This is a genomic window from Arthrobacter sp. H14 (genome assembly GCF_000520495.1).
GTDB lineage: Bacteria > Actinomycetota > Actinomycetes > Actinomycetales > Micrococcaceae > Arthrobacter_C.
This window is the reverse complement of the sequence record NZ_KI914621.1, coordinates 112234-169904: the sequence shown is the minus strand read 5'-3', so window position 1 is coordinate 169904 and position 57671 is coordinate 112234. Positions and strand designations below refer to the sequence as shown.

55 protein-coding genes and 1 pseudogene (1 of these 56 running past the window's edge) are annotated in these 57671 nt (G+C 63.0%); 23 read left to right on the top strand and 33 right to left on the bottom strand.

Translation table 11 applies throughout. The features are described 5' to 3' along the window. Positions 1-526, bottom strand: partial view of a 3-oxoacyl-ACP reductase gene (locus Y707_RS0103075; RefSeq protein WP_026533988.1) — the start only. Its footprint begins 815 nt before the window's first position; the window shows 526 of its 1341 coding nt (coding positions 1-526); the start codon lies at positions 524-526; its stop codon lies beyond the left edge, outside the window. Positions 527-535: 9 nt separating this feature from the next. Next, a complete protein-coding gene (locus Y707_RS0103070) occupies positions 536-1900 on the bottom strand; it encodes an acetyl-CoA C-acetyltransferase (RefSeq protein ID WP_051441584.1) in 1365 nt (454 codons plus the stop codon). A gap of 65 nt (positions 1901-1965) precedes the next feature. Here Y707_RS0103070 and Y707_RS0103065 point away from each other — a divergent pair, with 65 nt between their 5' ends. Together Y707_RS0103065 and Y707_RS0103060 are read left to right on the top strand one after the other, a co-directional pair. After that, the gene (locus tag Y707_RS0103065) at positions 1966-2688 is read left to right on the top strand and encodes a TetR/AcrR family transcriptional regulator (protein WP_253905034.1); all 723 of its coding nucleotides are present in this window, start codon (positions 1966-1968) and stop codon (positions 2686-2688) included. Then, positions 2685-4823, top strand: a complete 2139-nt coding sequence (locus Y707_RS0103060) for an acyl-CoA dehydrogenase family protein (protein ID WP_026533985.1) — start codon at positions 2685-2687, stop codon at positions 4821-4823. Before Y707_RS0103065 ends, Y707_RS0103060 begins: the two co-directional genes overlap by 4 nt. Here the strand turns inward: Y707_RS0103060 and glgA are convergent. Further along, complete coding sequence (glgA, locus tag Y707_RS0103055; RefSeq protein WP_035780062.1) at positions 4820-6016, bottom strand: glycogen synthase; 1197 nt, start codon at positions 6014-6016, stop codon at positions 4820-4822. The two genes, Y707_RS0103060 and glgA, sit on opposite strands and share 4 nt — an antisense overlap. A gap of 104 nt (positions 6017-6120) precedes the next feature. Here glgA and glgC point away from each other — a divergent pair, with 104 nt between their 5' ends. Beyond that, positions 6121-7365 (top strand): glucose-1-phosphate adenylyltransferase, encoded by a 1245-nt coding sequence (gene glgC, locus Y707_RS23070; protein WP_035780060.1) that lies wholly within the window; start codon positions 6121-6123, stop codon positions 7363-7365. A gap of 7 nt (positions 7366-7372) precedes the next feature. Here glgC and Y707_RS0103045 read toward each other — a convergent pair whose 3' ends face one another. From Y707_RS0103045 to Y707_RS0103035, 3 genes and pseudogenes are all read right to left on the bottom strand, one after another. Further along, entirely contained in the window at positions 7373-8224 is an 852-nt protein-coding gene (locus tag Y707_RS0103045; RefSeq protein WP_026533983.1) for a transglutaminase family protein, read from the bottom strand. Continuing rightward, positions 8221-9150 (bottom strand): annotated as a pseudogene (locus Y707_RS23065) (alpha-E domain-containing protein). Before Y707_RS23065 ends, Y707_RS0103045 begins: the two are co-directional and overlap by 4 nt. 91 nt (positions 9151-9241) lie before the next feature. Further along, positions 9242-10801, bottom strand: coding sequence for a circularly permuted type 2 ATP-grasp protein (locus tag Y707_RS0103035; protein WP_026533982.1), 1560 nt, complete (start codon positions 10799-10801; stop codon positions 9242-9244). 127 nt (positions 10802-10928) lie between these two features. On the opposite strand from Y707_RS0103035, the gene Y707_RS0103030 reads away from it, so the two are divergent. Further along, positions 10929-11933 (top strand): YeiH family protein, encoded by a 1005-nt coding sequence (locus Y707_RS0103030; protein ID WP_026533981.1) that lies wholly within the window; start codon positions 10929-10931, stop codon positions 11931-11933. A gap of 95 nt (positions 11934-12028) precedes the next feature. Beyond that, positions 12029-14647, top strand: coding sequence for an aminopeptidase N (gene pepN, locus Y707_RS0103025; protein ID WP_026533980.1), 2619 nt, complete (start codon positions 12029-12031; stop codon positions 14645-14647). Between the two features lie 3 nt (positions 14648-14650). Here the strand turns inward: pepN and Y707_RS28745 are convergent, their stop codons facing one another. From Y707_RS28745 to Y707_RS23050, 6 genes are all read right to left on the bottom strand, one after another. Next, positions 14651-15043, bottom strand: a complete 393-nt coding sequence (locus tag Y707_RS28745) for a lipoate--protein ligase family protein (protein WP_442853273.1) — start codon at positions 15041-15043, stop codon at positions 14651-14653. Next, positions 14959-15948, bottom strand: coding sequence for a lipoate-protein ligase small subunit (gene lplB / locus Y707_RS23060; RefSeq protein ID WP_035780058.1), 990 nt, complete (start codon positions 15946-15948; stop codon positions 14959-14961). Before lplB ends, Y707_RS28745 begins: the two co-directional genes overlap by 85 nt. Positions 15949-16097: 149 nt before the next feature. Further along, positions 16098-16355 carry a type B 50S ribosomal protein L31 gene (locus tag Y707_RS0103015; RefSeq protein ID WP_026533979.1) on the bottom strand — a complete coding sequence of 86 codons (258 nt, stop codon included), beginning with the start codon at positions 16353-16355 and terminating at the stop codon, positions 16098-16100. A gap of 84 nt (positions 16356-16439) precedes the next feature. Further along, complete coding sequence (locus tag Y707_RS23055) at positions 16440-17288, bottom strand: TrmH family RNA methyltransferase (protein WP_051441582.1); 849 nt, start codon at positions 17286-17288, stop codon at positions 16440-16442. 7 nt (positions 17289-17295) lie between these two features. Then, positions 17296-18174 (bottom strand): sulfite exporter TauE/SafE family protein, encoded by an 879-nt coding sequence (locus Y707_RS0103005; RefSeq protein ID WP_442853272.1) that lies wholly within the window; start codon positions 18172-18174, stop codon positions 17296-17298. A 24-nt stretch (positions 18175-18198) separates the two neighbouring features. Further along, positions 18199-19029 carry an ABC transporter ATP-binding protein gene (locus Y707_RS23050; RefSeq protein ID WP_051441581.1) on the bottom strand — a complete coding sequence of 277 codons (831 nt, stop codon included), beginning with the start codon at positions 19027-19029 and terminating at the stop codon, positions 18199-18201. 117 nt (positions 19030-19146) lie between these two features. Here Y707_RS23050 and serB point away from each other — a divergent pair, with 117 nt between their 5' ends. Then, positions 19147-20067 carry a phosphoserine phosphatase SerB gene (gene serB, locus Y707_RS0102995; RefSeq protein WP_026533977.1) on the top strand — a complete coding sequence of 307 codons (921 nt, stop codon included), beginning with the start codon at positions 19147-19149 and terminating at the stop codon, positions 20065-20067. Positions 20068-20289: 222 nt separating this feature from the next. Further along, on the top strand, positions 20290-21111 hold the full coding sequence (locus Y707_RS0102990) for a hypothetical protein (RefSeq protein WP_155852652.1): 822 nt from the start codon (positions 20290-20292) through the stop codon (positions 21109-21111). 33 nt (positions 21112-21144) lie between these two features. On the opposite strand, the gene Y707_RS0102985 is transcribed toward Y707_RS0102990, so the two are convergent. After that, positions 21145-21888, bottom strand: a complete 744-nt coding sequence (locus tag Y707_RS0102985; protein WP_026533975.1) for an SDR family oxidoreductase — start codon at positions 21886-21888, stop codon at positions 21145-21147. Between the two features lie 97 nt (positions 21889-21985). After that, positions 21986-22720: a beta-ketoacyl-ACP reductase gene (locus tag Y707_RS0102980; RefSeq protein ID WP_026533974.1), complete on the bottom strand. Its 735-nt coding sequence runs from the start codon at positions 22718-22720 to the stop codon at positions 21986-21988. Positions 22721-22837: 117 nt separating this feature from the next. Here Y707_RS0102980 and Y707_RS23045 point away from each other — a divergent pair, with 117 nt between their 5' ends. From Y707_RS23045 to Y707_RS0102965, 3 genes are read left to right on the top strand one after another with little or no spacing between them, the layout of a single operon-like run. Beyond that, a complete protein-coding gene (locus Y707_RS23045; RefSeq protein WP_081744575.1) occupies positions 22838-23356 on the top strand; it encodes a DUF3099 domain-containing protein in 519 nt (172 codons plus the stop codon). Next, positions 23353-23598, top strand: coding sequence for a hypothetical protein (locus tag Y707_RS23040; protein ID WP_035780056.1), 246 nt, complete (start codon positions 23353-23355; stop codon positions 23596-23598). Before Y707_RS23045 ends, Y707_RS23040 begins: the two co-directional genes overlap by 4 nt. An 8-nt stretch (positions 23599-23606) precedes the next feature. After that, positions 23607-24431 carry an SURF1 family cytochrome oxidase biogenesis protein gene (locus tag Y707_RS0102965; RefSeq protein ID WP_026533973.1) on the top strand — a complete coding sequence of 275 codons (825 nt, stop codon included), beginning with the start codon at positions 23607-23609 and terminating at the stop codon, positions 24429-24431. A 24-nt stretch (positions 24432-24455) separates the two neighbouring features. On the opposite strand, the gene Y707_RS0102960 is transcribed toward Y707_RS0102965, so the two are convergent. Then, the gene (locus Y707_RS0102960) at positions 24456-26054 is read right to left on the bottom strand and encodes an ABC-F family ATP-binding cassette domain-containing protein (protein ID WP_026533972.1); all 1599 of its coding nucleotides are present in this window, start codon (positions 26052-26054) and stop codon (positions 24456-24458) included. A gap of 241 nt (positions 26055-26295) precedes the next feature. On the opposite strand from Y707_RS0102960, the gene Y707_RS23035 reads away from it, so the two are divergent. The 3 genes from Y707_RS23035 to Y707_RS0102945 are packed head-to-tail and all read left to right on the top strand — an operon-like array spanning position 26296 to position 28306. Continuing rightward, a complete protein-coding gene (locus tag Y707_RS23035) occupies positions 26296-26940 on the top strand; it encodes a biotin transporter BioY (protein WP_081744574.1) in 645 nt (214 codons plus the stop codon). Next, entirely contained in the window at positions 26937-27647 is a 711-nt protein-coding gene (locus Y707_RS0102950) for an energy-coupling factor ABC transporter ATP-binding protein (RefSeq protein ID WP_026533971.1), read from the top strand. Before Y707_RS23035 ends, Y707_RS0102950 begins: the two co-directional genes overlap by 4 nt. Further along, positions 27647-28306, top strand: a complete 660-nt coding sequence (locus Y707_RS0102945; RefSeq protein ID WP_026533970.1) for an energy-coupling factor transporter transmembrane component T family protein — start codon at positions 27647-27649, stop codon at positions 28304-28306. The genes Y707_RS0102950 and Y707_RS0102945 overlap by 1 nt, the downstream gene beginning before the upstream one ends. A 63-nt stretch (positions 28307-28369) precedes the next feature. On the opposite strand, the gene Y707_RS0102940 is transcribed toward Y707_RS0102945, so the two are convergent. From Y707_RS0102940 to Y707_RS23025, 6 genes are read right to left on the bottom strand one after another with little or no spacing between them, the layout of a single operon-like run. Continuing rightward, a complete protein-coding gene (locus Y707_RS0102940; RefSeq protein WP_026533969.1) occupies positions 28370-28699 on the bottom strand; it encodes a metal-sulfur cluster assembly factor in 330 nt (109 codons plus the stop codon). A gap of 40 nt (positions 28700-28739) precedes the next feature. Beyond that, on the bottom strand, positions 28740-29507 hold the full coding sequence (gene sufC / locus Y707_RS0102935; protein WP_026533968.1) for a Fe-S cluster assembly ATPase SufC: 768 nt from the start codon (positions 29505-29507) through the stop codon (positions 28740-28742). A 5-nt stretch (positions 29508-29512) separates the two neighbouring features. Next, positions 29513-29902: a non-heme iron oxygenase ferredoxin subunit gene (locus Y707_RS23030; RefSeq protein ID WP_051441580.1), complete on the bottom strand. Its 390-nt coding sequence runs from the start codon at positions 29900-29902 to the stop codon at positions 29513-29515. Then, a complete protein-coding gene (gene sufD / locus Y707_RS0102925; RefSeq protein ID WP_026533967.1) occupies positions 29902-31182 on the bottom strand; it encodes a Fe-S cluster assembly protein SufD in 1281 nt (426 codons plus the stop codon). Before sufD ends, Y707_RS23030 begins: the two co-directional genes overlap by 1 nt. After that, positions 31182-32645 (bottom strand): Fe-S cluster assembly protein SufB, encoded by a 1464-nt coding sequence (gene sufB / locus Y707_RS0102920; RefSeq protein WP_026533966.1) that lies wholly within the window; start codon positions 32643-32645, stop codon positions 31182-31184. The genes sufD and sufB overlap by 1 nt, the downstream gene beginning before the upstream one ends. 32 nt (positions 32646-32677) lie before the next feature. Continuing rightward, positions 32678-33409: a helix-turn-helix transcriptional regulator gene (locus tag Y707_RS23025; protein WP_051441579.1), complete on the bottom strand. Its 732-nt coding sequence runs from the start codon at positions 33407-33409 to the stop codon at positions 32678-32680. A gap of 107 nt (positions 33410-33516) precedes the next feature. On the opposite strand from Y707_RS23025, the gene Y707_RS0102910 reads away from it, so the two are divergent. The 3 genes from Y707_RS0102910 to Y707_RS23020 are packed head-to-tail and all read left to right on the top strand — an operon-like array spanning position 33517 to position 36293. Beyond that, a complete protein-coding gene (locus Y707_RS0102910) occupies positions 33517-34473 on the top strand; it encodes an ABC transporter ATP-binding protein (protein WP_026533965.1) in 957 nt (318 codons plus the stop codon). Continuing rightward, positions 34470-35228, top strand: a complete 759-nt coding sequence (locus Y707_RS0102905) for an ABC transporter permease (RefSeq protein WP_026533964.1) — start codon at positions 34470-34472, stop codon at positions 35226-35228. Before Y707_RS0102910 ends, Y707_RS0102905 begins: the two co-directional genes overlap by 4 nt. A gap of 3 nt (positions 35229-35231) precedes the next feature. Continuing rightward, positions 35232-36293 (top strand): COX15/CtaA family protein, encoded by a 1062-nt coding sequence (locus Y707_RS23020; protein WP_081744573.1) that lies wholly within the window; start codon positions 35232-35234, stop codon positions 36291-36293. Here the strand turns inward: Y707_RS23020 and Y707_RS0102895 are convergent. After that, on the bottom strand, positions 36274-37164 hold the full coding sequence (locus Y707_RS0102895) for a dihydrodipicolinate synthase family protein (protein ID WP_026533963.1): 891 nt from the start codon (positions 37162-37164) through the stop codon (positions 36274-36276). The two genes, Y707_RS23020 and Y707_RS0102895, sit on opposite strands and share 20 nt — an antisense overlap. A gap of 137 nt (positions 37165-37301) precedes the next feature. Between Y707_RS0102895 and Y707_RS0102890 the strand changes: the two genes are divergently transcribed. Then, positions 37302-38150, top strand: coding sequence for an NAD-dependent epimerase/dehydratase family protein (locus Y707_RS0102890; protein ID WP_026533962.1), 849 nt, complete (start codon positions 37302-37304; stop codon positions 38148-38150). A gap of 34 nt (positions 38151-38184) precedes the next feature. Here the strand turns inward: Y707_RS0102890 and malQ are convergent, their stop codons facing one another. The 3 genes from malQ to Y707_RS0102880 form a co-directional block, all read right to left on the bottom strand. Further along, positions 38185-39735: a 4-alpha-glucanotransferase gene (gene malQ / locus Y707_RS23015; protein ID WP_333782832.1), complete on the bottom strand. Its 1551-nt coding sequence runs from the start codon at positions 39733-39735 to the stop codon at positions 38185-38187. Then, positions 39659-40372 carry a hypothetical protein gene (locus Y707_RS33210; protein WP_333782831.1) on the bottom strand — a complete coding sequence of 238 codons (714 nt, stop codon included), beginning with the start codon at positions 40370-40372 and terminating at the stop codon, positions 39659-39661. Before Y707_RS33210 ends, malQ begins: the two co-directional genes overlap by 77 nt. Before the next feature lie 91 nt (positions 40373-40463). Beyond that, entirely contained in the window at positions 40464-41408 is a 945-nt protein-coding gene (locus Y707_RS0102880; RefSeq protein WP_026533961.1) for a heme o synthase, read from the bottom strand. A 363-nt stretch (positions 41409-41771) separates the two neighbouring features. Here Y707_RS0102880 and tkt point away from each other — a divergent pair, with 363 nt between their 5' ends. The 6 genes from tkt to Y707_RS0102850 are packed head-to-tail and all read left to right on the top strand — an operon-like array spanning position 41772 to position 50162. Beyond that, positions 41772-43946 carry a transketolase gene (gene tkt, locus Y707_RS0102875; protein WP_081744572.1) on the top strand — a complete coding sequence of 725 codons (2175 nt, stop codon included), beginning with the start codon at positions 41772-41774 and terminating at the stop codon, positions 43944-43946. Between the two features lie 34 nt (positions 43947-43980). Beyond that, positions 43981-45123 carry a transaldolase gene (tal, locus tag Y707_RS0102870; protein WP_026533959.1) on the top strand — a complete coding sequence of 381 codons (1143 nt, stop codon included), beginning with the start codon at positions 43981-43983 and terminating at the stop codon, positions 45121-45123. Positions 45124-45166: 43 nt separating this feature from the next. After that, positions 45167-46792, top strand: coding sequence for a phosphoglucose isomerase-related protein (locus Y707_RS0102865; RefSeq protein ID WP_026533958.1), 1626 nt, complete (start codon positions 45167-45169; stop codon positions 46790-46792). A 3-nt stretch (positions 46793-46795) separates the two neighbouring features. Next, positions 46796-48340, top strand: a complete 1545-nt coding sequence (gene zwf / locus Y707_RS0102860; protein ID WP_026533957.1) for a glucose-6-phosphate dehydrogenase — start codon at positions 46796-46798, stop codon at positions 48338-48340. Then, positions 48337-49305: a glucose-6-phosphate dehydrogenase assembly protein OpcA gene (locus Y707_RS23010; protein WP_051441578.1), complete on the top strand. Its 969-nt coding sequence runs from the start codon at positions 48337-48339 to the stop codon at positions 49303-49305. Before zwf ends, Y707_RS23010 begins: the two co-directional genes overlap by 4 nt. Further along, positions 49302-50162, top strand: a complete 861-nt coding sequence (locus Y707_RS0102850) for a 6-phosphogluconolactonase (RefSeq protein ID WP_026533956.1) — start codon at positions 49302-49304, stop codon at positions 50160-50162. The genes Y707_RS23010 and Y707_RS0102850 overlap by 4 nt, the downstream gene beginning before the upstream one ends. A 104-nt stretch (positions 50163-50266) precedes the next feature. Here Y707_RS0102850 and secG read toward each other — a convergent pair whose 3' ends face one another. The 8 genes from secG to rapZ all read right to left on the bottom strand — a co-directional run bounded on the left by secG (position 50267) and on the right by rapZ (position 57582). Then, complete coding sequence (gene secG, locus Y707_RS0102845; protein WP_026533955.1) at positions 50267-50518, bottom strand: preprotein translocase subunit SecG; 252 nt, start codon at positions 50516-50518, stop codon at positions 50267-50269. A 59-nt stretch (positions 50519-50577) separates the two neighbouring features. Then, positions 50578-51393: a triose-phosphate isomerase gene (gene tpiA / locus Y707_RS0102840; protein WP_026533954.1), complete on the bottom strand. Its 816-nt coding sequence runs from the start codon at positions 51391-51393 to the stop codon at positions 50578-50580. A 69-nt stretch (positions 51394-51462) separates the two neighbouring features. After that, complete coding sequence (locus tag Y707_RS0102835) at positions 51463-52710, bottom strand: phosphoglycerate kinase (RefSeq protein WP_026533953.1); 1248 nt, start codon at positions 52708-52710, stop codon at positions 51463-51465. 11 nt (positions 52711-52721) lie between these two features. After that, positions 52722-53732, bottom strand: coding sequence for a type I glyceraldehyde-3-phosphate dehydrogenase (gene gap / locus Y707_RS0102830; RefSeq protein WP_026533952.1), 1011 nt, complete (start codon positions 53730-53732; stop codon positions 52722-52724). Positions 53733-53901: 169 nt separating this feature from the next. After that, on the bottom strand, positions 53902-54525 hold the full coding sequence (locus Y707_RS0102825; RefSeq protein ID WP_026533951.1) for a superoxide dismutase: 624 nt from the start codon (positions 54523-54525) through the stop codon (positions 53902-53904). Between the two features lie 142 nt (positions 54526-54667). Further along, complete coding sequence (whiA, locus tag Y707_RS0102820; protein ID WP_026533950.1) at positions 54668-55648, bottom strand: DNA-binding protein WhiA; 981 nt, start codon at positions 55646-55648, stop codon at positions 54668-54670. Positions 55649-55657: 9 nt separating this feature from the next. Continuing rightward, positions 55658-56683, bottom strand: coding sequence for a gluconeogenesis factor YvcK family protein (locus tag Y707_RS0102815; protein ID WP_026533949.1), 1026 nt, complete (start codon positions 56681-56683; stop codon positions 55658-55660). Continuing rightward, complete coding sequence (rapZ, locus tag Y707_RS0102810; RefSeq protein ID WP_026533948.1) at positions 56683-57582, bottom strand: RNase adapter RapZ; 900 nt, start codon at positions 57580-57582, stop codon at positions 56683-56685. The genes Y707_RS0102815 and rapZ overlap by 1 nt, the downstream gene beginning before the upstream one ends. Positions 57583-57671 lie beyond the last annotated feature (89 nt).

Below are 57671 nucleotides of genomic sequence, written 5' to 3'. Positions count from 1 at the left end.
ACAGGAAAAACCGCAGTGCCCCGGTCACGCTGGTGGCCGCTGCATCGACGCCGTCGGTCAGGAGGATTCCATTTCCAGTCGCACCGCCGCGCAGTTCATGTGCGATGGACCGGAGTAGACCATCCACACCCTGGCGTGCCGCGGCAACGGCGGTAGGATCTCCTGCCGTTGCAGGGCGCGAAATGCTGATAACCCTGCCTCCGGGCTGCAGGCCTTTCAGCGCTGCGCCCGTTTCCAGAACGGGTGCGGCGAGATCATCCGGATGTTCGATGGCGTCCAGGGCCAGCACAATCGCGCCCAGCTTCTCCTTCGGTCCCGAGTGGCGGCGGACATCCAGGTTCCAGTCCAGCAAAGTGGAAGCGGCCGCGTCGGCCCCTGCGCCCTTGCCGACGACCAGGACAGGACCTGTAACGAGCGGAGCGCCGGGATGGTAGCGGCGAAGATGCGCCGGCCGGGGCAACCCAAGCCGCTTGGCCAGATCCTTGGTGATTCCGGAGTTGACGAGGTTTAGATACTTGTCTCCCACCGTCGCCCCCTAGCGTGCTTCCAGAATGGCAACTACGCCTTGACCGCCTGCAGCGCACACCGAAATCAGCCCTCGTCCCGATCCTTTTTCGTGCAGCATCTTGGCCAGCGTGGCAACAATCCTGCCGCCGGTTGCGGCGAAGGGGTGGCCCGCTGCCAGCGAAGATCCGTTCACGTTCAGCTTGCTCCGGTCCACCTTGCCAAACGGCTTGTCCAATCCAAGGCGTGTGCGGCAGAACCCGGCGTCCTCCCACGCTGCGAGAGTGCTCAGTACAGTGCCGGCGAAGGCCTCATGGATCTCGAAGAAATCGAAGTCCTCCAGGGTCAGGCCGTTCCTGGCCAGCAGGCGCGGTGCCGCGTAAACCGGAGCCATCAGCAGGCCTTCCTTGCCATGGACAAAGTCCACGGCGCCCGCCTCCGCATCCACGACGTCGGCCAGGATGGGGAGGTTGCGGCTGCGGGCGTAATCCTCGGAACCCAGCAGGACAGTGGACGCCCCGTCCGTGAGCGGTGTCGAGTTTCCGGCTGTCATGGTTGCGCCTTGACCGAGATTCTTACCGAACACCGGCGACAGCTTCGCCAGTTTCTCCATGGTCGTATCCGGGCGCATGTTCGAGTCCTTGGACAGCCCCCGATATGGCGTGACCAGGTCATCGAAGAACCCTCGCCCGTAGGCGGCGGCAAGGTTCCGGTGACTGGCCAGGGCCAGTTCATCCTGGGCCTCGCGGCTGATTTCCCAGTGCGCGGTGGTCAGTGCCTGGTGCTCTCCCATGGACAGTCCGGTACGGGGCTCCCCTGTCGACGGCGCGTCGGGAGCCAGATCTTTGGGACGGAGCTTGCTGACTGCTGTGAGCTTCTCCTTCAGCGACTTGGCACGGGAGACGCTGAGCAGCACCTCGCGCAGGCCCTCGCTGACGGCGATAGGTGCGTCCGATGCCGTATCCACGCCGCCGGCAATGCCGGATTCAATCTGGCCGAGCTTGATCTTGTTCGCCAGGCCAACCACGGTTTCCAGTCCTGTTGCACAAGCCTGCTGAACGTCGTACGCCGGTGTTTCGGCGGACAGCGCGGAACCAAGGACCGATTCCCGCGTCAGATTGAAGTCCCTCGAGTGCTTCAGGACCGCACCGGCCGCGACCTCGCCGATCCGCTCGTCCTGCAGGCCGAACCGCGCCACCAGGCCATCAAGGGCTGCGGTGAGCATGTCCTGGTTGGATGACCGCGCATAGGCGCCGCCCGTCCGGGCGAAAGGGATCCGGTTCCCGCCAATGACAACGGCCTTGCGCCGGACGCCGGAGGCACCTGTGTCCGCGGGGTTTTGCTGCCCGCTTGTTGCCGCCGTCTGCTGTATGTTGTTCCCGCTTGAATTGTCCATAGGTCTCTCCTCAAGAGCACGGAAGATTGTTACTGATACTTAGCGTACCTGATACGCTGGGTATCGTGAATAATCCGCACCACCTTGTCACCAACACCGAGGACGGACGATCCTCCCGCTGGGAGGCCCACCGCACCCGGCGCCGAATTGCGCTAATCAAATCCGCCCGCCGCGCCATCCATGAATTGGGCTACGGCGCTTCCATGGACGAGATCGCCACGGTGGCAGGAACGTCGAAGTCGGTTTTCTACCGTTACTTTGGGGACAAGGCCGGCCTGCAGGAGGCCATGGGCGAAGTGGTCATCGGTCAGATGCAGGAAAAACTTGTGACAGCCGCCCGGACGGCACGCACCGCCCGAGAGGGGCTGCATGCCATGGTTTCGGCGTATCTGCAGATGGCCGAAACATCACCGAATGTCTACACGTTCGTGACCAGGACAGATGGCCTGGACGCGCTGACCAATCCGACGGACGCGGAGGCTTCCGGCACCTTGAGCCATTTCTTTGCCTCCATCCGGGAAATGATGGAGGCGCCGATGCGGACCTACCTGCAAAACCAGCCCGAAGCCTATCTCCACACCACCATCGCCTACTGGCCCACCGCCGCCATCGGGCAGGTCCGCGCCGCCGGCGAACTGTGGCTCGGCACGCCGGAAGGACCCGGCAAACCGGGCCGCGAAAACATGGCGGAACACATCACCCGCTGGCTGTTCGCCGGCATCTCCATTGACATACCGGACACAGCATCCGGCCCACACGAAACGACCAGACAGAAGGATCATCAATGAGTCAGGTAACCGCTGCCACGAGGAGCACCATTCCCGCAAAGAATGCCGGGCCGGAACCCGTGTACGACGACGACAGCCAGGCCGGCGTCGACGTCGCCGCATTGGGCGCGGCGTTGCTGGGCCGCTGGGCGGATGTCCGCCGCACCGCGCGCGAACTGGCTGGCCGCGATGCCGTTCACCGCATCGAAGGCCAGTCGATGGCTGAGCACCGCAAGCGTGTCTTTGAGCAGATGCATTACCTCGTTGAACATAAGGCAGTTCACCGCGTGTTTCCGAAGTCGCTCGGCGGCGGCGAGGACCACGGGGGTAATATCGCCGGCTTCGAGGAGCTCGTGATTGCGGACCCGTCCCTGCAGATCAAGGCCGGCGTCCAGTGGGGTCTGTTTGGTGCCGCCGTCCTGCATCTCGGCACTGAAGAGCACCACGAAAAATGGCTCCCTGGCATCATGAACCTGGAGATCCCGGGCTGCTTCGCGATGACGGAAACCGGCCATGGCTCTGATGTCGCCAGCATTGGCACAACGGCCACCTTTGATCCCGACGCCGATGAGTTCATTGTCAACACGCCGTTCCGGGCCGCGTGGAAAGAATATATTGGCAACGCCGCCATTGATGGCCTCGCCGCCGTCGTCTTCGCCCACCTGATCACCCAGGGCATCGACCATGGCGTCCATGCCTTCTACGTACCGCTCCGAAACGGAGAAAAAGAGTTCCTGCCCGGCATCGGCGGCGAGGATGACGGGCTCAAGGGCGGACTGAACGGCATCGACAACGGCCGCCTGCATTTCACCAATGTGCGGATTCCACGGGCCAATCTGCTCAATCGCTATGGCGACGTCGATGAGCACGGAACATATGCCTCCCCCATCGCCAGCCCCGGCCGGCGCTTCTTCACGATGCTGGGCACCCTGGTCCAGGGGCGCGTTTCACTGGACGGTGCCGCCGTCGCCGCCACCAAGGTGGGCATGAAGATCGCCATTCACTACGCTTCGGAGCGGCGCCAGTTCAACGCCTCCTCTGATACGGCTGAAGAGGTTATCCTCGACTACCAGCGGCACCAGCGCCGCCTCCTCCCCCGGCTGGCGACGACGTACGCGGCCAGCTTTGCGCACGAGGAACTGCTGCAGAAGTTCGACGACGTCTTCTCCGGCGCACATGACAGCGACGAGGACCGTGAAGACCTTGAAACACTCGCCGCCGCGTTCAAGTCGCTGTCCACCTGGCATGCGCTGGACACACTCCGGGAGTGCCGCGAGGCCTGTGGCGGCGCCGGCTTCATGGCCGAAAACCGGCTCACATCACTGCGCGCCGATCTGGACGTCTACGCCACCTTTGAAGGCGACAACACCGTCCTGCTCCAACTTGTGGCCAAACGCCTGCTGGCGGACTACGCCAAGGAATTCAAGAACGTCGATTTCGGCATGATGGCGCGCTTTGTCGCCGAGCAGGCAACAGAGCTGACGCTGCACCGGACAGGACTGCGGCGCGCCGTGCAGACATTCGCGGACAGCGGCGACGAACGCCGTTCCGCGGTCGCCCTGCGCGACGAGGATGCGCAGCGCTCGTTGTTGACAGACCGTGTGGAGACGATGGTCGGTAACCTCGCGGGCGAGCTGAAGGTTGCGGCCAAGATGCCGAAGGAGCAAGCGGCGCAACTGTTCAATTCACAACAGAACGAACTCATTGAAACGGCTGTCGCCCACGCCGAGCTGCTGCAGTGGGAGGCCTTCACCCGCGGTCTGGACACCATCAAGGACGCTGGGACGCATGAGGTTCTGACGCGGTTGCGCGATCTGTTCGGCCTCTGCCTGATTGAACGGAACCTGGCCTGGTACCTGATGAACGGCCGCCTATCGAACCAGCGTGCGCGTACCCTGGGCGATTACATTAACCGTCTGCTGGCACGCCTGCGTCCGCATGCAGTCGACCTGGTGGACGCCTTCGGTTACGAGCAGCAGCACCTGCGGGCCCCCATTGCCAGCGGCGCCGAGAAGGAACGCCAGGATGAAGCGATGGCCTATCAGCGCAAGGAACGTGCCAGCGGCAACGCGGCCATGGACGAGAAAATCCTGATCGAACGGGTCAAGTCCGCCGGGAATAAGATCAGCAAGAAGGCGCCGAGGAAGAAAGCCTAGTCCAGCACGGACTCGTAAACGCCGATGGTGGTCTCCGTGATGGCCGACCAGGAGAAGTGCTCCTCCACCCTTTTCCTGCCGGCCTCACCCATCCGGTGTGCCTGGTCCGGATCGGCGACGACGGCATTGAGTGCGCCGGCGAAATCCGCGACGAACTGTTCCGGATCCGTTGGCGTCCCGCTGCCGTCGGTGAGTTGCTCAAGCGGCACCAGGGTTCCGGTGACGCCGTCGTCAATCACTTCCGGGATGCCGCCGGTGGCGCTGGCGACGACGGCCGTACCGCACGCCATCGCCTCCAGGTTCACTATGCCGAGCGGCTCATAAATGGACGGGCAGGCGAAGACGGTGGCGGAGCTGAGCACCTGCACCAGTTCCTCACGGGGAAGCATCCGTTCGACCACGAAGACGCCATCGCGTTCGGCGCGGAGTCCATCGATCAGCGTGGCGACCTCCGCTGCCAGCTCCGGCGTGTCCGCCGCACCGACGCAAAGCACCAGCTGGACTTCCGGCGGCAGATAGGATGCCGCGCGGAGCAGATAGGGAACGCCCTTTTGCCTGGTGATCCGGCCGACAAACGCCACGCTCGGCCGGTCCGGGTCGACACCCAGGGCACGGACGGCATCGTCATTCCCGTCGGGTTGCCACTGCTGGACGTCGATCCCGTTATGCACCACATGGACCTTGTCCGGATTCACCCGCGGGTAGCAGCGGAGGATATCCGCGCGCATCCCCGCCGAGACGGCGATAATTGCTGCCGCACTCTCGTACGCGGTCCGCTCCGCCCAGGACGACAATGCGTAGCCGCCGCCGAGCTGCTCCGCTTTCCAGGGGCGGAGCGGTTCCAGGCTGTGGGCGCTGAGAACGTGCGGGATACCGTGCAGCAGCGAGGCCAGGTGACCGGCCATGTTTGCGTACCACGTATGTGAATGCACCAGGTCGGCGCCGGCGACATCGGGAACAATGCGCAGATCCACGCCGAGCGTCTGAAGGGCACCGTTGCTTTCCGCCAGGTCCGCCGGAACCTCATAGTTCTGGACCTGAGCGCCATGGAAATCCTGCGGCCGGGCGGCGCCGAAACACCGCACCCGCAGGTCCAGCTGACGGGCCAGCACACGGCTCAGCTCAGCTACATGCACACCCGCCCCGCCGTAGATCTCCGGTGGGAATTCTTTTGTCACAATATCTACACGCACCCCTCCAAGGTAGTGCAGTCAATGCTTCTCATCTAGTGTGAAGACGTCGGGAGTAATTCCGATGGGTAACCGAGGCGCGATAAACGACAGTTCAGGAGTGCCGCATGGCGAGAAAAAAGGTCTTGGCGATAGTTCTGGCCGGCGGTGAGGGAAAACGGCTGATGCCGCTGACCGCGGACCGGGCAAAACCTGCAGTGCCCTTCGCCGGGAGTTATCGCCTCATCGACTTCGCACTCTCCAATCTGGTCAACTCGGGTTATCGCCAAATCGTCGTGCTGACGCAGTACAAGTCGCACAGCCTGGACCGGCACATTTCCGAGACCTGGCGGATGAGCACGCAGCTGCAGAACTACATTGCCTCAGTGCCCGCCCAGCAGCGGATTGGCAAGACCTGGTTTCTGGGCAGTGCGGACGCAATCTTCCAATCCCTGAACCTGATCCAGGATGCCGAACCGGACATCGTCGTCGTCGTCGGTGCCGATCACGTGTACCGCATGGACTTCGACCAGATGGTCGAGAAACATGTCGCCAGCGGCGCCTCGGCCAGCGTGGCCGCCGTCCGTCAGCCCGTGGAACTGGTGGATCAATTCGGAGTGATCGAAGTCGATCCCGAGCGCCCCGACCGCATCAGTGCGTTCGTGGAAAAGCCCTCCACGACGCCGGGACTGCCCGATGACCCATCACAGTTCCTGGCCTCAATGGGTAACTACGTCTTCAATACCGATGCGCTTGTCGAGGCCCTGCGTTTCGATGCCGAGCGGCTGGAAACGAAGCACGACATGGGCGGCGATATCGTCCCGCACTTCGTTGACCGCAACGACGCCGCCGTCTACGACTTCACCGAAAACATTATCCCGGGCTCCACCGAACGGGACCGCCAGTACTGGCGCGACGTCGGAACCATCGACTCGTTCTATGACGCGCATATGGACCTGATCTCGCCCCTGCCGGTGTTCAACCTCTACAATCTGCAATGGCCCATTTACACCCGGCAGTCCGTCTCTCCACCGGCGAAATTGGTGCACGGCGAGTCGACGCAGGGAGCAATATCGGACTCCATTCTCTCCAGCGGTGTGGTTATTTCCGGCGGCAGCGTCGATTCGTCCGTCCTCTCGACGGATGTCTTCGTTGCAGACCATGCGCAGGTTTACGGTTCCGTGTTGATGGACAACGTCAGGATCGGCGAAGGCGCTATCGTCAAGCGTGCAATCCTGGACAAGAATGTCCATGTGCCGGCCGGCGCCACCATCGGCGTCGATCCCGACCTGGACCGCAGCCGCGGCTTTACCATCACAGACTCCGGCCTCACCGTCCTCCGAAAAGGCCAGGTAGTTCCGGAAGAGAGCTAGGAGCCCGTCAGGCCAGCCGGGTGATTTCCACCGATACGTGCGGCTCCGAGCCTCCGCCACCGGAGAGGATTCCCTTCAACGGAGGTACATCCCGGTAATCCCGGCCGCGCGCCACGGATACATGGAAATCGCCCACAGGGCTGCCATTGGTGGGATCCCAGCCGCGCCACTCGCCGTCGTACCATTCAATCCACGCATGCGACTCCCCCTGGACGGTTTCCCCGATGCCGGCGCTGGGCCGCGGATGCAGGTAGCCGGAAACGTACTGCGCCGGGATGCCAAGCCCCCGGAGAACACCTATCGCAAGATGCGCCAGATCCTGGCAGACGCCCTTCCGCTCCAGCCAGGCTTCCTCGGCATTGGAGTGGACACCGGTCACGCCCTGGACGTATTCCATCTCGTCCCGGAGCCAATCGAACACGGCACGGGCAGCCTCGTACGGATTCTTACCCGCCACCACCTCGCGGGCCTTCTCCTGCACTTCAGCACCGGTGCTGCTTAACCTCGTCTGCGGGAGCCAATCGGCGAAATCATCGGTGATCCCCGGCGAATGCAACTCCTCCCAGTCGAGCAGTGCATCTTCCGAGATGACCGGGTCGCTGCGGAAAACCTCAACCGTCGTCGTCGCCGAAACGTCGAGCACCTCATGCGGAAACTGCATATCGAAGGTCGTCACACGGGTTCCCCAGTAATCGCGGTAATTACCGACGACGGCGTGGGTGGGCTTGATCTCCAGGTAGGACTCCAGCACCACCTGGTTCTGGTCCGTCAGCGGAGTCATCCGGGCCTCGTTGTAGGACATGCTCACGCGGTTGGCGTAGGCGTATCCGGTACGGTGCACAATGCGGAGTCTGGTCATGAAAGCTCACCCACCCAGGACAGGTCTTCAGCCTGCGAGAAGTACTTGCGTGAAATAGCGTCGGACGCCTGCGCCGTTGCCTTCTGCACACGTTCCATGTGTTCGGGCAGCTCAGAGAGCAGGTCATTGGTCTGATGGAACTCGAGGAAGGTGCGGGCCTGTCCGACGACGCGGCGTGCGTCATTGCCGAAGCCGACCCGCTAGTAGGAAGGTTCCAGGCTGGCCAGGCACTTCTCAGCGTCGCTGAGCGCGTAGACGATCGAGCGCGGAAACAGCCGGTCCAGCAGCAGGAATTCGGCCGCATGGTCGTCCCCGAAAGCCGCCTGCCTGGTCCGCAGGAAGGACTCGTAGGCGCCGGCGCAGCGGAGCATGTTCACCCAGGACATCGACGAGGACATCACGTCCTGGGTCGAGAGCATCCGTGCCGTCATGTCGGCCCGTTCCAGGCTGCGGCCCAGGACCAGGAACTGCCAGCCCTCATCATGGCTGACCGTGGTATCCGCGAGCCCGGTCACCATCGCGGTTCGTTCCAGCACCCAGTTACAGAACCGGTAGGTACCCACGACGTCCTTGCGGTGCTGGTTCAGTCCGTACCACGTCGTGTTCAAGCACTCCCACAGCGCCGATGACACGGTTTCCCGGGCACGCCGGGCGTTCTCGCGCGCGGCGCCCAATGAACCCGAGATCGACGTCGGACTTGTGCGGTCGTAGGCCAGCGATTGCAGCAGGTCATTCAACCCGAAATCTTCATCAGCCGAGGGTCGGGTCCCCATAATCGCCAGCAGATCCCGGGACACCTGATGCTGCTCGTTGGAGGGCATCTGGTTCAGGCGCTCCAGGTGGACGTCGAGGATGCGGGCGGTGCCATCGGCGCGCTCAACATACCGGCCGATCCAGAACAATGATTCGGCAATGCGGCTCAGCATGGTGCCACCTTTCCTCGATCGATACAGCCGGGCTTATTTACCCCGGCGGAGGACTTCCGAAGCGGCGCCAACCGCCGCCCCTTTCCGCCCGTCACTGGTCCGACTCCGACTGCCGGTCCTGCCAGTTGCTGTCAATCGGCCAGACGCTGGTGCGTTCACGGAGCCGGATGCTTGAACGTTCCGGAGCGCGTTCCACCGGGCCACCGGCGCCGTCGGCCAGCACCCACGTATCCTTCGATCCGCCGCCCTGGCTGGAATTCACGATCAGCGAGCCTTCCTTCATGGCAACGCGGGTCAGCCCGCCCGGTAGAACATAGACATCGTCGCCATCGTTAACCGCGAACGGACGCAGGTCCACGTGCCGCGGTCCGAATTTATCACCCGACATGGTCGGAACCGTGGACAGCTGCAGCACCGGCTGGGCAATCCAGCCGCGCGGGTCGGCCAGCACCTTGGCGCGGAGTGTATCCAGCTCCTCCCGGGAGGCGTCAGGACCTATGACCAGGCCCTTGCCGCCGGAACCATCGACCGGCTTAACGACCAGCTTGTCAAGGTTGTCCAACACGTACTCACGCGACTCGGGCTCCTCCAGCCGGTAGGTGTCAACATTCGGGATGATCGGCTCTTCATCGAGATAGTAACGAATCAGCTCCGGCACGTAGCTGTAGACCAGCTTGTCATCGGCGACGCCGTTACCCACCGCGTTCGCAATCGTTACCCCGCCCGCTCTGGCGGCATTGACGATTCCGGGGCAGCCCAGCATGGAATCCGAGCGGAACTGCAGCGGATCCAGGAATTCATCGTCGATGCGCTTATAGATCACATCCACGCGTTGTTCACCGGCCGTGGTGCGCATGTAGACGCGGTTTCCGCGGCAGATCAGGTCGCGGCCCTCGACCAGTTCAACACCCATCAACCCGGCCAGCAATGTGTGTTCAAAGTAGGCACTGTTGAAGACACCCGGAGTAAGTACGACGACGGTGGGATCCTCGACGCTCGGCGGCGCCGTTTTCCGCAAGGCCGACAGCAGCCGGCGCGGATACTCCTCCACTGGGCGGATCTGCTGCTGGCCGAAAGCCTCCGGCAATCCCTTGGCCATGGCCCGCCGGTTCTCCAGCACATAGGACACGCCGCTGGGAACCCGCACATTGTCCTCGAGCACCCGGAACGTGCCCTGTTCGTCACGGATCAAGTCGATGCCCGAAATCATCACCCGGACACCGCCCGCCGGATCAAAACCAGCCACTTCGCGGTGGAAATGTGCGCTGGAAGTCACCAGCTGGCGGGGGATGACGCCGTCGGCGACAACCTTCATGTTGCCGTAAACATCATTGAGGAAAGCCTCGAGTGTGCGTACCCGCTGGGCCACGCCGCGTTCGACAATGTCCCAGTCTGAAGCGGTGATAACGCGCGGAACAATATCAAGCGGGAACGGACGCTCCTCTCCGGCATAGTCAAAGGTCACGCCGCGGTCGAGGAAGGTCCTCGCCATCGAGTCGGCACGCGCCGTTACATCGGCGAGGGTCAACTCCCCCAAGGCTCCCGCGATCTGGGCATACGCCTCGCGGGGAACCTCGCCGGGAGTGAACATCTCGTCGTAGGCACGGGTTCGCTCTGCAGCATTCGAGTAGTCTTCGAAAAGGTCGGGCATGCTTTCAGCGTGCCACGGATCAGCGCGGAATACATCTCAATTCCACATCTCTTGTGCAAAATTGGTGCAATCGCCGCCGATCGTAGAGAGTAGGTGAGTGCGCATAAATCATCGTCCAGGAGCCGATGTGCCCGTCGGAGACGCCCCCACCCTCCGGACGCCGGTTTGGCCCGGCCTGCTGGCCTGCGCGGCCGCGGTCGCGCTCTCATTCCTCGTCCACGTGTTGGTTCCCGTCATCCCGGTGATGACCGCCGCCGTCGTACTCGGCATTCTGGCTGCCAACTTCCCGGGAACCGGGGCGCCCGTCCGCGGCAGGCTTAAACCCGGTCTTGGCTTTGCGGGCAAACATCTGATGCGTGCCGGCATCGTTCTGCTTGGTTTGAAACTGAGCGTGATCGACATTCTCGGACTCGGTTGGGCAACGTTCGCCGCCGTCGTCGTCATGGTTCTGCTTGCCTTCGCCGGTACCTATTTGCTGGCCAGGATTTTCCGGCTCCCCGGGGACCAGCCGGTGCTGTTGGCCTCGGGCTTCGCCATCTGCGGGGCTTCCGCCATCGGAGCGATGAGCGGCTCCCGGGGATCAAAGCAGGAGGATACGGTTGTCCCTATCGCCCTTGTCACGCTGTGCGGGACGCTGGCCATCGGTGTTCTGCCGCTGCTGATGCAACCGCTCGGGCTTGATCCGGTGCCCTTCGGACAGTGGGTCGGGGCATCCGTCCACGACGTCGGTCAGGTCGTCGCCACGGCGCAAACGGCCGGGACGGCAGCCCTGACTGCGGCCGTCCTCATCAAACTCACCCGGGTGCTCATGCTGGCGCCCATGGTGGCTGCCGCCTCACTCACCGCGCCGCGCACCGCAAGCGGCAAACGACCGCCTCTGGTTCCGCTCTTCGTCATCGGATTTATCGCCATGGTGGCCGTCAGGTCGGCCGGACTCGTCGGCGACGAAGTTCTGGCAGTTGCCACCATCGCGCAGGATCTGCTCCTGGCCGCCGCGCTCTTTGGACTCGGCTCCATGGTCCGGGTCGGCCAACTGTTCAGCCAAGGTGGAAAAGCCCTTACGACGGCGATGCTCTCGTGGTTGCTTATCGCCGTTTTGGGCTACGGAGTAGTACTGCTCATCCAGGGCTGAAGCGGATAGTACTGTTCCTACCGGCCGGTAGCAAGTGATGCTGCTGCCACCGGACGAAAGCAACAAGCGGCAACCGGACGTGGTTAAATAGCCGGGTGCAAAACGAAAATCTCAGCCGCGGTGAAGCCGCCAGCCGATCAAGCCTGATTTCCGTCCAGAGTTACGACGTCTCCCTGGACCTGAGGACGGCCCAGGACGCCGGCTCCCCCGGATTCACCACACAGAGTGTCATTACGTTCAACTCCTGCGAGGCTGGCGCCAGCACGTTCCTCGACTTCATTGGCAGCGGCGTGCACAGCATCATTCTCAACGGCCATTCCCAAGACGTCGAGCAGTGCGTTTCGGGCGCCCGCATCCACCTGCATGACCTTGCGGAGGAAAACCAAGTCACCGTCACCGGTACCGCGCTGTACAGCAGCAGCGGAGAGGGAATGCACCGCTTCGTCGATCCGGCCGACGGCAAAACCTACCTTTACACCCAATACGAACCGGCCGACGCCCGGCGGGTTTTCGCCAACTTTGAGCAGCCTGATCTGAAGGGTACTTACACCTTCCACGTCATCGCCCCCTCGGAATGGACCGTGGCGTCCAACGGCGCCGAGGCGGACCGGAGTGAACTCGCCTCGGCGACGGGTTTGAGCCGCTGGGACTTCGCCACGACCGAACCCATCTCCACCTACATCACATCCGTACTCGCCGGCCCCTACTTCAGCGCGCAGGATCACTGGAGCCGCACTTTCGACGACGGCGCAACGCTGGACATCCCGCTGGGGGTGTACTGCCGGGCATCCCTAGCCGACGCCTTCGACACGGGAAACGTTTTCGATCTGACAAAGCGTGGCCTGGACTTCTTCCATAATCTCTTCCAGTACCGGTACCCCTTTGGGGGGTACGACCAGGCCTTTGTCCCGGAGTACAACCTTGGCGCGATGGAAAACCCTGGCCTGGTGACCTTCACCGAAGCGTACATATTCCGTTCGCGTGCCACCGACGCCCAATACCAAGGCCGCGCAAACACCCTGATGCACGAAATGGCACATATGTGGTTTGGCGATCTGGTCACCATGTTCTGGTGGGACGATTTGTGGCTCAAGGAATCGTTCGCCGACTACATGGGGGCTCTCGCCGTCGCCGAAGCCACCGATTGGAAGAGCTCCTGGGTTAGCTTCGCCAACGGGCGCAAGGCGTGGGCATACCTGCAGGATCAACTGCCTACCACCCATCCCATAGTCGCCGACATCCACGATCTCGAGGCGGCGAAGCAGAACTTCGACGGCATCACCTACGCCAAGGGCGCCTCCGTCCTCAAGCAGCTCGTCGCCTACGTCGGATTCGATTCCTTCATCGAAGGATCAAGGCAGTACTTCGAGGACCACGCCTTCTCGAATACGTCCCTGAAGGATCTGCTCAGTGCCCTCAGCCGGTCCTCCGGCCGGGACCTCGGTGGTTGGTCGGAAAAATGGTTGCAGACCTCCGGCATCTCCACGTTGACGGCCGACGTTGAAGAGAACGACGACGTCATCACCGAAATGACGATTGTCCAGGATGCTGTGGACCCGGTCAGCGGCCAGCAGCAACCGCGGCCGCACCGTCTGAAGGTCGGATGCTACAACTTCGATGGGGACGCGCTTGTCCGCACCGAAAGCGTCGAACTGGATGTTTCCGGCGCAGGAACGACCGTTCCAGAGCTCGCCGGAAAAGCGCGGCCTGCGCTGCTGCTCGTCAATGACGAAGACCTGACGTATGCCAAAGTACGTTTCGATCCAGCTTCGCTGAGTACGGTCCTGAATCATTTGCGCCAGGTCGAAGATCTGATGGCGCGGGCACTGTGCTGGTCGGCATTGTGGAATATGACCCGGGACGGAGTGCTGCCGGCACAGCAGTATTTGGCCGCCGTGGAGCGGCACGCCCCCGGGGAAACGGACATCGGCGTCCTCCAGAACCTGTTGCTGAATGCGCGCGGGGCCATCGAGCGTTACACCGCCCCCGCCATCCGCGATGATGTCCGCGAGCATCATCTTTGGGTACTGGTCGAGCAGCTTCAGGCGGCCGGAAGCGGCAGCGACCAACAGCTTGCCTGGGCCCGCGCGGCCGCTACCCTCAGCCGCAACACGACCACCTACGCTGATTACTTCTCCGACCTGCTCTCCGGAACAGCCGCTGTCGAAGGATTGACGCTGGATGCCGAACTGAGATGGAAGTTCCTGCAGGCGCTCGCAGCGAACGGACGTGTTTCCGAGGAACAGCTCAAGGAAGAACTGGCGGCCGACAACACGGCATCAGGCCGGGCCGGTTACACCAGCGCCATGGCAGCCCGTCCGGACGCCGCGGTTAAGGCCGCTGCCTGGCAGAGTTCCGTGTACGGCAATGAACTGTCCAATGAACTTCTGAGCGCCACCATCGACGGGTTCAACGAAGGTCCGCACGCACTGCTCGACCCCTATGCCGGGAAGTACTTCGAAGTTCTTGACCACGTGTGGGATGACAAGAGTATAGAACTGGCCAGTCGGGTCGTCCGGGGGCTCTTTCCCGCCAGTCAGGAAATCACCGCCGGGGAAGAGCCCGCTGACCATCCGGTAATCCGGACGGCCGACAAGTGGCTGGAGACGCACAGCGGTTCGCCCACAGCGCTCCGCCGCATTGTGATCGAGCAACGTGACCATCTCCTGCGGGCCTTGACAGCACAGGCTGTATCCGCGGCGGCCGCCACATAACGGCTATGGAACCCGCGCCAGCCATTCCTCTGTACCGAACTTGGTGGCGACCCTGGCCTCGGCGCTCGCCATCTCGTCATCGGTAACTTTTGATTCACCGGCGCCGTAGCGGGAGGTAAACGTGTCAATCATGGTCTCGATAATGTCCTGGCGCGACATCCCTGTCTGCCGGCGAAGCGGATCGACGCGTTTCTTGGCGCTGGTTGTCCCTTTGTCGGACAGTTTTTCCTTGCCGATGCGCAGGACGTCGAGCATCTTGTCAGCGTCGATGTCGTAGGACATGGTCACGTGGTGGACCATTCCGCCATTGCTCAAGCGCTTCTGCGCCGCGCCGCCGATTTTTCCGTCCTCGGTCGCGATATCGTTGAGCGGCTGGTACCAGGCTTTGATGCCCACATCCCTGTCTGCCGGCGAAGCGGATCGACGCGTTTCTTGGCGCTGGTTGTCCCTTTGTCGGACAGTTTTTCCTTGCCGATGCGCAGGACGTCGAGCATCTTGTCAGCGTCGATGTCGTAGGACATGGTCACGTGGTGGACCATTCCGCCATTGCTCAAGCGCTTCTGCGCCGCGCCGCCGATTTTTCCGTCCTCGGTCGCGATATCGTTGAGCGGCTGGTACCAGGCTTTGATGCCCATCTCATGCAGAGCTGCCATCACCCAGGTATCCAGAAACGGGTACGAATCAACGAAACTGATCCCGTCGACGAGTGTCTGCGGGATATACAACGAGTAGGTGATGCAGTTGTTGCCCTCCATGAACATGGCCCCGCCGCCACTGATGCGGCGGACGACTTTGACGCCATGCTTCCGGGCGCCATCCGGGTCCACTTCATTACGGAGGGACTGAAAACTTCCGATGACGACAGCGGGCTCTTTCCACTCCCAGATCCGGAGAGCGGGATTCCTGCGGCCTGCACCCACTTCTTCGGTCAAAACCTCGTCAAGGGCGACATTGACCTCGGTTGGCAAGGCGCGGGGACGAATGACGTCCCATTGGTGGTCTCCCCAGCCTGTGGCCTTCGCGAGGGCGCGGCGGACCGCGACGGCAACAGCTTCGGGCGAGAATCCAAGCATGGATACGTCCGGCCTAAGCGCCCCTCCGATGGCGGTGGAGATGTCCTTTGCCGAAGCATCCGCGGACATCCCGGTTAAGGCAGAGTTGATGTCTGCGAGGGCGCTGTCCGGTTCGAGGAAAAAGTCCCCGCTGATAGAGACGTTGGCCAGCTGAGCGCCTTCAACGTCGAAATCCGCCACGACGAGTTTGCCGCCGAGGACCTTGTATTCACCGTGTGCGTGTTCCATGGGATCCGTTCTATCCGAAGCTGCACCTTTTGGGAAACCAATATGGCTAGCCGTGCTGGCGCATAGGCATTGACGCCATCGTTCCGGGCACCGGGTTAACCAAAAAACAGACCCGGGCAGATGCCCGGGTCTGTTTTCGAAAAACATTGCTACTTCTTGCCGCCGAAGCCCTTGAAACGTGCGTTGAACCGCTCAACACGGCCAGCGCTGTCCATGATGCGCTGCTTGCCGGTGTAGAAGGGGTGCGACTCGGAGGAAATCTCCACCTCGATGACCGGGTAGGTGTTGCCGTCTTCCCATTCGATCGTCTTGTCGGAGCCGACAGTGGACTTGGTCAGGAAGGAGGTGCCGGAGGCCAGGTCGCGGAAAACGACGGGCTCGTACTTGGGGTGGGTATCAGTCTTCACAGTTATACCTTCTGTAGTTGCCTGGATTTTGCCAGGCACTGTTTGCGGAAGTTTATAGACGGCCAGTATGGCCAGCAATCCAGTCTAGCGCTTTTGCCCGGGTATCACGAAACCCGGCTGCACTGCTCCCCGTGGCCGGCATTCCCAGAAGGCGACCGCGCTCGCGGCAGCCACGTTGAGCGAATCCACTCCCCCGCGCATCGGTATCCGCACCGACAGATCCGTGGCCGCGATGGTTTCCGGCCGCAGGCCGTCGCCTTCGGTACCCAGGACGAGGGCGAGTTTTTCATGGTTCATCGCGCTCAGCCCGTCCACGCTCAGCGACCCGGCGCCCGGGGCGAGCGCCGCCGTCGTAAATCCATGTTCCCGCAGCAGATCCAGTCCGCCCGGCCAATGCTGTAGACGCACCCAGGGAATCTGGAATACCGTTCCCATGCTTACCCGGATGCTCCGCCGGTACAGCGGGTCGGCACAGCGCGGGCTGATCAGGACAGCATCGACGCCGAGGGCCGCGGCGGAACGGAAGATCGCGCCGATGTTGGTGTGGTCGGTGATGTCTTCGAGCACGGCGACACGGCGGGCGGAGTTGAGCACCTCAGCCGGAGCCAGTTCAGCCGGACGGTTCATGGCAGCCATGGCTCCGCGGTGCATATGGAAACCGGTGATTTCCTCCAGCACCGCGTCGGTTCCGACGTAAACGGGAACCTCCGGGTACGCGGCGAAGACGTCGGCGAGACCGTCGAGCCATTTTTCCGCCAGGAAAAACGACCGGGGTGTGTGTCCGGCATCGAGGGCACGCCGCAGCACCTTGGAGCTTTCGGCGATGTACATGCCCTCGGCCGGCTCCCGCCGTCGTCGTAGTTTCACATCGGTGAGCTGGATGTAATCGGCAACCCGTGGGTCATCGGCGGTGGTTAAGTAGTGGATCGTCATGCGCAGGTTAGCCGTTGATGAGGTTGGCGATCATTACACCGAGTGCGACGAGGCCGAGGACGACGATAACCGAGCGCAGTAACACCGGCGAAAGCCGCCGTCCGACTTTGGCTCCCGTATAACCGCCGATCATTGAACTGACAGCAATCAGCAGGACCACCACCCAGTCGATGCGCTCGAAGGCGAAAATCATGTAGGAGACCGCCGCGATCATGTTCACCGACAGGACCAGGACATTCTTCATGGCGTTGGCGTTCTGCATGGTTCCGGCGAGGAAAATACCTAGAATCCCAACCACAAGTATGCCCTGGGCTGCAACAAAGTAGCCGCCGTAGACGCCGGCAAAATAAATGAGCAATATCAACGCGAAAGGGTGCTTGCCGGTGGAAGGTTCCGACGGCGAAGCAGCGGCTTTTCGCTCGGCACGCCGCCGGACCCAGCGTTGCAGCTTTGGCTGGAAAACAACGAATCCGAGCGACACCACAATCAGGATCGGGGCGACGATTGCAAAAACGTAGTCCGGCAGATTAAGCAGCAGCGCCGCGCCAGTGATGCCGCCAAGCACGGAGGCTGGAAGGAGTTTTGCCAGTGTCCGGCCGAGGCCCTTAAGTTCGCGTCGGTAACCATAGGCGGCCGTGGCATGGCCCGCTATCTGTCCCATGGCGTTGCTGATCGTAGCCACGACGGGGGCATAGCCAAGCGCAACCAGGACCGGGAATGAGACCAGCGTTCCTGAGCCGACGATCGCGTTGATGGTGCCTGCCCAGAGGCCGGCAAGGAGGATAATTCCCGTGCGTAGGAAGTCAATGTCGTAGGCGTCGATGAGGCCGGTGAAAACTTCCCACAAATTTGTGATCAGGACAAAGAAATCGCTCAGAATTTCCATAGATTTGGTATATCCGAATCCGCGCTACAACAGTGCGGCCCGAGCGGACCCACTGCCGGCAGCACCTGTCCGCGACGCTGCCGTAGCAGTGAAGCGGCCGGCATCGACGTGAACGTCCAGCTCCAGCCCGAAGGTGGTGCTGAGGTGCTCGCTGGTCAGCACGTCGTGCAACGGTCCCGCAGCGACGACGCCGCCTTCACGCAGGAGCATCGCGTGGGTGAAACCGGCGGGAACTTCCTCAAGGTGATGCGTCACCAGCACAATGGCGGGTGATTCGTCATCGCCAGCGAGGGCGCTCAGCCGCTGGAGCAGGTCTTCGCGTCCGCCCAGATCCAGGCCGGCCGCCGGCTCGTCAAGCAGCAGCAGTTCGGGGTCGGTCATCAGCGCCCGGGCAATCTGCACCCGCTTGCGTTCGCCCTCGCTCAGGGAAGCGAAGGTGCGGTTTGCCAGATCTGAGACGCCCCAGTCTTCAGCCAGTTGACGGGCACGCCCCTCGTCCATCCGGTCATAGTCCTCGCGCCAGCGTCCGGTCACGCCGTAGGCGGCAGTGACGATGACGTTGAGGACCGTTTCATGCCCGGGAATCTGTGTGGCGAGCGCCGCGGAAGCGAGTCCGATCCGGGGCCGCAGCTCAAAAACGTCCACCGCGCCGAGGACTTCCTCGAGGATTCCGGCGACGCCTTTCGTGGGGTGCATGCGTGCGCCGGCAATCTGCAGGAGGGTCGTTTTGCCAGCGCCGTTGGGGCCGAGGACAACCCAACGTTCACCTTCTTTGACCTGCCAGTCAATACTGTCCAGAAGCGCCTTGCCGCCGCGTATTACGCTGACAGAAGCCAATTCGAGAACGTCACTCATAGGACTAGACACTAGGCTAAAAGCGGTTGGATTGGCTAAACGCTACGCCGATAGCATGGAGATTCCCCTGCGCGGCGATTGGATGCTGCCTCAATCAAGATCGGACCCGGCACACGTATGAGTGAACTGTTCAGCGCCGTAAGCTATGGCGAAGCCCTTCCGGCGGAGTTTCTCGGTTCCGTCGACCTCGCACTAGGCTCCGCTGGCGCACGGTTGTTGACGGAAAGCCTGGCGGACCGCGGGGACTATGTTGTGCGGACCTTGGAGATTGAGTACGACGGCGGCCCGGCAGTTCTGCGCCGCGCGCTGGCGGACGCCGTGGTTCCCGCCGGAGCAAACGGAACATCCGCGGTCAACACGTACACCGCCGTCGTTCCCCGTTCCCTGAGGGAAGCAAAGCGAAAGCTGTTAATTATGGACGTGGATTCCACACTCATTCAGCAGGAAGTCATCGAACTCCTCGCCGCCCATGCCGGTGTTGAGGAGGAGGTCGCTGCGGTGACGGAGGCCGCGATGCGCGGCGAGCTCGATTTCGCCGCCAGCCTGCATGCGCGGGTTGCCACACTGGAGGGCCTGCCGGCGACAGTTGTCGACGAAGTGCGGGCCGCAGTCCGGCTCTCCCCCGGGGCCAGGAGGCTGATCGCGTCCTTCGCGGCGGGCGGGCACGTCGTCGCCGTCGTCTCCGGAGGCTTCAGCCAAATCCTCGATCCGCTGGCGGAGGAGCTGGGTCTGGACTTCGCGCAGGCGAACCTGCTGGAGGTCGACGGCGGCAAGCTGACCGGAAAGGTCCTCGGCGCCGTCACGGACCGCGTAGCCAAGGCCGAAGCACTGCGGCGTTGGGCACGGCAGTCGGATGTTCCGCTGGAACACACCATAGCCATCGGGGACGGTGCGAACGACCTGGATATGCTGGCGGTTTCCGGGTTTGGTATTGCCTACAACGCCAAACCAGCTCTCCGGAAGGCCGCCGACGCAGAGATCAACATCCCGCAGCTCGATGTCGCGGCGGCAATTGCCGGGGTCGACTACGCCCGGTAGGCACCGCACCACGCCAATCGGACCATGATAATCCAGTCGGTGGATCAAAGCGCCGGTACTCTGAGAGCACTCAGGCCGACTCTGCGGCCCTGCCGCCGCCAGCTGCGGCAATTTCAGCTCAGTAACCACATGGGGGTAATGGGAATAATGGTGCAACATCTACTGAGGAGGCGTAACTGTACTCTTCACACCGCTGATGTCGTTGAGCGTCTTGGACTTCTGGTGCCGTGCATCGCCGAGGAGGACAGACCGGTTCGGCCGGCCGAGTTGGCGGATTGGATCTCCGTTGAGGCCGAGGACGACCCTGAGATCGACAAGCACGGCTGGCTGGTGACATGGGACGATGAGGTCAAGCTGCTCGTTCGCCCCGATCACGACGACCTGGCGGACTTCTTGGGAGAGCAGGTCGGTGTCCGCTCGGTTGTCCAGCTCGACCGTGAAGTGGTTGTCGTTGAGGGGCCCCGATTGTGTGCGGATGGACTGCGCGCAGCCGTTATGCAGGCCGTCGCTGCTGCCAACAGGAGAGCCCATGACCCGCATGCTAAGGATCAGCCGGGAGCCTCGGCCGGAGGAGACGCCGTAGCCCCGGCCGACACAAATCCCGCTGCTCATGCAACTCCGTTGGCTCCGGCGGAGGGGCTTCCCGAAGAGGATGACGTGTGTCTGCTGGTCACCGGGGACGCGACCAGCGATGGCCGGAGAGTCCAAATATGGGTCAACCGGAACGGCATCCTCATCCTGCCCGCCGGCACCATCCCGCACGGTCCCTTGGATGACAGCGAGAACCCACGCTTTCAGCGCGCCGCGGTTACGTTTGATCGCGCCGTCGAACTCGCCGAGCGACATGCGGGGAGATGGTTGCCCTACTCCTCCCTCAGTCGTGCAAGTCTGCTGGAGCCCGGGCGGCTGTTCCGCCGGTGGACAGCCACCGTCATCGAGAAGAGCGGCAATTCTGTCACCTTGAACTGGCGGGGAAACCAGCGGCACGGGATGTTGTTCGGAGTGTGCGCCGTCATCTGGGGCGGCCTCGGCAAGACAGACTGAACGCCCCAAAATGGGACGGGCCAAGGCCCTCCTCTATTTCGCGAAGTAGTCCGCTCCCCCAACGTATTCGGTATGGCCCGTTTCGGCTTCCATCGTGACGGCTTTGGCAACCTCGGCGGCGAACTCCTCGACCGAGTACAGCCGGCCCGCCTCCTGGCGCCGTGCTTCGATTGCGCCGGGGCTTGAGCGGTCAAGCAGCCGCGAGGTGACGGTCCCCTCGATCATGTCGCCGGAGACGACGATGAACGAGATGCCCTTTTCCTCCAAGGCGGGAACGAGTTCACGCAATGCGTCCTCGCCGGCACGCTTGCTCCTGGCCACCGGCTCGTATTCAGGCATGGTGGGAACGGTGTTGATGAAGTGTGCCTGGTGGCTGGTCACGAAGACCACGCGCGAGCCGGCGGGCATATGCTCGATGGCGGCGTTGAGGGTGTTGACCTGCGCGTCACGGTTGAGCTTGAGCGCGTAGTCCTCCCCCATACCGGTTTCCATCCCGCCGGAGGCATTCAATACCAGGACATCCAGGCCGCCAAAGTTCTCCAGCGCTGCACCGATCAGGGAGTCGACACCCTCGGCTTGCGTCAGATCCGCACCGACAGCGACAGCCTTGCCACCGGCTTCTTCAACAGCAGCCACAACTTTGTTGGCCCGCGGAGCCTTTTGCCGGTAATTGACGACGACGGCGGCACCCTCACCTGCCAGCAGGGTTGCCACCTCGGCACCGATCCCGCGCGAGGAACCGGTCACAACTGCTGTCTTGCCATCAAGCTTGCCCATAAAAGCCCTTCTTGTAGATATCCGTCAACCGTCTGAGTCTGCCAACCATCATGCCAGCCCTTGCGGCCGGAATACGTTGTAGGAAACGCACAAACTCTTAGTGACCCATCCCGAGTCCACCGTCGACCGGGATGACCGCACCGGAGATGTAGGCTGCCTCGTCGCTTGCGACCCATCGGACTACCTTGGCGACTTCTTCCGTTTCGGCGAAGCGTCCGGCCGGGATCGAGGAGAGGTAGGTCTTCTGCGTGTCTTCGGGCAGTGCCGCCGTCATTTCGGTGTTGATGAACCCAGGAGCAACCACGTTGGCTGTGATATTGCGTGATCCCAATTCCCTGGTCAGCGAGCGGGCCATGCCGATCATGCCGGATTTCGAGGCGGCATAGTTGATCTGGCCGGGCGAACCATAGAGGCCGACGACCGAGGAAATCAGCACCACGCGGCCCTTGCGAAGCCGGATCATACCCTTGCTGGCGCGCTTAATCACGCGGAAGGCGCCGGTGAGGTTAGTATCCACCACGCTGGAGAAGTCGTCTTCGCTCATCCGCAGCAACAAGGTGTCCTTGGTGATGCCTGCATTGGCCACCAGCACCTCGACCGGCCCGTGCGCCTGCTCAACCTCGGTGAACGCGGCGTCGACCGAGGCAGCGTCGGTCACGTCGGCCTTGACGCCGAGGAAGCCCTCGGGAACGTCTCCGCTGCGGTAAGTGATGGCAACCCTGTCCCCGGCCTCCGCGAACGCCTTGGCAATCGCCAGACCGATCCCACGGTTCCCCCCGGTGACCAAGACGCTCCGTCCGGTGTTTCCGCTTTCCTGCTGACCATCCTGCATTCCATACCTCCGGGATTGACTTCGTGGGTTATCCCCAAGATCCTAGCCGCCGGACGCCGTCGACTTTAACTACGACGCCGGCAGTGAGAGAATTGGAAGGTCCCCCTTTGGAGCGTGATGAGCAGAAGACCACACGGTAAGACTGAACGAGATCCCGACGTTCACAGCATCACCGATGCACGGGTGCCCCACACAGACGAGATGCGCACGCGGATGATCAAGTACTCGGTCTCCATGGGTATCCGCGTGGTATGCCTGATCCTGGTGTTCTTTACCAGTGGTTGGTTGCAGTGGGCGTTTATCGCCGGCGCGGTTCTCCTGCCCTACTTCGCTGTCATCATTGCCAACGGCGGCAGTGACACCAGCAAGCTGCAGCACAGCGATTCTCTGCTGGAGGCGCCGCCGGCGCGCGAACTGGAGGCTGGCAGTACGGACGCCGCGGGCGACGCGTCGTCCAGCAGCGACCGTGACAGCGGAGAGGACACGGACGGCGTGGTGGAAGGCGAAGTTGTCGACGACGACGTGCCGCCCGCCCCGGAAGAAGAAGAAGCAGAAGAAGCAGCACCAGAACCACCTTGGATAGAACCAGAGCATACGGAACAGCACGACGGGCAGGAGCACCGCCACACATTATGAGCTTTCTCGACTCGCTCTCCGGCGGCCCCCAGACGCAGGGGCCGGAACGGACGACCTGCTCCCGCAAGGCCTGCCGCAACACGGCTGGCTGGCAGCTGCTGTGGAACAATCCCAAAATCCACACTCCCGACCGGCGGAAAATCTGGGTGGCCTGCGACGAACATGTCGACTGGCTCCAGGACTACCTGCAGTTGCGCGGCCTTTGGAAAGAAACCCTGCCTTTGAAGCATGAGGAAGGGTAGCTCACGACGTGTACCGATTCCTCTTCACCCCCAAATGGTTGGGGTGGTTCGCACTTGTCATCATCCTCTCGCTGGCCTGTGTGGCCCTGGGCATGTGGCAAATGGACCGGCGGAATGAGGCTGTGGCCGAGGTCGAGAAGATCGAAGGTAATTACGACGCTGAGCCCTTGGACTTCGCGCAGGCCCGCCAATACTTCAAGGAATTTGATCCGGCACGGGAATGGACACCGGTAACCCTTGAGGGAACGTACGACACCGAGAACCAACGAGTGGTGCGCAACCGGCCGCTGAATGGCCGCCCCGGCTATGAGGTGCTGGTGCCGTTGCGCCTGGAGAACGGTTCCACCGTCATTATCAACCGCGGCTGGCTGCCGATCGGAAATGATACCGCCGGCCGGCCCGACGTCGTGCCGCAGCCCGCAGAGGGCACTGTGGAGGTCACGGCGCGGCTGAAACCGGCGGAACCGCAACTCGACCGTGGTGCACCCAAGGGGCAGCTCGCCTCCATCAACCTCGATAAGTTCACCGGGATCCTGGACTATCCCGTCTACACAGACGCCTACGGGCTGATGGCAAGCGAGGACCCGGCTGCCGCGAGGACGCCTGTGGCGCTGGGCAAGCCCGATATCGACACCGGGCCGCACTTGTCCTACTCGATGCAGTGGTTCGCCTTTGGTGCGCTGCTGTTTGTTGGCTACGGGTACGCCGCCCGCCAGGAGACGATGGTCGATGTGCCGCTCAGTGACCGGAACGGCCGCGGAGCCCGGGAGAACCGGAAACCCACCGCCGAACAGGAAGAGGACGCCCTGCTCGACGCGCAGGGGTACCACTGACCGCCGTCGTCGTGGCCGCGGCTCCTACGCCAGGCTGACAAGGTCCTGGTACTCGGCATTCCAGTGGTCCTCGATGCCGTCCGGCAGCAGCACCACCCGTTCCGGGTTCAGCGCCTCAACGGCACCCTCATCGTGCGAGACCAGGACGACGGCGCCGGAGTAATTGCGCAGTGCCCCCAGTATTTCCTGCCGGCTTGCCGGGTCCAGGTTGTTGGTCGGCTCATCCAGCAGCAGCACATTGGCCGAGGATGCCACGATCGTGGCCAGCGCCAGCCGGGTTTTCTCCCCACCGGAGAGCACCCCTGCGAGTTTGTCCACGTCATCGCCGGAGAAGAGGAATGATCCGAGCACATTACGCACCTCGGCATCCTTCAAATCCGGTGCGGCCGAGCGCATGTTTTCCAATACAGTGCGGCCGGTGTCCAGCGTCTCATGCTCCTGAGCGTAGTATCCGATCTTCAGGCCATGGCCGGGAACAACCTCACCGGTATCCGGATCCTCGACCCCGCCGAGCATCCGCAGCAGAGTGGTTTTGCCCGCGCCGTTGAGTCCGAGTATGACGACCTTCGAACCGCGGTCAACGGCGAGGGTGACATCGGTAAAAATTTCCAGTGAGCCGTAGGATTTGCTCAGGCCCTCCGCGGTGAGCGGGGTCTTGCCGCAGGGCGATGGGTCGGGGAAGCGCAGCGCGGCCACTCGATCCTGCGCCCGAACGTCGTCGAGTCCGCTGAGCAGCCGTTCGGCGCGCTTGGCCATATTCTGCGCCGCGGTGGCCTTGGAGGCTTTTGCACGCATCTTGTTCGCCTGGTCCATCAGGACGCCGGCCTTCTTCTCCGCATTGGCCCGTTCCCGCCGTCGGGCCCGTTCATCGGTCTCGCGCTGGAGCTGGTAACGCTTCCAGTTCATGTTGTAGATATCGATCACGGAGCGGTTCGCGTCGAGGTAGAACACCTTGTTGACGGTGCTTTCCATCAGTTCAACATCGTGGCTGATCACGATCAGACCACCCTGGTGAGCCTTGAGGAAGTCACGCAGCCAGACGATGGAGTCCGCGTCCAGGTGGTTGGTCGGCTCATCGAGAAGCATGGTGTCGGCACCGGAGAACAGGATGCGCGCGAGTTCCACACGGCGTCGTTGACCACCGGACAGGGTTTTCAGCGGCTGTTCCAGGATCCGCTCGGGCAGTGAAAGATTGGAAGCAATGGCTCCGGCCTCAGCCTCGGCGGCATATCCCCCACTGCTGAGGAACTGGCTTTCGATCCGGTCGTACCGGCCCATCGCTTTGTCCCGGACGGCGGGATCGTCGCTGGCCATTTCCGCCTCGGTTTGGCGCAGTTTCCGGGTGACGACGTCGAGGTCCCGGGCGGAAAGGATCCGGTCACGGGCCAGCTGCTCAAGATTTCCGGTGCGCGGGTCCTGTGGCAGGTAGCCGATCTCGCCGGAACCGGAGACATTGCCAGCGGCGGGAACACTCTCCCCGGCGAGCACGCGGGTCAGGGTGGTTTTACCGGCGCCGTTGCGGCCGACCAGGCCAATCTTGTCCCCTTTGTCGATGCGGAATGACACCCCGTCCATCAGCAATCGTGCGCCGGCGCGCAGCTCGAGGTTGGAGACGGTAATCACAAAGGGGCCTTTCACAGACAATATCGGGCGTTGAGTCCCTTGTTCAGGGCCATGAGCAACCTTTCCATTCTACCGGGATGAGTTTAACCAGCAAACATAGTATGAAGGGGCCCCCGTGGAACCGACGCAGATGACTTTGTAGTACTTCTACAATTGCAACCTCGCGTGGCGACGCTATTCTCTTTAGGGACACGGTTAGACATTGTCGGATCACTACAGCGTCGAACAGCAAGGAACACCCATGCCAAACCCCATTCACAGCAGCCGGACTCAATCCGTTCACGATGGTGCCAATCATCCGGTTCAGCACGGCAGTCGCTCATGGAATGCCACAGATCTGTCGCTGATTGCGGTTTTCGCCGCCCTGACGGCTGCATTCGCCTTAATGCCTGCCGTACCGATCGGGGCAGTAGGTGTGCCGATCACCCTGCAAACGCTGGCCGTAATGCTCACCGGTGTGATCCTCGGCCCGGGCCGCGGCGCTGCCGCCATCGGGCTCTACCTGGCTGCCGGACTCGCCGGTCTGCCAATCTTCGCCGGCTTCAGCGGCGGGTTGGGTGTGCTGGCAGGTCCCTCGGCCGGGTACCTGATCGCCTTCCCGCTGGCCGCCGCGGTGGCAGGCTGGCTCGCGGGAGCAGTTCTAAAGCGGGCGCGGCGGATGCGCTATCTACTGGTCTTCCTGGCCTGCATGACCGCTTCCCTCCTGGTCATCCACCCACTGGGTATCGCGGGGATGATGGTTAACCTGAACCTGGATCTTCGCACCGCTGTCCTGGCCGACATTGTGTTCCTGCCCGGAGATGTCATCAAGAACCTGGTCGCAGCGGCGATGGTCCTGACCGTCTACAGGGCATTCCCCCGGTTGTTGGACCGTACCGGCGCGTGAGCCTGGTTTCCTTCGACGGCGTTTCGGTTTCCGTCCCCGTCCCAGGGCAGGACCGGAAGCAACTGCTCTCCGGCATCGATCTCCGGCTGAACGAGCCGCGGATCGCCGTCATCGGCGCCAACGGGTCCGGCAAGTCCACTCTGCTCAGACTGATCAATGGGCTGATCGTCCCGAGCCGCGGCGAAGTGACAGTCAATGGGCTGAGCACGCGGAGCCAGGGCTCCAAGGTACGCCGCCGGGTGGGATTCGTCTTCACTGATCCCTTGTCCCAGCTGGTGATGCCGACAGGCCGGGAGGACGTAGAGCTGTCGCTGCGGGCCGGCGTTCGGGACAGGTCCAGCCGTCACGCTGCTGCGGAACGGGTGCTGGCGGATTTCGGCCTGCTGGAGCTTGCCGACCAGAGTATCTATGACCTCTCGGGCGGTGAACGCCAGCTCTTGGCGCTGGCCACCGTCCTGGCCGTGTCTCCGGAGATCCTGGTGGCCGACGAGCCGACGACGCTGTTGGATCTGCGCAATGGAATCCGAATCGGCAGGCTTCTGGAGGAACTGCCGCAGCAACTGATTTTCTCCACACACGACCTTGACCTCGCCGCCAGAGCCGACCGGATACTGGTCATCGACGACGGAAAGGTGGCCTACGACGGCGGCCCGGAGGCGGCCATCGGCTTCTACCGGAAGCTGGCGTCCGGCGGAGTGCAACACTAATGCGCGGCCATGCCCACCTGCTCGGTGCTTATGTACCGGGTCAGTCGCTTCTGCACCGGGCACCGTTGTGGCTGAAGTTCACCGCCGTCGTAGTGTTGTCGGCCCTTGTGCTGGGACTGCGGCAACTGGAAGTGACCCTCGTCGTCCTCGCACTGGTGCTCGCGGCGGGGCTCCTCGCCGGCCTTGGCGCCGGTACTGTATTGCGCCCGTTCCGGGCTATGGCACCGGTTTTGCTGGTGCTCGGCGCGTTCCAGTGGTGGGCGAACGGGCTGGAGGTGGCCGCCGTCGTCGTACTGGACATCCTGACCTGCGTACTGGCTGCCCGGCTGCTGACACTGACCACCACCGGCCAGCGGCTGCTCGATGGCATGGTCTCCGCAGCCAAGCCCTTCCGGTTCCTGGGGGCCGACCCCGAGCGGTTCGGCCTGACGCTGTCACTGATGGTGCGCAGTATCCCCTACCTGCTCGGCTCGGCAGTGGACGTGCGCGATGCAGCCAAAGCCCGCGGCCTGGAGCGCAGTCCACGTGCCCTGCTGATGCCGGTGATCATCAACGCCGTCGCCTACGCACGGCAGACCGGTGAGGCGCTTTCGGCCCGGGGGCTCGGAGAGAAGCACCCCAAGCAAACCGCAGATGCAGGTGCCAAGCCGGAATCCTAACTGCTTAAATGCTGAAGGCCGGTGTTCAAAAAACACCGGCCTTCAGCCCTGCAAAGGGTGCAACTAGATGTTGAACCCGAGGGCACGCATCTGGTCGCGGCCGTCCTCGGTGATCCGTTCCGGACCCCACGGCGGCATCCAGACCCAGTTCAGGCGCCATTCATCGACGACGCCGTCAAGGCACTGGGCGATCTGCTCTTCCAGGACGTCCTGCAGCGGGCAGGCCGCGGTCGTCAGGGTCATGTCGATCAGCAAGGCGCCATCTTCGGCATATGTGATGCCGTAGATCAGGCCAAGGTCGACGACGTTGACGCCCAACTCGGGGTCAATCACATCTTTGAGCGCCTCTTCGACGTCCTCAAGGCTGGTCTGTGCTGCTTGTACTTCAGCCATTTTCGCCCTCCTGGTTCCGGGGGTTGTAAGTATCTAAATGCTACGCGGTGACAGCGTCGGACGCATCAAACCGGTCGTAGCCTTCGTCTTCCAGCCGGTCGGCCAGCTCAGGGCCACCCTCTTCGGCAACACGGCCGTCGATGAAGACGTGGACGAAGTCCGGCTTGATGTAGCGCAGGATCCGCGTGTAGTGGGTGATGAGAAGGGTACCCATGTTGCCTGCCCCCTGGGCGCGGTTGACGCCCTCGGAGACAACCTTGAGCGCGTCGACGTCGAGGCCGGAGTCCGTCTCATCGAGGATAGCGAAGCGGGGCTTGAAGAGTTCCATCTGAAGGATCTCAATCCGCTTCTTCTCGCCGCCGGAGAAGCCTTCGTTGACGTTACGCGAGGCGAAGTCCTCTTCGATCCGCAGTTGGGCCATGGCCGCCTTGACGTCCTTGGTCCAGGTCCGCAGTTTGGGTGCTTCGCCGTCGATCGCGGTCTTGGCGGTGCGCAGGAAGTTGGTCATGGTCACGCCGGGGACCTCGACCGGGTACTGCATGGCCAGGAAGAGTCCAGCGCGGGCACGCTGGTCAACGGTCATGGCCAGCACATCGTCACCGTCAAGGGTGATGGAACCGCTGTCCACGTTGTACCGCGGGTGCCCGGCGATGGTCGATGCCAGGGTGGACTTGCCGGAGCCGTTGGGGCCCATGATGGCGTGTGTCTCGCCGGTGTTCACGGTGAGGTTCACACCTTTGAGGATCTGCTTGGTTCCCTGCTCCGTCTCAATACTGACGTGCAGGTCCCGAATCTCAAGAGTAGACATTGCTCTTAGTTCTCCTTCGCGCTTTTAGCAGCGGCTTTCTTTAGTAAAGCTTCGTCGGGGGCCTTCGCCCCGTTGATCACCGTGGTGACGTCCACGAATACGTTTGAATCGTCAATGGCCAGCGCGAACACCGGAACGGGTTCGAAGGCCGGCGGGCTCAGCGGCTCGCCGGTGCGCAGGTCGAACTGGCTGCCGTGCCCCCAGCACTCGATTGCGCAGTCTTCGACGTCGCCCTCAGCAAGCGAGATATCCGCATGCGAGCAGGTATCGCCCAAGGCGTGGACTTCGCCGTCTGAATCACGGACGACAACCACCGGGTAACCGTGCACCAACACCCGCAGTGCGGCATTGACCTGCAGATCCTGTTCCTTGCAGACCAACTGCCCTGCCGGCATCAGTAATCCCCCGCCTCGAGTTCACGCTCGACGGCGGCCTGAAGCCGTTCCTCCAGAGCTGGAACGCGGATCTGCTGGATGATTTCGTTCAGGAAGCCTCGGACCACCAGACGACGGGCGACGTCCTCGGGGATTCCCCGGGACTGCAGGTAGAAAAGCTGCTCGTCGTCGAACCGGCCGGTGGTGCTGGCGTGGCCGGCACCTTCGATCAGTCCGGTTTCGATCTCCAGGTTGGGAACCGAGTCCGCGCGTGCGCCGTCGGAAAGCACCAAGTTGCGGTTCACTTCGTAGGTGTCCGTGCCTTCGGCTTCCTTGCGGATCAGCACATCGCCGACCCATACGGTGCGGGCATCCTGGCCCTGCAGCGCACCCTTGTAGGAAACGCGCGACTTGCAGTTCGGAACCGCATGGTCCACGAACAACCGTTGCTCAAAATGCTGGCCGGCGTCGGCAAAGTAGAGACCGAACATCTCCACGTCCCCGCCCGGGCCCGCAAAACGGGACGACGGCGTCACCCGCACCACGTCGCCGCCGAGGCTGACGATGACGTGCTTGAGCTTGGCGTCGCGCCCGATCTTCGCCTGCTGGGCACTGGCGTGGACGGTTTCGTCGTCCCAGTCCTGAATGCTGACCACGGTCAGCTGGGCGCCATCCTGGATGTCCATTTCCACGTTCTCGGCCACGACGGCGGAACCGCGGTGGTCAAGGACGACGACTGACCTGGAGAACTTTTCAGCCTGGATCAGTACGTGCGAGGCTGCCGGATCCATCCCTGCGCCGGTCAGTGTCACGGTGATTTCCGAGTCCACTTCCAACTCGGACGGGATGGTCACCACCGTGGCTTCCTTGAAGGAGGCCCAGGCTGATGCCGATACCCGGTCGTCGGGGATGGCGGCAACGCCGATGCGGGCGTCGTCGCGTCCCACGGTCTCCACGCGGACAGCGTCCGGCTTCTCAACCTGAACCGTCGGCGCCGGGCCGGTCAGTTCGTCGGTGTGAAGACCGGCAAGCCGGTTCAGTGGGGTGAAGCGCCAATCCTCTTCGCGGCCGGTAAGGGCCGGGAAGTCGGACAGGTTGTAGGAGGTCAGCCGTCCGGCGCGTGAGCTGTCCGAGACGCCGGCTCCGCCGCCATGTGAATGGGCTTTGGCGCCGTGCTGCTCGGTGCTGACGTTGTCCGTGGAGAGGTTTTCACCTTCCTCATTCATGCCGACGATGGCTTGACCGGGCGCTCCGATGCGTGCTTTTTCGTTTGTTACGGGTTGCGCTGTGTCGTTAGTCATTAACCGACGGCTCCTTCCATCTGGAGTTCAATGAGGCGGTTCAGCTCGAGGGCGTATTCCATCGGCAGTTCGCGGGCGATGGGCTCGATGAAGCCGCGCACGATCATGGCCATGGCCTCGTCCTCGGGCATGCCGCGGGACTGCAGGTAGAACAGCTGCTCTTCGCTGACGCGGGAGACAGTTGCCTCGTGGCCCATCGTGACGTCGTCCTCGCGGATGTCGACGTAGGGGTAAGTATCCGAACGCGAAATCGTATCCACCAGCAGGGCGTCGCAGCGGACGGTGTTGGCGGAATGCTCGGCACCTTCACGTACCTGCACCAGTCCGCGGTAGGCCGCACGGCCACCGCCGCGTGCCACCGACTTGGAGATGATGGAGGACTTCGTGTTCGGGGCGATGTGGACCATCTTGGATCCGGTGTCCTGGTGCTGGCCCTCGCCGGCAAAGGCAACCGAGAGCGTCTCGCCCTTGGCGTGCTCGCCGACCAGGTAGACGGCCGGGTACTTCATGGTGACCTTGGAACCGATGTTGCCGTCGATCCACTCCATGGTGGCGCCTTCTTCGGCGATCGCACGCTTGGTCACCAGGTTGTACACGTTGTTCGACCAGTTCTGGATGGTCGTGTAACGGACGCGGGAGCCCTTCTTGCAGATGATCTCCACAACGGCTGAGTGCAGTGAGTCCGAGGTGTAGATCGGAGCCGTGCAACCCTCGATGTAGTGGACGTAGGAGTCCTCATCGGCAATGATCAGCGTGCGCTCGAACTGGCCCATGTTCTCGGTGTTGATCCGGAAGTAGGCCTGCAGCGGAATCTCCACGTGCACGCCCTTGGGGACGTAGACGAATGAACCGCCCGACCATACGGCCGAGTTCAGTGAAGCGAATTTGTTGTCGCCGACGGGGATGATGGTGCCGAAGTATTCCTGGAAGATCTCCGGGTGCTCGCGTAGCGCGGTATCGGTGTCCAGGAAGATGACACCCTGGGCTTCCAGATCTTCGCGGAGCTGGTGGTAGACAACCTCGGACTCGTACTGGGCAGCAACACCTGAGACCAACCGGCTGCGCTCCGCTTCGGGGATGCCCAGCTTTTCATAGGTGTTCTTAATGTCTTCCGGGAGATCATCCCAGGTCTGCGCCTGCTTCTCGGTTGACCGGACGAAATACTTGATGTTGTCGAAGTCGATGCCGGAGAGGTCTGCGCCCCACGTCGGCATCGGCTTGCGGTCGAAGTACTTCAGGCCCTTGAGCCGCATGTTGAGCATCCACTCGGGCTCGTCCTTCTTCGCGGAGATGTCGCGGACGACTTCCTCGCTCAGGCCACGGCGCGCGGTGGCGCCGGCCACGTCAGAGTCGGCCCAGCCGTACTCGTAGCTGCCGATGCCCTCAAGCTCCGGGTTCTTCTCCAGAATGTCGCTAATGACTGGATTCGGAATATCAGTGTCGCGGACTGTTTGTTCCGTCATCACGGCCTTCCTTTTTGGGGGTTGGCCAACGCTTACTGCGCTGGATTGGTACTTGCCCGACCCGTTGGAACGTGGGTCGTACAAACATGTCCGCCACTGGCCAATGTGGACAAACGCCGCACATCGACTCCAATCAGACGGGCAAAAACTTGGGTTTCCGTTTCACAGAAAATGGGGAATTCGGCGGCCAGATCCTGAACCGGGCAATGGCCCTGGCACAGCTGCACACTGCCTAGACCTTCGCGTGTTCCGCTTCCCTTCGGAGCCGGGACGGTGGTCGACGACGCCGAGTAGCGGTCCTGCGACAGAGCTTCGGCAAGTGCCCGCGTACGGGCTTCAACCCCGCTGCCGGCCGCATCGACGATTGGCCGGTAGCGCTCTTCCATTTCAGCGTAACGCCGCCGGGCAAAATCCTCGACGGCGGCTGGTCCGGCAATCCGGGTCAACTGCGTCAACGCGTCGCGTGCAATGTCGAGATAATCATTGCCGAGATGCTGTTGTCCACGCTTGGTCAGAACATAACGCCGCGAGGGCCGGCCTGCTCCAGTAGCCTTGCTTACGAGTTTGACCTCGATGAGGCCGTCCCGTGACAACGCATCCAGATGCCTGCGCACTGCGGCGGGGGTGAATCCGAGAATTTCACCCAGTACGGCCGCGCTCACCGGGCCGTGTTCGAGCACCGCACCGAGGACCTTGTCCCTGGTGCGTTCTTCGGTTTCCTCGGACCCGACGGGCCCGGATGAAGAATGGCTCACGGAATACACAACACAATCATGACGTAATTTAGTCCCCCGTTCCAGTAAGGTGAGCCTTCGCACAGTGCCGCAGAATGGCGCGGGCGCGGAGATACTACGTCACGTAGAATGGTCGGGTGCTCCGCTCCGACTCCCCCTGCCTGCAGATCGATGGGCTGATTAAGGACTTCGGCCCGGTGCCCGCACTTGAAGGAAAAATGGTGCGCGTCCTGGATGGGATCAACCTCAAAGCGTTCCGCGGTCAGGTCACCGCCTTGCTCGGCGCCAATGGTGCTGGCAAAACCACCACCATAGAGTGTGCCCAAGGTCTGCTCAAGCGCGACGGCGGCACCATCCGGCTGCTGGACGGGGACCCCGGCCGTCCCACACCCTCCTTGCGCGCCCGCGTGGGTGTGATGCTGCAGGACGGCGGTCTGCCGCCGTCGGCCCGTCCCATCCCCTTGCTGCGCCATGTGGCCGGGATGTACCGGAATCCGCGCAGCGTTGATGGCCTGGTCGAGCGGCTGGGTATCGATTCATTCGCCGGCACCTCGATCCGCCGGCTTTCCGGCGGCCAGAAGCAGCGGCTGGCGATGGCGGCGTCGTTGGTGGGTAATCCCGAGGTGCTGTTCCTGGATGAGCCCAGCGCCGGCCTCGACCCGCAGTCACGGGTGATCGTCTTCGACCTGGTCCGCGAACTCCGCGATGAAGGACTGGGAATCGTCCTCACCACGCATTTGCTCGACGACGCCCAACGGCTGGCCGACTACGTCTACATTATCGACGCCGGCAGGACAGTGACCGAGGGCACCGTACCTGAATTAATTAACTCGAAGCGCTCGGCTGGAACCGGGCGGGTCCTGACCTTCGAAGCGACGCCGGGACTGGACCTGGAAACCATGGTTCCCAGCGGACTGTCCGCCATCGAGACCCGCCCGGGCAGCTACACCGTTACCGGACCCGTGACGGCTGCGGATCTAGCTGCGCTGGCCACGGCTTGGGACGCCGCCGGGGTAATGCCGACCGCGCTGCAGCTATCACCGCGGAGCCTGGAAGACGTCTTTCTCGAGGTCTCCGGAAAGGAACGACGATGAGCGCACCGGCTTCACTCGCGAAACGCGTCGCCCTGCAGAGCGGCTACGAAACGATGTCGATGCTCCGCAATGGCGAACAACTGATTCTGGCCATCGTCCTGCCGCTGCTGGCGCTTATCGGCCTGGTTGTTACTCCGCTGCTGGATTCTTTGGTGCTGGAAGGGGCTGGAGACAGCCGGATCAACATTGCCACCCCGGGGGTCCTGGCGCTGTGTGCCATGTCGACGGCATTCACCGGCCAAGGGATTGCCACCGGATTCGACCGCCGTTACGGCGTGCTTCGCTTCCTGTCCACCACTCCCCTGGGCCGTACCGGACTCATCGCCGGCAAGGCGGCAGCCGTGATCGCGGTGCTCGCCCTGCAGGTGCTGGTGATCGGCACGGTGGCTGCGTTTTTGGGCTGGCGGCCGGAGCCGGCTGGAATTCCGGCCGCGCTGCTGATGCTGGTACTCGGCGCCGCCGCCTTCACCGCGCTGGGCCTGCTGGTGGCCGGTACGGTCCGTCCCGAAGCGACCCTGGCCATCACCAACCTGCTGTGGATTCTGCTGGCTGCCGGCGGAGGCATCGTCATTCCGGCGGCCGCGCTGCCCGGTGAGTTGGCCGCCGTCGTACAAGTACTTCCCTCCGGCGCCCTGGGCGACGCTCTGCGCGACGCCATGCTGGCCGGAGACTTCAATTTCTTCGCCCTCCTGGTGCTGGCCGGCTGGACGGCAGTGGCCGGCTTGGCCGCCTCCCGATGGTTTAAATGGAGCTGACCTATGACACCTGATCCGACAGTGCAAACCCGGCAACAAGGAGTGCGACGCTGGAGCTCTAAACTCCCCGGCTCCGTTACGCCGGCTGTGCGCGGACTCGCGATCGCCTCGCTGGTGTCGCAGATCATGATCGTGGTGACCGGCGGCGCCGTCCGGCTGACCGCCTCCGGCCTGGGATGCCCGACCTGGCCGCGCTGCACTGCCGAGTCGTTGGTCAATACACCAGAGATGGGCATCCACGGTGTGATCGAATTCGGTAACCGGATGCTCACCTTTGTCCTGACCGTTATCGCCTTCGCCATGATGGCCGCCCTCTGGAACATGCGCCGTGACCGCCGGGACCTTTTCTTCCTGGCCGTCGCCCTGCTGGCCGGAATTCCGGCGCAGGCGCTGATCGGCGGCATTACCGTGCTGACCCAGCTAAACCCGTGGGTCGTCGGCTGGCATTTCATCGTATCGATGGCATTGGTCGCGCTGGCCACGCTCCTGGTCAACCGGGCACGGCCGTTTCCCGACGACGGCGGCAACCCGGTTGCCACCGGCACCGCCGGATCAAAAGTCAACGCCCCGGCGTCGAAGGTCCATGGCGCGACGACGACGGCCAGCGCCCCCACTTCTAAGACGGTCCGCCAACTGCTCGCCGCCATCGGCATCCTCACCGGACTGGCCGTTGCGCTCGGCGTCATCGTTACCGGGTCCGGCCCCCACGCCGGCGATGCCGATGCACCGCGCAATGGGCTGAATTCAGACCTGATGACCCGCGTGCACGTACTTCCGGTGTACCTGCTGGTTGCAGCAACCATCGTAGCGTTGGTGCTCGTCTACCGGCGCCACCACAGCCGCCACCTGCGCCGCGCCATGGTGATCCTCGCCGTCGTCGTCCTGCTCCAGGGGCTGGTGGGCTACATCCAGCACTTCACCGGGCTTCCCGTCGCCTTGGTGGCGCTGCACATGCTCGGCGCATCCTTACTCGTTGCGGCGGCAACCAACGCCATCGACCAGGGCTACGACCGTGGCATTCCGCGGCCCGAAAGGACGGAACAGGTCAGTCCAGCAGGTCGATAAGCCGGGCGAGTTCACGCTGCTGGCTTCCCGGCACGGGCAGCAGTGGCAGCCTCGGATCGCCGGCATCCCACCCGCAGGCACGGGCCAGCGAGTGCAGGCTGCTCAGTTTGCGCTGCGCCGCCAAGGCATGGATCACCGGCGTCAGGACCTCCCGGCAGGACGAGAACCCGGCCGCATCGTCCGCGACCAGGGCGCCCCGGAGCCGCACATACTGTTCGGGAAGCAGGGCGGCCGGCCCCGAATGCCAGGCATCGGCCGCGACGGCGTTGTCCACGATGGAGGTGTCGCCGCTCATCCCGAGCGAAAACTCCCGCGGAGTGACTTCCCGCAGCGCGGCCAGGCGCTCGTCGTAAGCTTCACGGCTGGTGCCCGGATCTTTCAACGCCACGATATTAGCGACGGTAGCGAGCTCGGCCACGAGCTCAACCGGAAAGTCGAACTGCGTTGTGGAGGGATTGTTGTACAGGCAGATGGGCAGATCAGTCCGCTCTGCGAGAGTGCGCGACTGGGTGGCCACTTCCTCGATGGTCAGCGGCACATAGGACACAGCCGAAACGACCAGGCCGGCAACCCCTGCGTCCTCGGCGTCGGCCGCCGATGCAAGGATTTCGCGGGTGGCGACGGCGCTGACGCCCGCATAGACAGGCAGCGCGGGGTTCACCGCTGCGGCCTCCTCAACTGCTGCCCCGACGACGGCGGCCCGCTCCTCACGGTCCAAATAAGCGAAGCTGCCGGAACTGCCCAGAACGGTGATGGCGTCGACGCTGGATGCTGCCAGGGACGAGATCATCCGCCGCAACTCGTTGAGGTTCACCTCCCCGCTGGCGGTAAAGGGGGTGACGGGATAGGCAATGACACCGGTGAAGTCCATCCGCCCATGCTAGCGCCGCGCCTGCCATTCCCGGGGTCCGGAGCAGGTCCGGCGTGGTCCGGCACATTGACGGCTCGTGCCGGGGCGGGTACTGATGGAGGGGTTTGTGATCCTAATTTCGGCTGAAGGAGAATTCGATGAAGGTTGTTGTCACCGGTGGAAACGGCAAGCTCGGCAGGAGCGTGGTGGAGCGACTGCGCAATGAAGGGCATTCAGTGGTCAATCTCGACCGTGCCGGGGACCGCGGGCCAGGCTTCGCGCGGGTGGAATTCACCGACTATGGCCAGGTCTCGGACGCCCTGATGGGGATCAACGACCTGCATGACGGATTCGACGCCGTCGTGCATTTGGCCGCTATTCCGGCACCTGCGATACTTCCCGACGCCGCCACGTTCCAGAACAATATGCTGTCGACCTACCACGTCTTCCAGGCAGCCCGGCGGGCCGGAATTAAGAGAATCGTCTACGCCTCCAGTGAAACGGTGCTGGGTTTACCGTTCGACACCGACCCGCCCTACATTCCGGTGGACGAGGAATACCCCGCCCGCCCCGAGAGCACCTACTCGCTGGTGAAGCACCTCGAAGAACAGATGGCCATCCAGTTCACGCGTTGGGATCCCGCCTTGAGCATCACCGCCCTGCGGTTTTCCAATGTGATGGATCCGGAAGATTATGCAGAATTTCCTTCATTCGACAGCGATCCCATGTTGCGCAAGTGGAATCTGTGGGGTTACATCGACGGCCGGGACGGGGCGCAGGCGGTCCTGCGCTCGCTGAAAAACGGTCAGCCGGGCTTCGACAGATTCATTATTGCGGCCGCTGACACCGTGATGAGCCGGTCAAGTGCCGGTCTCGCCGCCGAAGTGTTCGGTGACGTTGACATCGTCAAGGACGTAGGCGAGCACGAGACGCTGCTATCGATCGATAAGGCCAGGCGCGTCCTCGGTTACGCCCCCGAGCACAGCTGGCGTGACCACGTGTCCTGATGGTTCGGTCCTCCTGCGCGGCGGGAGAATCGATTCATCGATCCGGCTGCAGGACCTGAACCAGAGACAGGAACCTCTCATTATGGGGCAGGTCGTCGATCAGGACAACCTGTCCGTCCGGGCCGGCAAGCGGAATGCGCCAGTTCGGATACTCGTCACTGGTTCCCGGCTGGTTCTGCGTACGCCGCTCCCCGACTGCGTCGACTAAGGCCACGCCAATCAGAGCCGACGGTGTCTGGGCGATCAAGGCATACAGTGCCTCCACCGTCCGTTGCACCTCGTCGCTGGCTTTGCGACTACCAGCGTCGGCGGTTGGCAACTGCGTGGATTTGGGCAGCAGGCCCCGCTCCCGGGCCAGGGCCAGCACGGCTTCTTGAGTGGCGGCGTCGTCAGCACGTTCTTCCGCTGCCGGACGGTTCAAGAGCCCCAAAGACTCACGCAGATCCACGTGTTCACCCGCCAGATATCCCGCCGTCGGGGGCAGGTCGTGAGTGTTGACGCTGGTCAGGCAAGCCTGCCGGTACTGCTCAGGGGCCAGCGGACCTTCCTCGGACTGTTCGAACCACAGGATCGAAGTACCCAGAATTCCCCGTTCGGCCAGATAATCCTGCACCCACGGTTCAAAGGTGCCCAGATCCTCGCCAACGACGACGGCGTCCGCCCGCTGAGCTTCGAGTGCGAGAATGCCAATCAGCGCCTCATGATCGTAGTGAACGTACGCGCCCTCACCCGGGGCGGCGCCGTCGGGAATCCACCAGAGCCGGAAAAGGCCGAGAATGTGGTCGATCCGGATGCCGCCGGCATGGCGGAGGATAGTGCGCAGCATGTCCCGGTAGGCGGCGTACCCGGAGGCAGCGAGGCGGGCGGGATGCCAAGGCGGCTGAGCCCAATCCTGGCCCTGCTGGTTGAACATGTCCGGTGGCGCGCCCACACTGACACCGGAAGCAAGGACATCCTGCAGCACCCAGGCATCTGCTCCGCGGCTTTGGACGCCGACTGCGAGGTCGTGCATCACGCCGATGCCCATTCCTGCCTTCTTCGCTGCACTCTGCACAGTTTCAAGCTGCTGATCGCAGATCCACTGCAGCCATTTGTGAAAGTCGATTCTGCCGGCCAACCGGCCACGCTGCTCCAGCACGTAGCCGCCGCCCGGACGCGCCGCGTTGTCGTTACGCGTCGCGCCGGCCCCGGCTTCCTCCGTCATGGCGCACCACAGCGCGAAATCCTCCAAGCCCTGCCCTTGGCCGGTGCAAAAGGCGTCGAGCTGTTGCTGCCTGGCCGCACCACGACCCACCTGATAGATGAGCTCCAACGCCTCGAGCTTTGCAGCATAGGTTGAATCCCGGTCCAACATGTCCGCGTTCTGGTTCGCTCCGCGCAGTCGTCCGGCCAGTTCCTCAATCCGCTTCCTCGGACCGCCCGTCAAATATCCGTACTCGGGTATGTCCTCCACCCGGATATACAGCGGGTTAAAGAACCGACGGCTTGTCGGCAGATACGGTGAAGGCTCAACCGGCGGCGCTGGTTCGGCCGCGTGCAATGGATTGACCAGAACGAAACCGGCGCCATGTCCGGCACCGGAAATGGCGGCAAGGTCGGCCAGGTCGGCCAGATCTCCAATCCCCCCAGGAGCGTGATGAGCGCACCGAATACAGTTGCGCCATCAGACCCCAGCCGCGCTCCCCTGCCAATTGCGCCGTCGTCGTCAACTGCTGTGGTGAAATAACCAGGGTGCACTGTGCCTGCTCTGCTCCGCATTGGGCGTGCAGGGTGTGCCAGCCGAGTGGCAGACCGGCCGGCAGCTCCGCCAAGTGACGCTCGATGTGGACCCCATCGACTGAATGCCGCTCTGCCGGGACATCGGCCCAGGAAACCTCGTGCCGGGAGCCGTCTTCGCCAACAATCCACAGCTGCGCGGTGGCCCCCCGCGGCTTGTGCACCGCGACTTGATGTGGTTGTCCCTGCTGACGGACGACGACGGGAGGCAGCAACCTCCGCCATGGCGCCAGTTCACCTTCATCCAGGGCGGCGTGGACGTCTTCATCTGTTTCGGCCGCCACGCCGAGCGCGGCCAGAACTTTACGCAGGGTCTGTGCGGCGACATTCTGCCCGGTTCCATCCCAGCCCTGGAATGTTGTACTTACGCCGTTCGCTTGAGCCAGCTGCCGCAGCAGCCCGCCGCTTCCGCCGTCGGTCGGATCCTGCACGTTCGCATCGCCCATGCCTCTTAACCTATGTGCCTGGCGGGCGTTCACCAAGAGAGTCCACAAGGCTGCGGACCGGTGTGCTGTCGGAAAGCTGGGGAGGTTGCTGTCAGAAGAGCGGGGATCCGATGAAGGGATCGACGGCGAGGGCAAGGAACACCAGCGTCAGGTAGCTGATTGATCCATGGAAAACCTTCATGGCGCCCTTGCCTGTCGTGGTGCCGCGCTGGGCATGAAAATGCAGGCGGTGCGATTCATACAGGAACCAGAAACCGCTCAGGACGGCAACGATCGTATAGGTCCAGCCTGCCCCACCCACGGGGATGAGCAGCAGGGAGCATGCCACCATGGCCCAGGCATACAGCACGATCTGCACCGAAACGACCTTGGCGCCGGCGATCGCCCCAAGCATTGGCACGTGTGCCTTGTTGTAGTCGTCGCTGTAGCGCATGGACAGCGGCCAGTAATGCGGCGGAGTCCAGAGGAAAATGATCATGAACAGGATGAACGCCGGCCATGCCAACTCGTTGGTCGCGGCCGCCCAGCCGATCAGCACCGGCATGCAACCGGCGGTTCCGCCCCAGACGATGTTCTGCGAGGTCCGCCGCTTCAGGATCATCGAATATACAACTACGTAAAGGAAGATCGCGGCGATGCCCAGCCAGGCAGCGAGGGGGTTGGCCCCAAACCAGAGGATGGCAATCGCTGCGACGCCGAGCACTGTGGCGAAGATGAATGCTTCGCGCGGACTCACGGCACCGGTCACCAGCGGCCGCTTCTCGGTGCGGTGCATCAGCTTGTCGATGTCGCGGTCGATGTAACAATTAAAGGCGCCGGCACTGCCCGCGGCGAAGGCTCCGCCAACCAAAGTGGCCAGAATCAGCATCAGGTCAGGGAACCCGCGCTGGGCAAAAATCATGGTCGGTAAGGTGGTGACCAGCAGCAGCTCGATAACCCGGGGTTTCGTCAATGCCAGATACGCCTTGGCCTTGCGGCTCCACCTGGATTTGCCGCCCTCAGAAGCGGCAATTACGGGCGCATCCTGGGTTCGCACGGGGTAATCACTCTGTTCTGTCTGATCAATGTCCGAGTGTAAAGGCAACCATGACGGCACTCGGTTTCCGTATCCATCATACCTACTGGAGCAGTCGGCCAGTCGATTCCCGTTCCGCTCCGGAAACAATCTTACTACGCCGTGTAGAAACGTTTTTCCGCAGCTGGCGAACAATCCTCATGACGACACGAACGGGCAGGGTGCAGGTGAATGCGACTAAGGTTGAAAGCGAGCTAAGAGCAAGGCAACTTATCAAAGTTTCAACCGCGGACGGCCAGTGGAATAGTCCACATTCCGGAGCACCGGTCAGGGCCGCTTCCGCTGAGCGACAGTAGAGAGAGGGGCTCGGTAAACGTGCCACATATGGAAGAAGAACTTCATTGGTCTGATCTGGACCAGCGCGCAGTGGATACCGTTCGTGTTCTGGCGGCAGATGCCGTGGAGAAGGTTGGAAACGGGCATCCCGGAACCGCAATGAGCCTGGCTCCGGCCGCTTACATGATCTTCCAGAAAATGATGCGGCACGACCCGTCGGATCCGGAATGGACCGGACGGGACCGCTTCGTCCTCTCCCCTGGACACACCTCGCTCACCCTCTACATCCAGTTGTACCTCTCCGGCTATGGACTGGAGATTGAGGACCTGCAGGAACTGCGGACCTGGGGTTCGAAAACCCCCGGCCACCCGGAGTACCGCCACACTGCCGGCGTCGAAGTCACCACCGGCCCCCTGGGACAGGGATTGGCGACCTCGGTCGGTTTTGCTTATGCCCAGCGCCGCATGCGCGGAATGATGGACCCGGAGGCCGCCACAGGGGAAAGCCCGTTCGACCACACCATCTGGGTCGTTGCTTCCGACGGCGATCTCCAAGAAGGCGTGACCTCGGAGGCTTCGTCGCTGGCCGGCCACCAGGAGCTGGGCAACATGGTGGTCCTGTACGACCAGAACCACATCTCCATCGAGGACGACACCGACGTCTCCTTCTCCGAGGATGTGCTCAAACGCTACGAGGCCTACGGCTGGCATGTCCAGCGCGTGGACTGGACCAAGACCGGCGAGTACGTCGAGGACGTCGCGGAGCTCTATGGCGCATTAAAGGCTGCAAAGCAGGAAACCTCCAAGCCCTCGATCATTGCCCTTCGGACCATTATCGGGTGGCCTGCCCCCAACAAGCAGAACACCGGCAAGGTACACGGCTCCGCCCTCGGCGCTGATGAAGTCGCCGCTGTGAAGAAGGAGCTGGGCTTCGACCCGGAGCAGCAGTTCCAGGTTGACTCCGAAGTTCTTGAGCACGCCCGCCAGGTGGTGCAGCGTGGCAAGGAAGAACGTGCGGAGTGGGAAAAGAGCTTCTCCGGATGGAAGGATGCGCATCCGGAGGAGAATCAGCTGCTGCAGCGTATCTCCGCTCGCGAACTCCCTGAAGGCTGGACGGACAAGTTGCCCTCCTTCCCTGCTGGGGAGGATGTCTCCACCCGCAAGGCGTCGGGCAAGGTGCTAGGCTCGATCGGGCCGGTGCTGCCGGAGCTATGGGGCGGATCGGCCGATCTGGCGGAGTCGAACAATACGACGATCGAAGGATCGCCGTCGTTCATCCCCGAGTCGCGGCAGACCGATATGTGGTCCGGTGGTCCGTACGGACGGGTACTGCACTTCGGCATCCGCGAGCACGCCGCCGCAGCGATCGTCAACGGCATCGTGATGCATTCAAGCACCCGTGCATTCTCCGGGACGTTCCTGATCTTCAGCGACTACCAGCGGCCGGCGATCCGCCTGGGCGCTCTGATGGGCGTTCCCGCGGTCTACGTCTGGACGCACGATTCCATCGGTCTGGGCGAGGATGGCCCGACGCACCAGCCAGTCGAACAATTGGCCTCGCTGCGCGCCATCCCCGGACTCGACGTCGTCCGTCCCGGCGACGCCAACGAAGTCGCTGTCGCCTGGCGCACCATTCTGGAAAACACCAATAACCCGGCGGGAATTGTACTCACCCGGCAGAACATTCCCACCTATGAGCGCGGCACCGGCGCGGCGTCGGGAAGCACCTTCGCTTCCGCCGACGGCGTTGCCAAGGGCGGTTATGTCCTGGCCGAGGCCGACGGCGGTGATGCCCAGGTGATCCTGATCGGCACCGGATCCGAGGTCCAGTTGGCGGTTCAGGCCCGGGAAGCGCTGCAGACCGATGGCGTACCCACCCGTGTGGTGTCGATGCCCTGCCTTGAGTGGTTCGACCAGCAGGACGAGCAATACCGCGAGAGCGTCCTGCCTTCCGGTGTACGTGCCCGGGTCTCCGTTGAGGCGGGCGTCGCCCAGGGCTGGCGCGATCTGATCGGCGATTCCGGCCGCTCGGTCTCGTTGGAACACTTCGGTGCCTCAGCCGACTACAAGACGTTGTTCCGCGAGTTCGAGATCACCGCGGACGCCGTCGTCGCTGCCGCCCGCGAGTCACTCGAGGCAGCACAGTCCGGGCCCGGCCCTCTCAACCGTTCCACCGGCGCGGCCTCCGGAGCACAATCTTCAACCACCGGCGACCTCCAGTAGCACGCCGAACCCTCTTCATTAAGGAGAATCAGTCATGACACAGACAACCAGCTCCCAATCAAAGCCGACCAGTCAGCTCGCCGACGCAGGCGTGTCCATCTGGCTCGACGACCTGTCCCGGGAACTCCTCGCCTCCGGAAACCTCCAGAAGCTGATGGACGAGCGGAACGTCGTCGGAATCACCACCAACCCGAGTATTTTCGCGTCAGCTCTTTCTGACGGTGAGTCCTACGCGGAGCAGGTCTCCGAACTGGCCGCATCGGGCGCCGACGTCGAAACCGCGGTATTCGAAATCACCACCCGCGATGTGACCGAGGCATGCGACCTTTTTGCGCCGATTGCCGAACGCACCGACGGTGTTGACGGCCGGGTCTCCATTGAGGTTGATCCGCGCCTGTCCGATGATGCGGCGAAGACGGCCGAAGTGGCGCAGCAGCTGTCCCGGAAAGTTAACCGCAACAACGTGCACATCAAGATTCCGGCCACCGAAGCCGGCCTTGAGCCGATTGCGGCGACCCTGGCCGAGGGCATCAGCGTCAACGTCACGCTGATCTTTTCGCTGGATCGGTACCGGGAAGTCATCAATGCCTTCATGCTCGGAATGGAGCGGGCGAAGGAAGCCGGCAAGGACCTGTCCAAGATCCATTCGGTCGCTTCCTTCTTTGTCTCCCGCGTCGATTCCGAAGTGGATACGCGCCTCGACGCCATCGGCACCGACGAAGCGAAGGCGCTGAAAGGCAAGGCTGGAGTGGCCAATGCCCGGCTGGCCTACCAGGTCTACGAACAGCAGTTCAGTACCGAACGGTGGAAGACCCTCGCCGACGCCGGAGCCCGCCAGCAGCGTCCGCTGTGGGCCTCAACCGGCGTGAAGGATCCGGCGTACCCAGACACGATGTACGTGACCGATCTGGTTGCGCCGAACGTCGTCAATACGATGCCGGAGAAGACCCTGGAGGCGGCGGCAGATCATGCCGAGGTGACCGGCGACACCGTCACCGGCACGTACGACGAAGCCAATGCCGTGTTGAATGACCTGGAAAAGCTGGGCATTTCCTACAACGACGTCGTCGGGCTGCTGGAAACCGAAGGCGTGGATAAGTTCGTCAAGAGCTGGAGCCAGCTGCTGGACACCGTCCAGGCCGCGCTCGATAATGCCGGGAGCTCCGGCAAGCAGTAGCGCCAGGCAGTGTTCGATCAACAAGCAGGAGGATTTGTCAGCCATGAGTTCGCTCTCCATTGACGCGGCGGCCGCCGCCCGCCAGGCCATTGATCGGCATATAAGTGCCCTGGTGGAGGACCACGTCGCCTCCCGCATCACCGCGAAGGACGCGACGCTGTGGGGTAAGGACGCCGAGGCGGAAGCGTCACAACGGCTCGGATGGGTGGAGTTGGCGGAGACCTCACGGCCGCTGGTGCCGCGGATCCTTCAGCTGCGGGACGAACTCAAAGCCGAAGGCGTCACGCGTATCGCCTTGGCAGGGATGGGCGGATCCTCCTTGGCGCCGGAAGTCATCACCCGGACCGCCGGCGTCGAACTGGCCGTTTTGGACAGTACCGACCCGGAGCAGGTACGCCATGCTTTGGAAGACAACTTGGAGCAGACCGCCATCGTGGTCTCTTCCAAGTCCGGCTCGACGCTGGAAACGGATTCGATCCGGCGGACCTTCGAGAAGGCGTTCAATGATGCCGGACTGGATGCAGCCCGGCGCATCATTGTCGTGACGGACCCGGGTTCGCCGATGGATTCCGACTCCAGGAAGGCCGGTTACCGCGAGGTCTTCAACGCCGATCCGAATGTCGGTGGCAGGTATTCGGCGCTGACCGCTTTCGGCCTGGTTCCCTCCGGACTGGCCGGCGTCGATATTGAAGCGCTGCTCGATGAGGCCGAGGAGGCCTCGGAAATGCTGCGGGACGACGACGACGGCAACATTGGTCTGGTGCTGGGGGCTGCCCTCGGCGGAACTGAGCCGCTGCGCAACAAGATCGTCATCGTTGACGAGGGATCCTCGATGGTTGGTTTCGCGGATTGGGCCGAACAGCTCGTCGCCGAATCGACGGGAAAGCTGGGCACCGGTGTCCTTCCGGTCGTCGCCGAACCGGATTCGCCTGAGGTGTCATCGGATGCGTCGGACATCCTGGTGGTGCGGCTCGTCGGCCAGGATGCCCACGTGGAACTCAAGGACAATCAGATTGCAGTGTCGGGCAGCTTGGGCAGCCAATTGTTGGCCTGGGAGTATGGCACGGTCGTCGCCGGCCGCCTGCTGGGGATCAATCCCTTCGACCAACCGGATGTCGAAGCAGCCAAGGACGCCGCACGCGGGCTGCTGGACAACCGCCCTGAGCAGGCGCCGGCAAACTTCACCGACGGCGCCATCGAGGTCCGTGCCGACCAAACGATGCTCGGCAATGCCGCCAGCGTGGACGATGCGCTGCGCGCCCTGATAGAGCAGCTGCCATCGGATGGATATCTCAGCGTGCAGGCGTACTTTGACCGCATTGCCTATGAGTCGCTGTCCCGGGTCCGGGATCCACTGGCGCGCATCACCGGCCGGCCCGTCACATTCGGATGGGGACCACGGTTCCTGCACTCAACCGGGCAGTTCCATAAAGGTGGACCCGCAGTGGGCGTCTACCTCCAGGTGACGGCGGCCGCAGACGAGGATCTGTCCATTCCGGACCGGCCCTTCAGCTTCGGTGAACTGATTTCGGCGCAGGCGGCTGGAGATGCCCAGGTCCTGGCTGACCATGGCCGGCCGGTACTGCGCCTGCACCTGACGGACCGCGCTGCGGGCACGAAGCAGCTCATGGACGCAGTGGCCTTCCTCAACACCAGCGGCGGAATGTGACTGATGCCCACGAGTGAATCCACCCGGCACAGGAATCCCCTGCGGGATCCGAGGGACCGGCGGCTTAACCGGATCGCAGGCCCTTCCTCGCTGGTGCTTTTCGGCGTAACCGGCGACCTCGCCCGCAAGAAGCTGATGCCGGCTATCTATGACCTGGCCAACCGCGGCCTGTTGCCTCCCAGTTTCGCCCTCGTCGGCTTTGCACGCCGGGACTGGGATGACGAAGAATTCGCTGCCCAGGTGAAGGAGGCGGTGCAGCAATACGCACGCACCCCTTTCAGCGAAGATGTCTGGAGCCAGCTGGCCGAAGGTATCCGTTTTGTTCAGGGTGAATTCGACAACGACGACGCGTTCGACCGGCTGAAGAAAACCGTCGGCCAACTGGACGAGCAGCGCGGAACCCAAGGCAATCACGCGTTCTACCTGTCCATTCCTCCGAACAAGTTCGAGCAGGTTTGCCAGCAACTGTCACAGCACGGGCTGGCCAATGCCGAAGAGGGCACCTGGCGCCGCGTCGTCATCGAAAAGCCGTTCGGTCATGACCTGGAATCCGCCCGGGAGCTCAACGAAATCGTCGAGTCCGTATTCGCGCCGGATTCCGTCTTCCGCATCGACCACTATCTGGGGAAGGAAACGGTCCAGAACATACTGGCGCTGCGCTTCGCCAACCAGTTGTTTGAACCGCTCTGGAATTCGAACTACGTCGACCACGTCCAAATCACCATGGCGGAGGATATTGGCATCGGTGGCCGTGCGGGGTATTACGACGGCGTCGGCGCGGCCCGCGATGTCATCCAGAACCACTTGCTTCAGCTTCTTGCCCTGACGGCAATGGAAGAACCTATCACCTTCGATGCCGGCGATCTGCGGGCGGAGAAGGAGAAGGTACTGGCCGCCGTGAAGCTCCCGGAAGACCTCGGCGCCCACTCGGCACTAGGCCAGTATGCCGGCGGCCTGCAGGGCGGCCAGGAAGTGAAGGGGTACCTCGAAGAGGACGATATCCCCCAGTCTTCGATCACCGAAACCTACGCCGCGCTGCGCCTGGACATCAACACCCGCCGCTGGAGCGGTGTCCCGTTCTACCTGCGTACCGGCAAGCGGCTTGGCCGGCGGGTGACGGAGATCGCCGTCGTCTTCAAACGGGCCCCCAACATGTTGTTCCCGCATCACGATGAAGACGACTTCGGCCAGAACGCCGTCGTTATCCGGGTCCAGCCCGATGAGGGAGCGACCATCCGTTTCGGCTCGAAGGTTCCCGGAACCCAGATGGAGGTCCGGGATGTGACCATGGACTTCGGCTACGGACATGCGTTTACTGAATCCAGTCCTGAGGCCTATGAACGCCTGATCCTCGATGTGCTGCTGGGGGAACCACCGTTGTTCCCGCGGCATCAGGAGGTCGAGTTGTCGTGGAAGATCCTGGACCCCTTTGAACAGTACTGGAGCGAGCACGGTGAACAGCCCGAGGCGTATAAACCCGGAAGTTGGGGACCACCGGCCGCGGCTGAGCTGCTTGCCCGTGATGGACGATCCTGGAGGCGGCCGTGATTGTTGATCTGCCCGGTACAACGACGTCGCAGGTTTCCAAGGAAATCATGACAATGCGCGAGCTCGGCGGTGTGGTTGCCCTCGGCCGGGTCTTGACGCTGGTGGTGATAACCCGCTCGGGTTATGAGGAAGAGGCCATAGAGGCAGCCAATGCCGCCAGCCGGGAGCACCCGTGCCGGATCATCGTGCTGGCCGGTGGCGATACTGACCAGGAAACCCGCCTGGATGCCCAGATCCGGGTCGGTGGTGACGCCGGAGCCTCGGAGGTGGTGGTCCTGCGCGGGCAGGGGTCATTGGCGGTCGAAAGTGAATCAGTGGTCTCGGCGTTGCTGCTGCCCGATGCGCCAATCGTTGCCTGGTGGCCGCATGGTATTCCCGAATCAGCCGCTAACAGCTCCATCGGACGGATTGCGCACCGCCGGATCACGGATTCGGCCAACGAACCTGATCCGCGTGCGGCGTTGAAGCACATCAGCGGAACCTACGTAGCAGGCGACACCGATCTCGCCTGGACCCGCCTCACCAACTGGCGTATCCAGCTGGCTGCGGTGATGGACCACGTTTCAGCTGAACCGGTCACCCGGATTACGGTGGAAGGCGCCACGGACTCCCCCAGCACCTTGCTGTTGGCTTCCTGGTTGACAATGGCGCTGGATTCCCCCGTCAAGATCATTGACGATCCCGCTGGCACCGGGATCCGCAGGGTCCTGCTTGAGCGGAAGGGCGGCGATATTGAGCTGGTCCGTCCGAATCTGACCGTCGCCACCCTGAATCAGCCGGGCCAACCTGTCCAGCGGATTGCCCTGCCCCGCCGCACGCTCCAGGCCTGCTTGGCGGAGGAACTGCGCCGGCTGGACCCCGATGAAGTTTTCGGAGAAGTGATAACAGAAGGACTGAACCGTGCGTTGGCCGGTGCCCGGCCTGACGGACCAGGGTCAGCCAGTGAGGAGACCGTTTCAGCATGAGTGCATCCCCCAGGGTAAAAATCCACAGCGACTTCGATGGTTTGAGCAGTGCTGCCGCCGGCCGGCTTATCGACCGACTGGCCTTGGTGCAGCGCCGGCGCGGCGAAGCCACCGTTGTCCTCACCGGTGGCACCCTGGGGATTTCGATCCTGGCCTCCATCGCCGCAGCGGACAACGTCGGCGATGTTGACTGGGCCCGGGTGAACTTCTGGTGGGGCGACGAACGGTTCCTTCCCGGCGGCGATGCCGAGCGGAATGCTGTGCAGGCCGAGGAAGCATTGCTGGGGCGGGTCGGCGTCGACCGGCTTCGGATCCACCCGTTCGGATCCGCTGACGAGTTTGAGGATGTCCATGCGGCGGCCGATGCCTACGCGGCGGAGCTTGCGCTGGAAGCAGCCCACGAACGGTCGGCCGAGGGCAGCACAGGGACGGAGCCCGGTTCCGCACCGGATCGCGCGGTGGACCGTGACGTTTCCAATCGTGCTGCACGGTTGCCGCAGTTCGATGTACTCCTGCTGGGGGTAGGCCCGGATGCTCACATCGCCTCCCTCTTCCCCGACATGGAAGGCGTCCGTACCCGCAACCAGACGGTCGTTGGAGTCGAGAATTCGCCTAAGCCACCCCCGTTGCGGGTGTCGCTGACTCTGGAGGCGATCAATTCAGCGGATGAGGTATGGATCGCCGTGGCCGGAAATGACAAGGCTGGAGCGGTGGGACTGGCGTTGGCGGGCGCTGCGCCTGTCCAGGTGCCGGCAGCAGGGGCGGCCGGCCGGTCAAAGACGCTGTGGCTGATCGACCAGGACGCTGCCGCGCAGATTCCAGAACAGTTGATGATCTCGGAGAGTGTGGAACAGTAGCTTCACTTGCATAAGCAGAGGCCGCTGGCGGTTCCGTAACCGCCGGCGGCCTCTTATATCTTCATTCAGTTCAAACACCCCGGCGCCGCCGGGGACCAGCGGACCTATGAGTCGCCGGAGAACCGCATCACCAGTCCGAGGGCAATGATCACCAGGCCCCAGGTGATGCCCAGGGCGACGGTGAAGCGGTTCAGGTTCCGCTCAGCGACGCCGGATGAGCCGAGGCTCGATGTCATGCCGCCGCCGAACATATCCGACATGCCACCGCCGCGGCCCTTGTGGAGCAGGATCAGCAGAGTCAGCAACAGGCTCGTGAGCCCGAGGAGAATCTGCAGGATGATGTGTAGAGCGTCCACAACTGCCTTTCAGCGTTGATGATAAAAAGTAAATCGGGTCGAGCCGCGCCAGCCGGACGTCAGCCGGTCACAAGATGCTGCTCGAACCTGACAATACTAGCAAATTCTGCCGGGTCCAGGCTGGCACCACCGACCAGCACACCATCGACATCCCGCTGCTGCAGAATCGAGGCCGCGTTGGCGCCCTTAACGGATCCGCCGTACAGCAGCCGCACCTTGGCGGCAACACCTTCGTCATACAGCTTCTCCAGCTCAGCGCGCAGGGCCGCACACATTTCCTGAGCGTCCTCCGGACCCGCAACTTCCCCGGTCCCGATGGCCCAGACCGGCTCGTATGCCACCACGATCCCGGCAGCCTGCGCGGCTGGCAGCTCCGCCACGGCTGCGCGCAGCTGTTCGAGGCTGTGCTCGACGTGCTTGCCCGCCTGGCGGACGTCCAGGCCCTCGCCGACGCACAGCACGGGGGTGAGTCCATGGCGGTAGGCCGCCTGGACTTTGGCCTTCAGCAGCTCGTCGGATTCACCGTGGACAGTGCGCCGTTCGCTGTGGCCGACAAGGGCATACTTGCAGCCGAGCTTGGCGAGGAATTGCCCGGAGATGTCACCGGTGTAGGCGCCGGAGTCCTGATCGGAGAGATCCTGTCCGCCGTAGCCGATTTCGAGTTCGTCGCCGTGCACGAGGGTTTGCACCGACCGCAGGTCCGTAAAGGGCGGGAACACGGCCACCTCGACCCGGCTGTAGTCGTGCTTGGCGTCGCTGAGGGTCCAGGCCAGTTTTTGCAGCATGGTGATGCCCTGAACATGATCCAGGTTCATCTTCCAGTTCCCGGCGATCAGCGGTGTCCGGTCGTACTTGCCGTTGGTCGAGGTCGTCATAGCTCTCCGAAGTGTCGTGTTTGGCGCGGATGTATATTGCGGTCGCTGTGCAGGATCACAGCACCGCCACTAGCTCTCAAGTGCGGTCAGTCCGGGCAGTTCCTTGCCCTCCAGGTATTCAAGGCTGGCGCCACCGCCGGTGGAAATATGGCCGAACTGGCTATCCTCGAAACCGAGGCTTCGCACAGCTGCCGCCGAGTCGCCGCCTCCGACGACGGTGAATCCCTGGGTCTCGGTCAGCGCCTGGGCGACGGTCTTCGTGCCGCCGGCAAAGGCGTCGAATTCGAATACCCCCATCGGCCCGTTCCAGAAAACGGTGCGGGCCGACTTGATGTAGCCGGCAAAGGCCTCTGCCGAGGCAGGACCGATGTCCAGGCCGATCCCGGATGATCCGAAATCGCTCTGTTCGATCGACTCCGCCGCCACCGTGGCGTGTTCGGCATCGGCGGCAAACCCGGAGGCAACCTCGATGTCGGTGGGCAGAACGAATTCACAGTTCGAACCGGCGGCAGCGTCGAGGTAGCCCTTTACCGTGTCGAGCTGGTCCTCCTCCAGGAGACTGGAACCCACGTTGTGGCCCTGCGCTGCCAGGAAGGTGAACACCATGCCACCGCCGATCAGCAGGTAGTCCGCCTGGGCCATCATATTGTCGATCACGGCCAGTTTGTCGGAGACTTTGGAACCGCCCAGGACAACGACATAGGGACGATCGGGATCCTTGGTCAGCTTGTCCAGCACGTCCAGCTCGGTGCGCACCAGATCTCCCTGGTATGCGGGCAGCCGCTTGGCGATATCGAAAACACTCGCATGTTTGCGGTGTACGGCGCCGAAGGCATCGTCCACATATGCGCCGGAGGCGCCGTCCTGGGTTGTGAGGGCAGCCAGCTCGTCCGCCATGGCGCCGCGCTCGGCGTCGTCCTTGCTCGTTTCCCGTGCGTCGAAACGAACGTTCTCGAGTACCAGGACGTTGCCTTCGGATAGTTCCGCCGCCTTGGCGCGTGCGCTTTCGCCGACCGTGTCCGCAGCCAGCTCGACTTTGAAGGAGGCGAGTTCGGCGAGCCGGTCAGCAGCCGGTTTGAGCGAATACTGCGGATCCGGTTCGCCCTTGGGCCGGCCCAGGTGCGCCATCACGATGACGCGGGCACCGGCGTCGCAGAGCTTCTGCAGGACCGGCAACGAGGCACGGATGCGCCCGTCGTCGGTCACCTGCTTGGACGCGCCGGAGCCGTCGAGCGGCACGTTCAGGTCCGACCGGACCAGGACGTGCTTGCCCTGGACTCCTTCGGCAATCAGTTCGTCGAGGGTAAGTGCAGCCATTCCGCGCGCCGTCAGGAAAGCTTTTCAGCGACGATTTCGGTCAAATCAACGAGGCGGTTGGAGTAACCCCATTCGTTGTCGTACCAGCCAACGACCTTGACCTGGTCGCCAATCACCTTGGTCAGGCCGGAATCGAAAATGCACGACGCCGGATCGGTGGTGATGTCGGATGAAACCAGTGGGTCCTCGGTGTAGCTGAGGTAGCCCTTCAGCGCACCATTGTCGGCTGCGGCCTTGTAGGCGGCGTTGACCTCTTCCTCGGTGACCTCGCGGTCGAGGGTCACAGTCAGGTCGGTGACCGAGCCGGTAGGGATGGGGACGCGGATGGCGTAGCCGTCCAGCTTGCCCTTCAGCTCCGGCAGCACCAGGCCGATGGCCTTGGCTGCACCGGTGGAGGTGGGCACCAGGTTGACGGCGGCGGCACGGGCACGGCGCATGTCCTTGTGCGGGCCGTCCTGCAGATTCTGGTCTGCGGTGTAGGCGTGCACAGTGGTCATCAGGCCGCGCTGGATGCCAAAGCTGTCATTGAGCACCTTGGCCAGCGGGCCGAGGCAGTTGGTGGTGCAGGAGGCGTTCGAGACGATGTGGTGCTTCTCGGAGTCATACTGATCGTCATTTACACCCAGGACCACAGTCAGGTCCTCGTCCGAAGCGGGGGCCGAAATCAGCACCTTCTTCGCGCCGGCGTCCAAGTGCTTGCGCGCATCGCCGGCCTTGGTGAAGAAGCCGGTGGACTCTACGACGATATCGACGCCGAGATCCTTCCACGGCAGGTTGGCGGGGTCTTTTTCGGCGAGAACCTTAATGATCTTGCCGTCGACCACCAGGTCGCCGTCCTTGACCTCGACACTGACCTTGAGACGGCCGGTGACACTGTCGTACTTGAGCAGGTGGGCCAGAGCTTCCGGGCTGGTCAGGTCATTAACGGCGGCAATCTCGATGTCCGCCCCCTGCTCCAGTGCCGCACGGAAATAATTGCGGCCGATACGACCGAAACCGTTGATTCCAACACGAGTAGTCACTTGTTTCTTGCTCCTTCATAGTCGTACGCAGTTTCAACTTCTCTAAGCCGCTCACACTTGGCCGTGCGGTCAGCCGGAGACCGGTGGAAAGCCGCCGCCGCGTTCGACGGCGGACTTTCCGTGGCCTTATCCCAGGCGGCATCGCACGGGCGGGCCGCTAAGGGTGCTGCTAGAGGGTGATCAGGCTGGAGGCATTGTTGCGTGCGCCTTCAAAACGACGGGCGACGTCGGCCCAGTTGACGATATTCCAGAACGCCTTGACGTAATCAGCCTTAACATTCACGTAATCCAGGTAGAAGGCGTGCTCCCACATGTCCAGCATCAGCAGCGGAGTCGTCCCGACAGCCACGTTGCCCTGCTGATCGTAGAGCTGCTCGATGACGAGGCGCTTTCCGAGCGGTTCCCAGGCGAGGAACGCCCAGCCGGATCCCTGCAGGCTCAGCGCCGCGGCGGTGAAGTGATCGCGGAACTTGTCGAAGGAACCGAAGGTGTCGTCAATGGCTGCGGCCAGGTCGCCCTCAGGCTTGTCGCCACCGTCCGGGGACATGTTGTTCCAGAACACGGAGTGGTTGATGTGGCCACCGGTGTGGAACGCCAGATCCTTGGACAACCGCGGGATATTGGCGTAGTCGCCCTTCTCCCGCGCCTCCGCCAACTGTTCAAGGGCGCTGTTGGCGCCCTTGACGTAGGTTGCGTGGTGCTTGTCGTGATGCAGCTCCATGATCCGGGCCGAGATGTGCGGCTCGAGTGCTGCGTAATCGTAGGGCAAATCGGGAAGTGTGTACTCGCTCACGAAATCCTCCACCTTTTCACTTATCTGATCTGGATGGCATCTCCATCCAGAAACCTGTGCCGGCCGTCTTTGCGGGCAGCCGGTTTCCCGGTGCGCGCGGAGGACGGCCTAATGCGGCACTAGTCCTATCCTAGGCACGCACCTACTCTTCAAGCATCTCTGCGGTCACATTCGCCTCGGTCCCCGGAATACCAAGCTCGATGGCCCGCTTGTCGGCCATAGCCAGCAACCTTCTAATCCGTCCCGCAATAGCGTCCTTCGTCATAACCGGATCGGCGAGCCGCCCGAGTTCGTCGAGGCTTGCCTGCTTGTGCGCCACCCGGAGTTCACCGGCGTACTTGAGGTGATCCGGGACGTCCTCGCCCAGGATCTCCAGAGCCCGCTCCACCCGGGCACCGGCGGCAACAGCGGCTTGGGCGGAACGCCGCAGATTGGCGTCGTCGAAGTTTGCGAGCCTGTTGGCAGTGGCACGCACTTCCTTGCGCATCCGCCGCTCTTCCCAAACCAGCAGGGTCTCATGAGCGCCCATCCTGGTCAGCAAGGCCGCGATGGTGTCGCCGTCGCGGATCACGACCCGGTCCACGCCTCGTACTTCACGGGCCTTGGCGCCAATGCTGAGCCGGCGGGCTGATCCGACCAGCGCAAGTGCCGATTCGGGGCCGGGGCAGGTCACTTCCATCGAGGAGGACCGCCCGGGTTCGGTCAGCGAACCGTGTGCCAGGAAGGCACCGCGCCAGACGGCTTCGGCGTCCGCAGTGGAGCCATTGACGACGACGGAGGGCAGCCCACGTACCGGTCTGCCCCGGGCGTCCAGCAACCCGGTCTGCCGGGCCAGGGATTCACCGTCCCGCACCACCCGCACCACATAACGGTTGCCCCGGCGCAGCCCGCCGCCGGAGACAACGATGATCTCGCTGTTATGCCCGTAAACCTCGCCGATCGCCGTGCGCAGGCGCCTCGCCGTCGAAGCGAGGTCCACCTCCGCCTCAATGACAATCCGTCCGGAAATAATGTGCAACCCACCGGCGAACCGGAGCATTGCTGAAACCTCGGCCTTGCGGACCGACGATTTCTTCACTTCCAGGTGGGAAAGCTCTTCTTTGACTGCAGCAGTCAACGCCATCGGACCATCCTAACTGTCCCCAAAAATATCGTGGTAGGCCGCCGCCAGACGGAGTGGGTCATGCACCGGACGTCCGTCCGACGCACCTACTTTACCCAAGACCACCTCGGCACCAATCATTGCGGCTGCACGTTCGAACTCGGCGTAATCTTCAATCGCCCTAGGATCAGCCAAGACTACATCCACACCGAACTCCGGAGCATAGCGGGAGATCACCTTCAGGTGGTCGGCCGCGCTCATTCCGGAAGTTTCCTTGGTGTGGACCGAGAGATTCATGGTCAAGCAACGCCGGGCCGGAGTGCGGCACAGCGCCTCCCGCAGTTCGGGCAGCAGTAAGTGAGGCAGCACCGAGGTGTACCAGGAGCCCGGCCCGAGTATGACCCAGTCGGACAGTTCAATCGCGTTGAGCGCGTCGACACAGGCCGGCGCGTCATCCGGAATCAATCGCACGTTTTCCACGCTGCCGGCCACGGCCAGCGAGGCCTGCCCGGTAACGGTATCCAGTCCGGTTTCGCCCGAAGGGAAAGTTGTAGGAACCTCACCCTCGATGGTCAGCGGTACGCTCGCCATCGGCAGGACCCGGCCCCGCGCTCCGAGCAGCGCGCCGGCCCACTGGAGGCCGGCCACGGGGTCGCCCAGCAACTCCCAAAGGGTCACAATGAGCAGGTTGCCCATTGCATGTCCGTTGAGCGTTCCAGCCCGCGACACGTCCGGCTGGAACCGGTGCTGCATGACGTCGCGCCAAGTCCTCCCCCAGTCCGTGTCATCACAGAGCGCGGACAGTGCCATCCGCAGATCCCCGGGCGGCAGCACCCCAAGTTCCTGGCGCAGGCGTCCGGAGGAGCCACCGTCGTCGGCCACCGTGACGACGGCAGTCAGATCCGAGGTCAGCAGGCGCAGGGCCGAAAGCGAAGCGGACAGGCCATGGCCACCGCCAAGGGCGACGACGGCGGGGTCGTTTTCCTTGTGCTGCGGGGTGGGAGCCGACGACGGCGCCACCGGCACTATGGGCAGCGGTCCAGTACGAATCGCCACTACTCGCGCCCCAGGTCCCGGTGGCTGGTCGTAACGGTGACCCGCGGAAGTTGCGCCAGCCGCTTGGCGATCTCAGTGCTGACGGCAACCGAGCGGTGCTTGCCTCCGGTGCAGCCAATCGCGATCGTCGCATAGTGCTTGTTTTCGCGGCGGTAACCGGTCAGGACAGGTTCAAGTGCATGGACATAGCGGTCAACGAACTCCTCCGCGCCGGAATCGACAAGGACGAAGTCGCTGACCTCCTTGTCCAGCCCGGTATGGGGACGCAGCCGCGGAACCCAATGCGGGTTCGGAATGAACCGGACGTCGGCCACGAAATTGGCATCCACCGGCAATCCATACTTGAAGCCGAAGCTCATCACGTTCAGCCGCAGGACCACCGGTCCGGTGGCGGAGAAATATTCCGTAATGGCGGTGGCGAGTTCATGGACGTTCAAATCCGTCGTGTCCACCACCATGGCGGAGGAATCTTTCAACTCGCGCAGAATCTCACGTTCGGCGGCGATGCCGTCCAGGATTCTTCCATCGCCCTGCAGTGGATGCGGGCGGCGCCCCTGCTCGAAACGGCGCACCAGCACGTCGTCACTCGCGTCCAGGAACAGCACCCGGAAGGTAACTCCGCTGGCTGTCAGGCCGGCAAGCGAATCACGGATGTCGCTGAAGAGCGCCTTGCTGCGCACATCGACGACGACGGCGAGCTTGGGTATCGACTGGGGCATCCGCGATACCAGATCGGTCAGCGTGGCCAACATCTGGGGCGGCAGGTTCTCCACGACATACCAGCCATGATCCTCCAGAGCATTGGCCGCCGTGCTGCGCCCCGCTCCGGACATTCCGGTTACCACCAGCAGTTCCGACTCCGCAGGTTTTACCGGCGTCAGGCTCTCAGTCTGCGTCATTCTCCCCATCCTGTTTGCACCCGGCGGGAAAATCCCGCGGCGCCTCTCATCACTATTCCTCACCAAGCCTAGCCGTTCGGCAGCGGCGG

What these genes read in the sequence shown, in the direction of transcription:
- Y707_RS23050 (WP_051441581.1), bottom strand. Translation starts at nt 19,029, where the DNA reads ATGAGTGACGTTCTCGAATTGGCTTCTGTCAGCGTAATACGCGGCGGC.
- rapZ (WP_026533948.1), bottom strand. Translation starts at nt 57,582, where the DNA reads ATGACGCAGACTGAGAGCCTGACGCCGGTAAAACCTGCGGAGTCGGAA.
- Y707_RS0103045 (WP_026533983.1), bottom strand. Translation starts at nt 8,224, where the DNA reads ATGACCAGACTCCGCATTGTGCACCGTACCGGATACGCCTACGCCAAC.
- Y707_RS0103060 (WP_026533985.1), top strand. Translation starts at nt 2,685, where the DNA reads ATGAGTCAGGTAACCGCTGCCACGAGGAGCACCATTCCCGCAAAGAAT.
- Y707_RS23055 (WP_051441582.1), bottom strand. Translation starts at nt 17,288, where the DNA reads ATGACGATCCACTACTTAACCACCGCCGATGACCCACGGGTTGCCGAT.
- Y707_RS0102835 (WP_026533953.1), bottom strand. Translation starts at nt 52,710, where the DNA reads ATGGCTGCACTTACCCTCGACGAACTGATTGCCGAAGGAGTCCAGGGC.
- Y707_RS0102850 (WP_026533956.1), top strand. Translation starts at nt 49,302, where the DNA reads ATGAGTGCATCCCCCAGGGTAAAAATCCACAGCGACTTCGATGGTTTG.
- Y707_RS23035 (WP_081744574.1), top strand. Translation starts at nt 26,296, where the DNA reads ATGCCAAACCCCATTCACAGCAGCCGGACTCAATCCGTTCACGATGGT.
- glgC (WP_035780060.1), top strand. Translation starts at nt 6,121, where the DNA reads ATGGCGAGAAAAAAGGTCTTGGCGATAGTTCTGGCCGGCGGTGAGGGA.
- Y707_RS0102905 (WP_026533964.1), top strand. Translation starts at nt 34,470, where the DNA reads ATGAGCGCACCGGCTTCACTCGCGAAACGCGTCGCCCTGCAGAGCGGC.
- tkt (WP_081744572.1), top strand. Translation starts at nt 41,772, where the DNA reads ATGGAAGAAGAACTTCATTGGTCTGATCTGGACCAGCGCGCAGTGGAT.
- Y707_RS0102890 (WP_026533962.1), top strand. Translation starts at nt 37,302, where the DNA reads ATGAAGGTTGTTGTCACCGGTGGAAACGGCAAGCTCGGCAGGAGCGTG.
- Y707_RS0103035 (WP_026533982.1), bottom strand. Translation starts at nt 10,801, where the DNA reads ATGCCCGACCTTTTCGAAGACTACTCGAATGCTGCAGAGCGAACCCGT.
- Y707_RS0102945 (WP_026533970.1), top strand. Translation starts at nt 27,647, where the DNA reads ATGCGCGGCCATGCCCACCTGCTCGGTGCTTATGTACCGGGTCAGTCG.
- tal (WP_026533959.1), top strand. Translation starts at nt 43,981, where the DNA reads ATGACACAGACAACCAGCTCCCAATCAAAGCCGACCAGTCAGCTCGCC.
- Y707_RS23020 (WP_081744573.1), top strand. Translation starts at nt 35,232, where the DNA reads ATGACACCTGATCCGACAGTGCAAACCCGGCAACAAGGAGTGCGACGC.
- Y707_RS0103005 (WP_442853272.1), bottom strand. Translation starts at nt 18,174, where the DNA reads ATGGAAATTCTGAGCGATTTCTTTGTCCTGATCACAAATTTGTGGGAA.
- Y707_RS23045 (WP_081744575.1), top strand. Translation starts at nt 22,838, where the DNA reads ATGAGCAGAAGACCACACGGTAAGACTGAACGAGATCCCGACGTTCAC.
- Y707_RS0102940 (WP_026533969.1), bottom strand. Translation starts at nt 28,699, where the DNA reads ATGGCTGAAGTACAAGCAGCACAGACCAGCCTTGAGGACGTCGAAGAG.
- sufD (WP_026533967.1), bottom strand. Translation starts at nt 31,182, where the DNA reads ATGACTAACGACACAGCGCAACCCGTAACAAACGAAAAAGCACGCATC.
- Y707_RS0102980 (WP_026533974.1), bottom strand. Translation starts at nt 22,720, where the DNA reads ATGCAGGATGGTCAGCAGGAAAGCGGAAACACCGGACGGAGCGTCTTG.
- Y707_RS0102865 (WP_026533958.1), top strand. Translation starts at nt 45,167, where the DNA reads ATGAGTTCGCTCTCCATTGACGCGGCGGCCGCCGCCCGCCAGGCCATT.
- Y707_RS33210 (WP_333782831.1), bottom strand. Translation starts at nt 40,372, where the DNA reads ATGGGCGATGCGAACGTGCAGGATCCGACCGACGGCGGAAGCGGCGGG.
- Y707_RS0102895 (WP_026533963.1), bottom strand. Translation starts at nt 37,164, where the DNA reads ATGGACTTCACCGGTGTCATTGCCTATCCCGTCACCCCCTTTACCGCC.
- Y707_RS23040 (WP_035780056.1), top strand. Translation starts at nt 23,353, where the DNA reads ATGAGCTTTCTCGACTCGCTCTCCGGCGGCCCCCAGACGCAGGGGCCG.
- serB (WP_026533977.1), top strand. Translation starts at nt 19,147, where the DNA reads ATGAGTGAACTGTTCAGCGCCGTAAGCTATGGCGAAGCCCTTCCGGCG.
- Y707_RS0103070 (WP_051441584.1), bottom strand. Translation starts at nt 1,900, where the DNA reads ATGGACAATTCAAGCGGGAACAACATACAGCAGACGGCGGCAACAAGC.
- zwf (WP_026533957.1), top strand. Translation starts at nt 46,796, where the DNA reads ATGCCCACGAGTGAATCCACCCGGCACAGGAATCCCCTGCGGGATCCG.
- tpiA (WP_026533954.1), bottom strand. Translation starts at nt 51,393, where the DNA reads ATGACGACCTCGACCAACGGCAAGTACGACCGGACACCGCTGATCGCC.
- whiA (WP_026533950.1), bottom strand. Translation starts at nt 55,648, where the DNA reads ATGGCGTTGACTGCTGCAGTCAAAGAAGAGCTTTCCCACCTGGAAGTG.
- sufB (WP_026533966.1), bottom strand. Translation starts at nt 32,645, where the DNA reads ATGACGGAACAAACAGTCCGCGACACTGATATTCCGAATCCAGTCATT.
- Y707_RS23030 (WP_051441580.1), bottom strand. Translation starts at nt 29,902, where the DNA reads ATGCCGGCAGGGCAGTTGGTCTGCAAGGAACAGGATCTGCAGGTCAAT.
- Y707_RS0102985 (WP_026533975.1), bottom strand. Translation starts at nt 21,888, where the DNA reads ATGGGCAAGCTTGATGGCAAGACAGCAGTTGTGACCGGTTCCTCGCGC.
- lplB (WP_035780058.1), bottom strand. Translation starts at nt 15,948, where the DNA reads ATGGAACACGCACACGGTGAATACAAGGTCCTCGGCGGCAAACTCGTC.
- sufC (WP_026533968.1), bottom strand. Translation starts at nt 29,507, where the DNA reads ATGTCTACTCTTGAGATTCGGGACCTGCACGTCAGTATTGAGACGGAG.